General features: G+C 70.3%; 47 protein-coding genes, 1 pseudogene and 1 riboswitch (1 of these 49 running past the window's edge). Of the genes and pseudogenes, 27 read left to right on the top strand and 21 right to left on the bottom strand.

The features are described from left to right. From AB0C19_RS00240 to AB0C19_RS00230, 3 genes are all read left to right on the top strand, one after another. On the top strand, nt 1-545 hold the 3' portion of the coding sequence (locus tag AB0C19_RS00240) for a carbohydrate ABC transporter permease (RefSeq protein ID WP_357177225.1). The gene continues 340 nt to the left of window position 1, outside the view; the window shows 545 of its 885 coding nt (coding positions 341-885); the start codon falls outside the window, past its left edge; the stop codon is at nt 543-545. An 88-nt stretch (nt 546-633) separates the two neighbouring features. Further along, nucleotides 634-2,361, top strand: coding sequence for an IlvD/Edd family dehydratase (locus tag AB0C19_RS00235; RefSeq protein ID WP_357177223.1), 1,728 nt, complete (start codon nt 634-636; stop codon nt 2,359-2,361). A gap of 112 nt (nt 2,362-2,473) precedes the next feature. Further along, on the top strand, nt 2,474-3,460 hold the full coding sequence (locus AB0C19_RS00230; protein ID WP_357178238.1) for a LacI family DNA-binding transcriptional regulator: 987 nt from the start codon (nt 2,474-2,476) through the stop codon (nt 3,458-3,460). A 101-nt stretch (nt 3,461-3,561) separates the two neighbouring features. On the opposite strand, the gene AB0C19_RS00225 is transcribed toward AB0C19_RS00230, so the two are convergent. The 3 genes and pseudogenes from AB0C19_RS00225 to AB0C19_RS00215 form a co-directional block, all read right to left on the bottom strand. Next, the gene (locus AB0C19_RS00225) at nt 3,562-5,262 is read right to left on the bottom strand and encodes a cellulose binding domain-containing protein (RefSeq protein ID WP_357177221.1); all 1,701 of its coding nucleotides are present in this window, start codon (nt 5,260-5,262) and stop codon (nt 3,562-3,564) included. Between the two features lie 175 nt (nt 5,263-5,437). Beyond that, nucleotides 5,438-6,373, bottom strand: coding sequence for a hypothetical protein (locus AB0C19_RS00220; RefSeq protein WP_357177219.1), 936 nt, complete (start codon nt 6,371-6,373; stop codon nt 5,438-5,440). 167 nt (nt 6,374-6,540) lie between these two features. After that, nucleotides 6,541-6,699, bottom strand: a pseudogene (locus AB0C19_RS00215) (cell division protein DivIVA); the annotation flags it as partial. A gap of 433 nt (nt 6,700-7,132) precedes the next feature. Between AB0C19_RS00215 and AB0C19_RS00210 the strand changes: the two are divergent. Next, entirely contained in the window at nt 7,133-7,960 is an 828-nt protein-coding gene (locus AB0C19_RS00210) for an SAM-dependent methyltransferase (RefSeq protein WP_357178236.1), read from the top strand. Nucleotides 7,961-7,965: 5 nt separating this feature from the next. Here the strand turns inward: AB0C19_RS00210 and AB0C19_RS00205 are convergent, their stop codons facing one another. Then, on the bottom strand, nt 7,966-8,481 hold the full coding sequence (locus AB0C19_RS00205) for a MarR family winged helix-turn-helix transcriptional regulator (RefSeq protein WP_357177217.1): 516 nt from the start codon (nt 8,479-8,481) through the stop codon (nt 7,966-7,968). Nucleotides 8,482-8,625: 144 nt separating this feature from the next. Between AB0C19_RS00205 and AB0C19_RS00200 the strand changes: the two genes are divergently transcribed. After that, complete coding sequence (locus AB0C19_RS00200; RefSeq protein WP_357177215.1) at nt 8,626-10,905, top strand: LLM class flavin-dependent oxidoreductase; 2,280 nt, start codon at nt 8,626-8,628, stop codon at nt 10,903-10,905. Here the strand turns inward: AB0C19_RS00200 and AB0C19_RS00195 are convergent. From AB0C19_RS00195 to AB0C19_RS00180, 4 genes are read right to left on the bottom strand one after another with little or no spacing between them, the layout of a single operon-like run. Beyond that, nucleotides 10,902-11,432, bottom strand: coding sequence for a DNA alkylation repair protein (locus AB0C19_RS00195; protein ID WP_357177213.1), 531 nt, complete (start codon nt 11,430-11,432; stop codon nt 10,902-10,904). The two genes, AB0C19_RS00200 and AB0C19_RS00195, sit on opposite strands and share 4 nt — an antisense overlap. Nucleotides 11,433-11,453: 21 nt before the next feature. Further along, a complete protein-coding gene (locus AB0C19_RS00190; protein WP_357177211.1) occupies nt 11,454-12,446 on the bottom strand; it encodes an alpha/beta hydrolase-fold protein in 993 nt (330 codons plus the stop codon). A 16-nt stretch (nt 12,447-12,462) separates the two neighbouring features. Continuing rightward, complete coding sequence (locus AB0C19_RS00185) at nt 12,463-14,517, bottom strand: N-acetylmuramoyl-L-alanine amidase (protein WP_357177209.1); 2,055 nt, start codon at nt 14,515-14,517, stop codon at nt 12,463-12,465. Nucleotides 14,518-14,536: 19 nt separating this feature from the next. Next, nucleotides 14,537-14,659: a hypothetical protein gene (locus AB0C19_RS00180; RefSeq protein WP_357177207.1), complete on the bottom strand. Its 123-nt coding sequence runs from the start codon at nt 14,657-14,659 to the stop codon at nt 14,537-14,539. A gap of 246 nt (nt 14,660-14,905) precedes the next feature. On the opposite strand from AB0C19_RS00180, the gene AB0C19_RS00175 reads away from it, so the two are divergent. From AB0C19_RS00175 to AB0C19_RS00165, 3 genes are all read left to right on the top strand, one after another. Beyond that, nucleotides 14,906-16,033: a DUF4185 domain-containing protein gene (locus AB0C19_RS00175; RefSeq protein ID WP_357177205.1), complete on the top strand. Its 1,128-nt coding sequence runs from the start codon at nt 14,906-14,908 to the stop codon at nt 16,031-16,033. Between the two features lie 79 nt (nt 16,034-16,112). Beyond that, nucleotides 16,113-16,646, top strand: a complete 534-nt coding sequence (locus AB0C19_RS00170) for a hypothetical protein (RefSeq protein WP_357177203.1) — start codon at nt 16,113-16,115, stop codon at nt 16,644-16,646. Nucleotides 16,647-16,709: 63 nt separating this feature from the next. Next, the gene (locus tag AB0C19_RS00165) at nt 16,710-17,594 is read left to right on the top strand and encodes a pyridoxal-phosphate dependent enzyme (protein ID WP_357177201.1); all 885 of its coding nucleotides are present in this window, start codon (nt 16,710-16,712) and stop codon (nt 17,592-17,594) included. A 77-nt stretch (nt 17,595-17,671) separates the two neighbouring features. Here AB0C19_RS00165 and AB0C19_RS00160 read toward each other — a convergent pair whose 3' ends face one another. After that, entirely contained in the window at nt 17,672-18,517 is an 846-nt protein-coding gene (locus AB0C19_RS00160; protein ID WP_357177199.1) for an NAD(P)H-binding protein, read from the bottom strand. 85 nt (nt 18,518-18,602) lie between these two features. Between AB0C19_RS00160 and AB0C19_RS00155 the strand changes: the two genes are divergently transcribed. The 10 genes from AB0C19_RS00155 to AB0C19_RS00110 all read left to right on the top strand — a co-directional run bounded on the left by AB0C19_RS00155 (nt 18,603) and on the right by AB0C19_RS00110 (nt 32,346). After that, nucleotides 18,603-19,082: a MarR family transcriptional regulator gene (locus AB0C19_RS00155; RefSeq protein ID WP_357177197.1), complete on the top strand. Its 480-nt coding sequence runs from the start codon at nt 18,603-18,605 to the stop codon at nt 19,080-19,082. Between the two features lie 99 nt (nt 19,083-19,181). After that, nucleotides 19,182-20,372 (top strand): MFS transporter, encoded by a 1,191-nt coding sequence (locus AB0C19_RS00150; RefSeq protein ID WP_357177195.1) that lies wholly within the window; start codon nt 19,182-19,184, stop codon nt 20,370-20,372. A 63-nt stretch (nt 20,373-20,435) separates the two neighbouring features. Next, nucleotides 20,436-21,065 (top strand): VOC family protein, encoded by a 630-nt coding sequence (locus AB0C19_RS00145; RefSeq protein WP_357177193.1) that lies wholly within the window; start codon nt 20,436-20,438, stop codon nt 21,063-21,065. A gap of 279 nt (nt 21,066-21,344) precedes the next feature. Further along, the gene (locus AB0C19_RS00140; RefSeq protein ID WP_357177191.1) at nt 21,345-22,211 is read left to right on the top strand and encodes an AfsR/SARP family transcriptional regulator; all 867 of its coding nucleotides are present in this window, start codon (nt 21,345-21,347) and stop codon (nt 22,209-22,211) included. 33 nt (nt 22,212-22,244) lie between these two features. Then, nucleotides 22,245-25,562, top strand: coding sequence for a type 2 lanthipeptide synthetase LanM family protein (locus tag AB0C19_RS00135; protein WP_357177189.1), 3,318 nt, complete (start codon nt 22,245-22,247; stop codon nt 25,560-25,562). Nucleotides 25,563-25,634: 72 nt separating this feature from the next. Then, a complete protein-coding gene (locus AB0C19_RS00130; RefSeq protein ID WP_357177187.1) occupies nt 25,635-25,886 on the top strand; it encodes a mersacidin/lichenicidin family type 2 lantibiotic in 252 nt (83 codons plus the stop codon). A gap of 88 nt (nt 25,887-25,974) precedes the next feature. Next, the gene (locus AB0C19_RS00125) at nt 25,975-26,253 is read left to right on the top strand and encodes a mersacidin/lichenicidin family type 2 lantibiotic (RefSeq protein ID WP_091399738.1); all 279 of its coding nucleotides are present in this window, start codon (nt 25,975-25,977) and stop codon (nt 26,251-26,253) included. A gap of 93 nt (nt 26,254-26,346) precedes the next feature. Beyond that, nucleotides 26,347-29,685 carry a type 2 lanthipeptide synthetase LanM family protein gene (locus tag AB0C19_RS00120; protein WP_357177184.1) on the top strand — a complete coding sequence of 1,113 codons (3,339 nt, stop codon included), beginning with the start codon at nt 26,347-26,349 and terminating at the stop codon, nt 29,683-29,685. Then, the gene (locus AB0C19_RS00115; RefSeq protein WP_357177182.1) at nt 29,678-30,175 is read left to right on the top strand and encodes a hypothetical protein; all 498 of its coding nucleotides are present in this window, start codon (nt 29,678-29,680) and stop codon (nt 30,173-30,175) included. Before AB0C19_RS00120 ends, AB0C19_RS00115 begins: the two co-directional genes overlap by 8 nt. Further along, nucleotides 30,172-32,346 carry a peptidase domain-containing ABC transporter gene (locus tag AB0C19_RS00110; protein ID WP_357177180.1) on the top strand — a complete coding sequence of 725 codons (2,175 nt, stop codon included), beginning with the start codon at nt 30,172-30,174 and terminating at the stop codon, nt 32,344-32,346. The genes AB0C19_RS00115 and AB0C19_RS00110 overlap by 4 nt, the downstream gene beginning before the upstream one ends. A gap of 10 nt (nt 32,347-32,356) precedes the next feature. Here AB0C19_RS00110 and AB0C19_RS00105 read toward each other — a convergent pair whose 3' ends face one another. Both AB0C19_RS00105 and AB0C19_RS00100 read right to left on the bottom strand, forming a co-directional pair. Continuing rightward, on the bottom strand, nt 32,357-35,194 hold the full coding sequence (locus AB0C19_RS00105) for a BTAD domain-containing putative transcriptional regulator (protein ID WP_357177177.1): 2,838 nt from the start codon (nt 35,192-35,194) through the stop codon (nt 32,357-32,359). A 161-nt stretch (nt 35,195-35,355) separates the two neighbouring features. After that, a complete protein-coding gene (locus AB0C19_RS00100; RefSeq protein WP_357177175.1) occupies nt 35,356-35,964 on the bottom strand; it encodes a TetR/AcrR family transcriptional regulator in 609 nt (202 codons plus the stop codon). 116 nt (nt 35,965-36,080) lie between these two features. Here AB0C19_RS00100 and AB0C19_RS00095 point away from each other — a divergent pair, with 116 nt between their 5' ends. Further along, the gene (locus AB0C19_RS00095; protein ID WP_357177173.1) at nt 36,081-37,091 is read left to right on the top strand and encodes an aldo/keto reductase; all 1,011 of its coding nucleotides are present in this window, start codon (nt 36,081-36,083) and stop codon (nt 37,089-37,091) included. A gap of 3 nt (nt 37,092-37,094) precedes the next feature. On the opposite strand, the gene AB0C19_RS00090 is transcribed toward AB0C19_RS00095, so the two are convergent. Beyond that, entirely contained in the window at nt 37,095-37,922 is an 828-nt protein-coding gene (locus AB0C19_RS00090; RefSeq protein ID WP_357177171.1) for a hypothetical protein, read from the bottom strand. 7 nt (nt 37,923-37,929) lie between these two features. Continuing rightward, nucleotides 37,930-39,510, bottom strand: a complete 1,581-nt coding sequence (locus tag AB0C19_RS00085; RefSeq protein WP_357177169.1) for a helix-turn-helix transcriptional regulator — start codon at nt 39,508-39,510, stop codon at nt 37,930-37,932. A 198-nt stretch (nt 39,511-39,708) separates the two neighbouring features. Here AB0C19_RS00085 and AB0C19_RS00080 point away from each other — a divergent pair, with 198 nt between their 5' ends. Beyond that, nucleotides 39,709-39,969, top strand: coding sequence for a hypothetical protein (locus AB0C19_RS00080; RefSeq protein ID WP_357177167.1), 261 nt, complete (start codon nt 39,709-39,711; stop codon nt 39,967-39,969). A gap of 13 nt (nt 39,970-39,982) precedes the next feature. Next, nucleotides 39,983-41,116 carry a cupin domain-containing protein gene (locus AB0C19_RS00075; RefSeq protein WP_357177165.1) on the top strand — a complete coding sequence of 378 codons (1,134 nt, stop codon included), beginning with the start codon at nt 39,983-39,985 and terminating at the stop codon, nt 41,114-41,116. A 49-nt stretch (nt 41,117-41,165) separates the two neighbouring features. Here the strand turns inward: AB0C19_RS00075 and AB0C19_RS00070 are convergent, their stop codons facing one another. The 6 genes from AB0C19_RS00070 to AB0C19_RS00045 all read right to left on the bottom strand — a co-directional run bounded on the left by AB0C19_RS00070 (nt 41,166) and on the right by AB0C19_RS00045 (nt 49,495). Further along, on the bottom strand, nt 41,166-42,641 hold the full coding sequence (locus tag AB0C19_RS00070; RefSeq protein WP_357177163.1) for a PepSY domain-containing protein: 1,476 nt from the start codon (nt 42,639-42,641) through the stop codon (nt 41,166-41,168). A 139-nt stretch (nt 42,642-42,780) separates the two neighbouring features. Further along, nucleotides 42,781-44,904, bottom strand: a complete 2,124-nt coding sequence (locus AB0C19_RS00065; RefSeq protein WP_357177161.1) for a cytochrome c oxidase assembly protein — start codon at nt 44,902-44,904, stop codon at nt 42,781-42,783. Nucleotides 44,905-44,962: 58 nt separating this feature from the next. Further along, nucleotides 44,963-45,544 carry a copper resistance protein CopC gene (locus tag AB0C19_RS00060; protein ID WP_357177159.1) on the bottom strand — a complete coding sequence of 194 codons (582 nt, stop codon included), beginning with the start codon at nt 45,542-45,544 and terminating at the stop codon, nt 44,963-44,965. After that, nucleotides 45,541-46,755 carry a Dyp-type peroxidase gene (locus AB0C19_RS00055; RefSeq protein ID WP_357177157.1) on the bottom strand — a complete coding sequence of 405 codons (1,215 nt, stop codon included), beginning with the start codon at nt 46,753-46,755 and terminating at the stop codon, nt 45,541-45,543. Before AB0C19_RS00055 ends, AB0C19_RS00060 begins: the two co-directional genes overlap by 4 nt. A 23-nt stretch (nt 46,756-46,778) precedes the next feature. Beyond that, a complete protein-coding gene (locus AB0C19_RS00050) occupies nt 46,779-47,381 on the bottom strand; it encodes a copper chaperone PCu(A)C (RefSeq protein WP_357177155.1) in 603 nt (200 codons plus the stop codon). Between the two features lie 65 nt (nt 47,382-47,446). Then, entirely contained in the window at nt 47,447-49,495 is a 2,049-nt protein-coding gene (locus AB0C19_RS00045) for a copper resistance protein CopC (protein WP_357177153.1), read from the bottom strand. Nucleotides 49,496-49,656: 161 nt separating this feature from the next. After that, nucleotides 49,657-49,871, top strand: a riboswitch (cobalamin riboswitch). Nucleotides 49,872-49,999: 128 nt separating this feature from the next. On the opposite strand from AB0C19_RS00045, the gene AB0C19_RS00040 reads away from it, so the two are divergent. The 4 genes from AB0C19_RS00040 (at nt 50,000) to AB0C19_RS00025 (ending at nt 53,302) form a co-directional block, all read left to right on the top strand. Continuing rightward, nucleotides 50,000-50,512 (top strand): acyl-CoA thioesterase, encoded by a 513-nt coding sequence (locus AB0C19_RS00040; protein WP_112588799.1) that lies wholly within the window; start codon nt 50,000-50,002, stop codon nt 50,510-50,512. A gap of 109 nt (nt 50,513-50,621) precedes the next feature. Further along, nucleotides 50,622-51,614, top strand: a complete 993-nt coding sequence (locus tag AB0C19_RS00035; protein WP_357177151.1) for a zinc-dependent alcohol dehydrogenase family protein — start codon at nt 50,622-50,624, stop codon at nt 51,612-51,614. Nucleotides 51,615-51,842: 228 nt separating this feature from the next. Further along, a complete protein-coding gene (locus AB0C19_RS00030; protein WP_357177148.1) occupies nt 51,843-52,514 on the top strand; it encodes a nucleotidyltransferase domain-containing protein in 672 nt (223 codons plus the stop codon). Next, nucleotides 52,514-53,302, top strand: a complete 789-nt coding sequence (locus AB0C19_RS00025) for a nucleotidyltransferase domain-containing protein (RefSeq protein ID WP_357177146.1) — start codon at nt 52,514-52,516, stop codon at nt 53,300-53,302. Before AB0C19_RS00030 ends, AB0C19_RS00025 begins: the two co-directional genes overlap by 1 nt. A gap of 1,300 nt (nt 53,303-54,602) precedes the next feature. Here the strand turns inward: AB0C19_RS00025 and AB0C19_RS00020 are convergent. Together AB0C19_RS00020 and AB0C19_RS00015 are read right to left on the bottom strand one after the other, a co-directional pair. After that, nucleotides 54,603-55,091, bottom strand: a complete 489-nt coding sequence (locus AB0C19_RS00020; RefSeq protein WP_357177144.1) for a hypothetical protein — start codon at nt 55,089-55,091, stop codon at nt 54,603-54,605. 492 nt (nt 55,092-55,583) lie between these two features. After that, nucleotides 55,584-55,784 (bottom strand): hypothetical protein, encoded by a 201-nt coding sequence (locus AB0C19_RS00015; RefSeq protein WP_357177142.1) that lies wholly within the window; start codon nt 55,782-55,784, stop codon nt 55,584-55,586. Between the two features lie 441 nt (nt 55,785-56,225). On the opposite strand from AB0C19_RS00015, the gene AB0C19_RS00010 reads away from it, so the two are divergent. Continuing rightward, nucleotides 56,226-57,209, top strand: coding sequence for a hypothetical protein (locus AB0C19_RS00010; RefSeq protein ID WP_357177140.1), 984 nt, complete (start codon nt 56,226-56,228; stop codon nt 57,207-57,209). 69 nt (nt 57,210-57,278) lie between these two features. Then, on the top strand, nt 57,279-57,593 hold the full coding sequence (locus tag AB0C19_RS00005) for an NUDIX domain-containing protein (RefSeq protein ID WP_357177138.1): 315 nt from the start codon (nt 57,279-57,281) through the stop codon (nt 57,591-57,593). Nucleotides 57,594-57,671 lie beyond the last annotated feature (78 nt).

Genomic DNA, 57,671 nt, shown 5'->3' with positions numbered 1-57,671 from the left:
CCGCCCGACGCTTCAGCTTCGCCGTCGTGCTCGGCGCGCTGATGGTGCCCGCCACCGCTCTGGTCATCCCGACCTTCATCATGTTCTCCCGGCTCGGCCTGACGAACACGGTCTGGGCGGTGATCCTCCCGTCGCTGCTCAACCCGTTCGGCGTCTACCTGATGCATGTGTACGCGCGCGACGCGGTGCCCGACGAACTCCTGGACGCGGCGCGGGTCGACGGCGCGGGAGAGATGCGGACGTTCCTTCAGATCGCTCTCCCGCTGATGCGTCCCGCGGTGGTCACAGTGCTGCTCCTGTCGGCCGTGGCGTCCTGGAACAACTACTTCCTGCCGCTGGCCATGCTCTCCGACAACCGGCTCTTCCCGGTCACCGTCGGTCTCGGCCTCTGGCAGGGGATCGCGTCCGCGAACAACGCGGGAACCACCTCGCTGTGGAGCCTCATCATCCTGGGTTCCCTGGTGTCCGTGATCCCGCTGATCATCGCGTTCTTCAGCCTGCAACGACACTGGCGCGGCGGCCTCTCCGTCGGAGGTCTGCGGTAGGCCTTCCCGACGTCACCAAGCCAATCCACCACACGCGCATTGATCGCCGCGCAGGACGCGGCCGGACGGATGACAGAGAGGTGTGCTGATGTCGACGACGAATCGACCGCTGCGCAGCGGGGAGTGGTTCGGTGCGGAAGGCCGCAACGGGTTCATCCATCGGTCCTGGATGCGTAATCAGGGTTTCGCGGACGACGTCTTCGACGGTCGCCCGGTGATCGGCATCGCCACCACCTGGTCGGAGCTGACACCCTGCAACGCCCACCTGCGCGACCTCGCCGAGTCGGTGAAACGGGGCGTGTGGGAGAGCGGCGGCCTGCCGCTGGAGTTCCCGGCGATGAGCCTGGGCGAGCCGCTGATGCGACCCACGACCATGCTCTACCGCAACCTGCTGGCGATGGAGTTGGAGGAGTCGGTCCGCGCCAACCCGCTCGACGGGGTGGTGCTGCTCTCCGGCTGTGACAAGACCACCCCCGGCCTGCTGATGGGAGCGGCGAGCGTCGACCTGCCGACAGTGATGCTGACCGGCGGCCCGATGCTCAACGGCAAGTTCCGCGGCCAGGACATCGGCTCGGGCACCGTCGTCTGGCGCTTCACCGAGGAGATGCGGGCCGGTCGGATGACAGCGGCCGACTGCTCCGAGGCGGAGGTCGGCATGTCCCGCAGCCGCGGCCACTGCATGACAATGGGTACCGCATCCACTATGGCCTGCGTGACCGAGGCGCTGGGTGTGCAGCTTCCGGGGGCGGCCGCCGTGCCGGCGGTCGACTCCCGGCGGTACGCGCTCGCACACGCCGCCGGCCGCCGGATCGTCGCCATGGTCGAACAGGACCAACGGCTGTCCTCGGTGCTCACCAGGCAGGCGTTCGAGAACGCCGTCCGGGTCAACGCCGCCATCGGCGGCTCCACCAACGCCGTCGTACACCTGCTCGCGATCGCCGGACGCCTCGGCGTTCCCCTGTCGCTGGAGGACTTCGACACCCTCACCGCCGACGTGCCGATGCTCGTCAACCTCATGCCGTCCGGGACGTACCTGATGGAGGACTTCGCCTACGCCGGCGGCCTTCCGGTGGTGATGAAGGAACTCGCCCCGCTGTTGCACATGGACCACATCACCGTCAGCGGGAGGAGCGTGGCGGAGAACGTCGACGGCGCCCAGTGCTGGAACCGGGACGTCATCGCCACCCTGGAGGAGCCGTTCCAGCCCGCCGGCTCGGGCACCGTGGTGCTGCGCGGCTCGCTCGCGCCGTCCGGGGCGGTGCTGAAGGTCTCTGCCGCCTCCGCCCACCTCCTCACGCACACCGGCCCGGCGCTCGTCTTCGACCGGATCGAGGAGTACGTCGTCGCCGCCGACGACCCGGACCTCGACGTCACCCCCGACACGGTGATCGTCGTCCGCAACGCCGGACCACGGGGCTACCCCGGCTTCCCGGAGGTGGGCAACGTGCCCATGCCCCGACGGTTGCTCGCGGACGGCATCACGGACATGGTGCGGATCTCCGACGCTCGGATGAGCGGCACCGGCTACGGCACCTGCATCCTGCACGTCGCACCGGAGGCGTCAGTGGGTGGCCCGCTCGCGCTGGTACGCACCGGTGACCTGGTCTCCGTCGACGTCTCGACGCGCCGCCTGGAACTCCTCGTCGACGACGCCGAACTGGCCCAACGGCGCACCGCCTGGCAGCCTCCGAAGCCGGTGGCCGACCGGGGCTGGGTGCGGCTCTACAGCGAGCACGTCCTGCAGGCGGACAGCGGCGCGGACCTCGACTTCCTCGTCGGTGGCAGCGGCAGCGCGGTGCCCCGTCACTCACACTGACGGCCACGAACGGACGAGGCTCACGAGGAACTGATTCCATGGAAGAACGGACGGCCCGCCAGTGCGAGTTCACGCAAAGGCCGCTGTGACAGCGGCCGACCGGCCCCCGGTCATGGCCGACGTCGCTCGCCTGGCGGGTGTGTCACACCAGACGGTGTCCCGGGTCATCAACGGGGCACCCAGCATCAGGCGCGAGACGCGGGAGCGGGTCCTCGAGGCGATTCGACGGCTCGACTACCGTCCCAACACGGCTGCCCGCGCGCTGGTGCGCGGACGGTCCGGGATGATCGGCATCATCGGCACGGCCAGGACGCTGTTCGGCCCGACGAGCATCCATCGCAGCGTCGAGGACGCCGCCCGCGCGGCCGGCTACTTCGCCACCTCGGTGAGCCTCTCCGAAGTGACGGTACGGGCGCTCAGCGACGCCACCGAACACCTCATGCGTGTCGGCGTGGAGGGCGTCGTGATGATCGCCGGCAACGACGAGGCCCTCGAGGTGGTGCGGATGACGCGCTCGGGTGTTCCCTTCGTCGTCGTGGAGGGCGATCTGTCAAGGGCCAGCGTGACAGTCGGCGTCGACCAGGTGCTCGGCGCCCGGATGGCCACCGAGCACCTCCTCGACCTCGGGCATCGAGAGATCGTGCATGTCAGCGGCCCGCTCAACTGGGCGGAGGCCCGCGCCCGCCTCGAAGGGTGGCGTCAGGCGATGAGTTCCGCTGGCCTGCGCCCGCCGGAGCCGGTCGAGGGAGACTGGAGGGCGCACAGCGGCTACGCCGCCGGGCTGCGGATCGGTGCGATGCGCGCAACCACTGCGGTGTTCGCCGCCAACGACCAGATGGCCATCGGTGTACTGCGCGCGTTGCACGAGCGGGGGCGGCGGGTGCCACACGACGTCTCCGTCGTCGGATTCGACGACGTGCCCGAGGCGCCCTACCTCATCCCGCCGTTGACGACGATCCAGCAGGATTTCGACGCTGTCGGTCGGCGTGCCATCACGGCAGTCACCCAGGCCATCGACGACACGGTGCCGCAGCGTCTGCCGCTGGTCGTTCCCAAGCTCGTGGTGCGGCAGAGCACGGCGGCGCCGACCGCTCCTTGAACAGCCGACGATCTGGACCGGCTGCCCACCCGACGGGCGGGAGCCCCGGCGTGTGGCCGGGGCTCCCGCGACGTCGACGGTGCTCGGGGCGAACGAGGTGTTCAGAGGGTGAAGACGACAGTGGAGATGCTGCGGGCGCCGACGTTGATGGTGGCCTGACCGCCGTTCACGCTGGTCGGCTGGCTGGCCGCGTTGGCGTTCTGTGAGGTGAGGTAGTGCTCGGCTCGGCTGACGTTCTGCGGGGCCTGGATCACGGCGTTGTTGACAGCGCTGTTCGAGCGGTTGAGGATCACCAGGGTGATCTTCCCGTCCCCCTGGTAGGCCGTGACCTCCAGCGGTGAGGCCTTCGAGCTCTTCGACAGGGCGACCCGCTGGTAGCCGGGGCGGACGTACTTGGCGTACTGCGAGAAGGCGTACCCGCGCTTGAGCGGAGCGCCAGCGACGGTGCCGAACGCCGACTCGCCGTCACCGATGAAGGAGTAGTACCGCTTGCCGTACCACCAGATGTAGGCGTTCCAGTTGGCCTCCATCGACTTGTGCACGGTGCGCATGATGTCGTCGAGGGTCTCGTTCCAGACCGCCGCGTTGGCGGGGTTGCCCCAGATGTTGGAGCCTCCGCCGTCGGCGGCGTGCAGGTTCCACTCGGTCATCCACACCGGCTTGTTGTGCTGCTCCGCCAGGGAGTACGGCCGCAGTCGGCCCGACTCCTCGGTGCCGTACAGGTGCCCGCCGACGTAGCCGATGTTGTTGCGGGCGGTCGCGTCGTTGAGGGTCGGGTCGGTGAAGTTGTAGTTCATGTTCACCGCCTCGGCCACCATCAGCTTGGTGTTCTGTACCTTGGTGCCCTGGTCGCGCACGAAGGTGCGCAGCTCGGTGCCGCTCCAGTCCATCGAGTCGTAGTCCGGGTGCCAGTCCGGCTCGTTCTGCACCGACGTGACGTCGACGGGTACGCCCTGGCCGCGCATGTACTGCACGTAGCTGTTCAGGTGGTTGGCGTAGTCGTCGTAGTAGTCGGTCCTCAGCTTGCCGCCGTTGACCCGGCTGTTGTTGGTCTTCCACGCCGCCGGCGCGGTCCAGGGCGAGGCGAGAATCTTCACGTTGGACCCGTACGACTTCGCGGTCTTCAACGAGTTCACGTGCGTCGCCCACTCGCTGGATTCCGGCGACAGGCCGGTCCGCACGATGGAGAGCCCCAACTGGTTGGCACCCATCCCGACCAGCGTCTGGGTGTCCGCCGTCGACCAGGCGCTACCCCAGATGGACTGTGCGGCCCCGAAGCCGTCGACCGTCTGGTATTTGGTCGCGCTGTTCACAGTGATGTCCGCCGGCCCGGTCGGCGGCGGGTCCGTCGGTGGTGGGTCGGTCGGCGGCGGGGTCGGCTCGGTGCCACCGGTGCAGCCCACCCCGTTCAACGCGAAGGTGGTCGGATCGGGGTTGCTTCCGGTCCACGAGCCGTTGAAACCGAACGAGACGGTCCCGTTGGTCGCGATGGCCCCGTTGTAGCTGACGTTCTTGGCGGTGACGGCGGTGCCGCTCTGCGTCAACGTCGTGTTCCAGGCCTGCGTGACGGTCTGACCGGCGTTGTAGTTCCAGGTCAGCGTCCAACTCGTCACCGCGTCGCCGAGATTGGTGATGGTGACGTTGGCGCCGAAGCCGCCCTGCCACTGCGACGACACGCTGTAGTTCACCCTGCAGCCGGCGGCTGCGGCCCCCGCTGGCATCGCCACGGCGACCGCTGCCGACGCCAGCAGGACGGCGCCGGCCGACACCATGGCGGCGTTCGTCACTCTTCTTCTTCTCATGAAACTCCTCCTGAAGTGGTGGGGGCTTCCACGCCTCGGGAGGGCTCGTCTGCGGCGAGTTCAGCGGTGGTGTGAGTGGCGGAAAGGATTGGGAGCGCTCCCAGGTGTTGATTCCAGAAAGTTAATTCGTCCAACGAATCCTGTCAATGCAACCGGCCCACGATCAGTGGTGCCGTCACCGGCCGCACGCGCCGCACTGCCTGCGAGTGCGCAGGTGGTAGTCGGTGGAGCCGATCACCAGGCCCATCCCCAAGACGAGGTACGCCGACATCGCCACCCACAGGAACGCGTCGGAGAACTCGCTGTGCGAGCCCGACGACACCTGCGCGATCCCCATCCCGAAGTAGGCCACGATGCCCGCGCCGAGCCCGAAGCCGGGCACCAGCAGCAGCAGGCGAGGAATGGTGCGCCCGGCGAGCAGCGGAACCCACCCCGGCCAGACCTCACCCCAGTGGTACACCAGCGCCAGTGGCAACAGCACTCCGGCCAGCACCAGGCCGATCTCCAACCCGAGCAGCGAGGCGCTCTGGTCGACGCTGTCGAACCCCACCACGAACTGGGCCGCGAAGCGGGTCACGAGACCGCCCACAGCGGCCCACGCCGCCCAGCGCGCCCACCGCGCGGGTGCCGAGCGCCGCGTACCCGGTCGGACCGTCCGGCAGCAGGCTGGGCAGTCGCCACGGCTGCGCCGCTGGTAACGCGCGGTGGCGAGAGCGAGCAGTACCGCTCCGGTGACACAGGCCAGCCGGCTGACGAACGCCAGCGGGTCGAAGAACGGGCCGACGGTGAACAACAGGAAGCCCACCAACTCCGGCAGCAGGATCGCGGCTGCCGCGACGAGCGCTCCGGCGACCGCCCAGGCGAGCCCCGCAAGCGCCGGCCGCCAGGTCGCCACCCGGTCCAACGCGACCGCCAGCCCGCCCGCGGCTGCGCACAGCGCCACCGACCGCCAGCCGGTGAAGCCGAGCAGGTCCAGCCCGAGTCGCCCGAACTCCGGAGCCTCGCCGACCGTCCAGGCCAGACGCACGCCCCCGTATGCCACGGCCCAGCCGAGCACTGCGTACGTCAGGCCATGGACGCTCCGCCCGGCGACCTGTGTCGATGTCGTCATGCACCGATCCTGCTGGCGTCCCGCAGCGGGGGGACCCCGCTGGCAGGGGACGTCACTCCCTCGCGCGAGGGATCGACCGGACCGTGGATGCGCCGAACAGAGCGCGGGGACTCCTGCTACCCGGCGTTCCCCGCTGCCTGTTCGTGCGCCCGGCGCAGGATCGTCTCCGCCTCCCGGCGGGCGGCGCTCACCGTCTTCTCGGCGTCGAGCCGCGCGGCGTTGCGGTGGTCGTCGGCCTGCTCCTCGGCGAGTTTGAGGATCTGCTCCACCCGGGTGCTCAGACCGCTGAGCGTGGGTCTGTTCACGTCCCGCTCCTGTCGTCCGGCGACGCCCACTGTGCCCGTCGCCGTTAGGTATCCGGCGGGCTCTTCGCGGTCGACCAGGCCGTCCCCCACCAGATCGGACTCCGCCGTGCCGATCAGGGAGAGCCCGATGCCGAGCGCGGCGACAGCGACGCCGAGCCAGACCGCAACCGGTCCGAGGAATGGACCGACCGCGAGGCCGACGCCCAGCCCGAAGAGGACTGCCGCGGTCTTGACCGGCTTTGCCATCGGGTCCTCCTCGGGTGGTGCGGGACAGGGGCGTGCGGTTCCAGCATGGCGAGTGAGTCAAGCAGTGTTGGTCTCCTGTGGAGCGACCGGGTGTGGTGCGAATCCTCTGCCTTCTATACCGTGGCACGGTCACGGGTGGCCGCTTCCTCGACTGGGCCGTCCCGCGACGACGTCGCGTACGCGTTCGACATGGGGGTTCGTCGTGAGCATGGAATCGCCGACGACCGGCCGGCACGAGGCCGGTGAGGCCGACGTGCAGCAGAAGATCGACACGTCGGTGCCGCATTCGGCGCGGATCTGGAACTACTGGCTCGGTGGCAAGGACAACTTCGCTGTCGACCGCGAGGCCGGGGACCAGTATCGCCAGGTCTTCCCCGGCGTCGTCGACGTGGCCCGGGCCTCTCGGCAGTTCCTGGTCCGCTCGATCATGTTCCTCGCCGCCGACGCGGGCATCCGTCAGTTCCTCGACGTCGGCACCGGGCTGCCGACCGCCAACAACACCCACGAGGTGGCCCAACGGATCGCCCCGGACGCGCGGATCGTCTACGTCGACAGCGACCCCCTGGTGCTGGTGCACGCTCGCGCGTTGCTGGTGGGCACGGCCGAGGGCAGGACCGCCTACATCGACGGCGACCTGCACGACCCGGCCGCGGTCATCGCCGAGGCTGGCAAGACGCTGGACTTCGCGCAGCCGATCGGTCTCATCCTCAGCGGCGTCATGGGTCACGTGCCCGACTACGAGGCGGCCCGCTCGGTCACCCGGCAGCTGGTGGCGGCGCTGCCGAGCGGCAGTTACCTCTCGCTGAACGACGGCACGAGCCTGATCAGCGCCGAGATGCAGCAGGCGCAGGACGACTACAACGACAGTGGCGCGACTCCGTACACCCTGCGTTCTCCCGACGAGATCGCCGGCTTCTTCGACGGCCTGGAGCTGGTCGAGCCCGGCGTCGTGCCGTGCCCGCAGTGGCGACCGGACGACGCTGTCGACACGCCTGCCGACATCGACGCCTTCGGCGGGGTGGGCCGCAAGCGCTGACGCTGTCAGTCGGTCGGCGGAAGGACGCTCCGCACCGCCACGCAGGGGTCCGTGGCGGGTGCGGCGGCGTGGATCGCTTCGGCGGCCCGGGCGGCGAGGTCGCGAAAGACCTCGCGCTGCTCCTCGGGTAACCCACCCAGCACGTGGTCCTCGGCGTGGGCGACCCGCCGCTCGGCCTCGGCGAGCGTCTGGCGTCCGCGTTCGGTGGCCACGACCCGTCGGGCCCGCCGGTCCTGGGGGTCGGGCCTGCGCTCGATGAGACCGGCGTTCGCCAGGTCGTCGATGACGTAGGTCAGCACGCTGCGGTCGATGGCCAGGCGAGCGGCCAGGGCGCCCTGCGTGGGCACCTCTTCGTGTACGACGACGGCCAGGATGTGGTAGCCCCGACTGCCGTGCGGCAGGTCCTTCAGTAGTTCCTCGACGCGTTCGTGCCAGCGGCGCAACACCATGCCCAGCGACCAACCGAAGTTCGAGCCGCGCTTGCGGTCGGCCGGCAGCTCGCAGGGATCGCTCGCGGACATGTCCCGATGCTAGTGGCCGGCCCGTTGATCATCATCCGACATCGCCGCACCCCAGGAATGATTGGCGGGGAAGATAGGTTGTCCGACAAACGATAGGCGAAAAATATGATGGGTTGATCAAACGATTGTGTGGATGGTGAAGCAATGTCGGACTACGGGCACGAAGTCCGGTTTGGGTCGTTCCTGACACCCAACGTGCACGACCCGGATCAGGTGGTGGCGCTGGCCGAGCTGACCGAGGCTGCGGGGCTGGACCTGGTCACCTTCCAGGACCACCCGTACAACGCGGAGTTCCTCGACACCTGGACCCTGCTGAGTTGGGTCGCCGCCCGCACGGAGCGGCTCCGGATCTCCGGGAACGTCCTCAGCCTGCCGCTGCGCCCGCCGGCCGTGCTGGCCCGGGCGGCGGCGAGCCTGGACCGGTTGTCGCACGGCCGTTTCGAGCTGGGCCTCGGCGCCGGCGCGTTCTGGGACGGGATCGAGGGCATGGGCGCACGTCGACTGACAGCGGGGCAGGGAGTCGCGGCCCTGCGGGAGGCCATCGACGTCCTGCGCGGCGTCTGGGACGACACCGCCACCGAACCGCTCCGACTGGACGGGGAGTACTACCCCGTACCCGGCATGCAGCGCGGCCCCAAGCCGGCACATGACATCGACATCTGGCTCGGCGCGTACCAGCCGAAGATGCTGGCACTGACCGGCCAGAAGGCCAACGGCTGGCTGCCGACGCTCGAATACCTGCGATCTCCGGACCGGGTGACCGCCAACCGGCTCATCGACGAGGCGGCCATCGCCGCGGGCCGCGAGCCCCGGGAGATCCGACGGCTGCTCAACCTGTTCACTGTCGATGTCTCGTCGCGCAGCCGCGGCTTCCTCCAGGGGCCCGCCGAGCAGTGGGTCGACCAACTCCTTCCGCTGGTCATCGAGGAGGGGTTCAGCACCTTCCTGATCGGCCGCGACGACCCACGTCTCATTCGGACCCTCGGGCAGGAGATCGCCCCCGCGCTGCGGGAGGCGGTCGCCAGGGAGCGCACCGGGGGTGAGGTCGGCACCGGGCCGGTCCGCACGACCGTCGCGCTGGCCGAGCGGCACCCCGGCCTCGACTACGACGCGCTGCCCCCGTCGCTGGCCGCCAGGTCCGTCGAGCCCGGTGACCGGGAGTACGAGCGGGTACGCCACTCCTACAGCTGGCACGGCGCGCCGGCCCTGGTGATCCGTCCGCAGAACGCCGCCGAGGTGGTCGCCGCCGTGTCGTACGCCCGGACGCAGGATGTCCCGCTGTCGGTGCGCAGCGGCGGGCACGGCATCAGCGGCCGGTCGACGAACGACGGGGGAGTCGTCATCGACATGTCGAGGATGAACACTGTCGAGGTGCTCGACCGGGCGACCCGTCGGGTGCGCCTGGAGCCGGGTGCCCGCTGGGGTGACGTGGCCCAGGCGCTGGCCCCGTACGGCCTGGCCATGAGCTCGGGCGACTACGGAGACGTGGGCGTCGGTGGTCTCGCCACCACCGCCGGTGTCGGATACCTGGCGCGCAAGCACGGCCTGACCATCGACCACGTCGTCGCCGCCGAGATCGTCACCGCGGACGGCCGTCTGCTCCGCGTGGACGACGAGCATCACCCCGACCTGTTCTGGGCCATCCGTGGCGCCGGGGGAAACTTCGGAGTGGTCACCGCGCTGGAGCTGGAGGCGTACGAGGTCGACAAGGTCGTCTACGCCCAGCTCGTCGCGGACGCGACAGACACCGCCCGACTGCTGAGCCGGTGGGGCCAACTGGTCGAGGACGCGCCACGGGAGTTGACGAGCTTCCTCTCCCTCTTTCCCGGCCGCCGTGGCAACCCTCCGGCTGCCCAGGTCACTCTCGTCTACGCCGGTGACGACGTCGAGGCGGCGCAGTCCGCCCTGAGCCCGTTCCTGGAGATCGGGCCGATCCTCGACCAGCAGGCGCAGCTCGTGCCGTACCCGGAGATCGTCGTGCCGGCGGGCAACCAGCATCGCGGGCAGGGGTTGAAGGACACCCGCAGCGGTCTGCTGCACCACGTCACACCGCAGGCGGCCGACCTCATGGAGCACATGATCCATTCCGGCGATGTGATGATCATGCAGGTGCGAGCCGTCGGCGGGGCGGTCAACGACGTCGCCCGCGACGCGACCGCCTACCCGCACCGGGAGCAGAACTTCTCGGTGCTCGCCGCCACGGTCCCGGACCGCCGGCCCCAACTCGACAAACTGTGGGCCGAGCTGTACCCGCACCTCGACGGCCTGTATCTCAGCTTCGAGAGCGACAGCGATCCGGCTCGACTGCTGGATGCCTGGCCCGAGCCCACGCTTGGCCGGCTGCGCGCCATCAAGGCCAGCTACGACCCGGACAACGTCTTCAACCGGAACTTCCCCATCCCACCGGCTGAGCCGGTCGGCTAGAGGGCACCGGACAGGTAGTCGCGGCGACGCTGCGGTTCGAACTTCTCGATCGCGTACCGCAGCATGACCCGCGGCATGACCCGGTAGCGGCGGGCGAGGAACTCATCCTCCGCCGCTTGGTCCCGGTTGCCCACCTCATGCAGCATCCAGCCCACCGCCTTGCGGACGAGGTCGTGCGGGTCGTGCAGGAGCCGGTCGGCGAGTCGGAAGGTCCACTCGAAGTCGCCGGCCCTGATGAAGGCGAAGGTCGCCATGATGGCGATGCGCCGCCCCCACACCAGGATGAGCAGCGCTGTCAGCCGTTCCTCGTGCGCGCCGCCGGTGAGCAGTTTCGTCGTCTCGGCCAGCGGAAGGTCGCGCCAGAACCGGGCGGCCACAGTGCGCTGGTCGGGCACTGAGACACCGAGGGCCCGGTCGCCCTCGCCGTACCCACCGGGGACCATCTGGAGGAACCTGCTCGACGCCTCGGCTCGACGTGGATCGGCGAGGCTGGCGAGTGCCCGACGCACGTCGACGGTGGTGGCCATGACCGTCGACGCTACCGGGGGTCAGCCGGCGCGGCGTAGGCGTCCGAGCATTCCGTTGAGGTCCTGGACGAACAGGTCGTGGCGGAAGAAGTGCCCACCCGGCACCTCGCGCCACTCGTGCGGGATGCCGGCTCGGGCGAGTGCACCGCGGAACTCCCGCTGACCGGCGAGCACCTGGGTCTCGTTGGCGGTGTCGAACCAGTTGATCGGGTCGGGTGAGGTCCCGGCCGCCAGGAAGATCCGCTTGTTCTGGAAACTCGGAATGCGCTGGACCGGGTTGTCGGCGTTGACCCGGGCCTCGTCCCAGAACGGGACCCCGTAGACGGTGCCTCCACCGAGGTCCAGCGCTGCGGAGGTGGCATTCGCCCAGTGCACTACCAGTCCGAAGTCTCGGCGGAGACTGGCCGGCCCGGAGTGCGAGCTGACCGAGCAGAAGTGGCCGTAGTACTTCGCCGCGTACTTCAGCGCACCGAAGCCGCCCATCGAGAAGCCGGCCACCGCGCGCCCGTTGTACTCGGCGAAGGTACGGAAGTTCGCGTCGACCCACGGCAGCAGTTGGGCGATGTGGAACGTCTCCCAGTTGCGGGGCCCGACGAAGCTGGTCACCGGATTGCAGTACCAGCCGGTCGACGCGTCCGGCATGACGACGATGACCTCCCGGCCGGCGGTCAGACCGACGATGTTGTCCTGGAGGTGGAAGGTGCGGAAGTCGGCGTTGCCGCCGTGCAGCAGGTACAACACCGGATACCGCTTGCCGCTGGTGTGGTAGCCGTCGGGCAGCAGCACGTTCACGCCCGGATCCCACTCGATCGCGTCGGTGGCGAAGCGGTAGTACTGGAGCCGGCCACCGTTCTCGTTGCGGTCGACGATGCGCAGGCCGTACCCGTCACCGGCGGCCTGGGCGGCGGACGACCCGGCGAGGGTGCCGCCGAGCATTCCGGCGGCGGCGGCCGCCGCGGAACCGCCGATCAGCCGGCGTCGGCTGATCGACGCGGACGGGGGTACGTCGAACATCGCTGTCTCCCGGGGGTCAGAGGGTGGTCTCGTTGGGCAGCCCGAAGAAGTCGTGCCACTTCGCGCCGCCGAGGAAGCTGGTGCCTGTGGAGAGGCCGACGTAGACGTCGTTGAGGGTGCCCCTGGTGAAGGCGATGACGTCGTCCCGGCCGTCGCCGTTGTAGTCGCCCAGGTAGGGGAACTCGCCGGGCAGGCAGAAGAAGTCGTTCCACTTCACAGTGGTGCCGACGAACGAGGTGCCGGTGGAGACGGCCGCGTAGACATCGGCGTCGGCGTTGCAGGTGAACGTGACGATGTCGTCGCGCCCGTCGCCGTTGATGTCCCCGACGCGCGGCAGCTCGGCGCCGACCGCGAAGACGTCGTGCCAGGTCTGCGCCGCCCCGAACGCGGTGCCGGTGGACAGGGCGACGATGACGTCCGACGCCGCGACCGGTCCCTGGGTGAAGGTGATGATGTCGTCGCGGCCGTCGCCGTTGACGTCGCCGAGGGCGGGGTACTCACCGGCGATCGAGAAGTACTCGTGCCACTTGAGCGCCGTCCCGGCGAACGACGAACCGGTGGACAACGCGACGTACACGTCCCCGGCGCCGTCATGGGTGAAGGCGACGATGTCGTCGCGGCCGTCGCCGTTGACGTCCCCCACCGCGGCGACCTCGGCATTCGGCGCGAACCAGTCGTGCCACCTGGTGGCGCCGGCGAACGTCGAGCCGTTCGACAGTGCCACGTACACGTCGGCGAGCGAGCCGTGGGTGAACGCCACGACGTCGTCGCGCCCGTCGCCGTTGAAGTCCCCGGACAGCAGCGTCTCGTCGTTGAGCCCGAAGAAGTCGTTCCACTTCACCGACGTCCCGGCGAACGAGGAGCCGGTGGACGCGGACACGTACACGTCGTTGAGCGAGCCACGGGTGAACGCGACGATGTCGTCGCGCCCGTCGCCGGTGAAGTCAGTCGGTGAACCCGCCAGGTACCTGCCTCCCGAGCCGCCGGTGTTGACCAGGGAGATGTAGTAGTTCCAGTTCCAGTTCGGGCCAGGGTCGGTGTGGTCGTTGCCGGGCAGCTCGTTGTGACCCCTGATCGACGCACGGGTCTTCGGCAGCCCGTACTTGTCGCAGAGGTAGCGGGTCAGCGCGGCGGACGACCGGTACATGGCGTCGGTGAACCAGGCTGGATTGTCCACGAACCCCTCGTGCTCGATACCCACCGCGTACGGGTTGGCCGAGCGTGCGTGGTAGGCCGTGTCGCCCTCGCGCACCATCTGGGTGATCTCGCCGTTGCTCGACTTCACCACGTAGTGCGCGCTCACCCCCGCCGACGGGTTCTGGAACCAGCTCACCGTGCCGGCGTACGACCCCTGGGTCACGTGCACCACCACAGTGGTGATCCGCGCCGATCGGCCGGCCTGGTAGTTGCCGCCGTAGGCGGACACCCACCGGGCCGGCGCGTACTCAGGCACCGCCGCCGCGACGTTCGCACCGGCGGCGCCCGCGGGGGCGACCCTCGCGTAACGGCCGAGTTCGGGTCGCAGCGGTCGCGGCGCGACCCGTACCGGTCCGGCGGCGATGCCGGTACGCAGCAGGTCGTAGACGTGGTCGGCGTAGAGCCGGGCGGTCGAGGCGTCGACGGCGGCGCTGTAGCGCGCCACCACCGGATACCAGGCGGAGAGCCGGTCGCGTGCCTCGCCGGTCAGCCCCTCGTCGTCGGCCAGGTCGCGGAGCACCGCAGCGCCGCCGCGGATGTTGGCCGCGGTGACCGTGCGCAGGCGGTCGACCGGCTCGCCGGTGAGCGTGGCCGCCCGCTCCAGGCTGTGCTGGGTGGGGTTGCTGACCAGGTGCATCACCCCGTACCCGTTGGCCTGACTGGGCAGGCCGCCGTGCCCGTCCAGCCGGGACTCACCGTGTGCGACGGCGACCAGCAGGTCCCGGGGCACGTCGAACTCGGTGGCGGCCCGGGTGAAGTCGGCGGTGAGCGAGCCGGACGCCGGGGGTCCGGCCGCGTCGGCCGGCGCGACCGCGACCTGACCGGCAAGCACCGCCGCCAGGAGGAGGGCGCACGTGCGCCTGGTCAGTCGCATGAGATCTCCAATCCGCTGATCACAGCGTCGTCTCGCCGTTGAGGCCGAGGAAGTCGTGCCATCTGGTGGCGCCGCCGGCGTAGGAGCTGCCGGTGGACGTGCCCACGTAGACGTCGGCGAGGGCGTTCTGGGTGTGTCTCACGCTGCTCCTCGTCGGGTCGGGGATGGTCGACTGATGGCGTCACGAGACCGCCACCGAGCGGGAGACCGGTTGCTGAGAGTTTCTTCAGGGCGCTGATGGCTGTCAATGTTCTATGAAGAATTCCTTCAATGCATCGTTCAGGGCGGGCAGGTATTGACAGCGGTCGTTGTCAGCGGGTTTACTCGCCCGCAACCGCTGTCCAGCCACCCGGCGGGGCCAGGACGAGTGCGACAGGAGAGGGCAGCCATGGGTGTACGTCGTCGCTCGTTGCTCGGCCGTGCCGCCGCGATCGGGGCCGCCGGCGCGTTCGGTTCCGTCGGCGCGATCCTGACCACTGCCGCTCCGGCCCAGGCGGCGGTCTGGAAGAAGCGGCTGACCGGCGCGGACCTGGACACCAGCAGCCGATGGCGGGTGGCCGGCACCGATCTGGGCATCCCCTACGTGCTGGAGAACGGATCCATCGGCTACCTCTTCGGCGACACCTTCGACACGCCGTGGCCCGAGGGCCCGCCAGTGCCGAACGACTGGCGGTCGCCGGTCATGTTGCGCTCCGCCGTCCACCCCGGCGCACCGGGCGGGATCGTCTTCGACAGCGCCGCACGCGTCGCCGGCAACGGGCGGGCCCCGGAGTTGATGCACAACGGCCACCACGGCATCGGCATCGACGATCTTCCCGAGGTGACTGTCATCCCCAACGACGGCATCAGCTTTCCGGAGACAGGTCGGCAGCTCATCTCCTACATGAGCATCGAGAACTGGAACTCCGCCGGCCCGGCCGGGCCGCAGTGGAAGTCCCGCTACGCGGGGCTGGCCTTCTCCGACAACGGCAACGACTTCATCCGTACGCCGCTGAAGTGGTGGAACAGCCCGGACAACAAGGATCCGTTCCAGATGTGGACCATGCAACGCGACGGCGAGTACGTCTACGTCTTCTCCGTCCGGTCGGGGCGGCAGGACGGTCCGATGATGCTGCGACGCGTCCGGTGGGATCGGCTGTTCTACCCCGAGTCGTACGAGGGCTGGGGCTGGAACGGCACCAACTGGGGTTGGGGGAGGCCCTGCACACCCATCCTCACCGGCCGCTTCGGCGAACCATCGGTGCGCCGGCTGGCCGACGGGACCTGGGTGATGTCCTACCTCAACTGCCAGAACGGGTGTCTGGTCACCCGGACCGCGTCCGGACCCGACCGGGCCTGGACGGGGGAGAAGATTCAGCTGACGGGTTGGCAGGAGCCCGCGCTCTACGGGGGGTTCATCCATCCCTGGTCCAGCCGGAACGTCGACGACCTGCACCTGATGGTTTCGAAATGGACCCGCACACCGGACGGCCGCAGCACCGCCTACCACGTCAGCCAGTTCACCGGCTCGGTGTGACGGGGTCACTGACCGATCTCGTCCTGGCTTTCGAGGTCAGCACGGGTGTGGGTGCCTGAGCGGTGGGTAGGGCTGCACCATGCTGAAGCGAGCGGTGTGGCAGGGACTGGTGGCGGGCCTGGCCGGGGCGGCGGTGATGACAGCCGCCGAGAAGATCGAACAGCGGATGACCGGTCGGCCCGACTCCTACGTACCGGCCCGGGTTCTGGCCAGGCTGACCGGCCTGCCGGAATCCTCCGGGCAGCAGCCCCGGTGGCAGAACCTGGCGATGCACTACGGGCAGGGCGCGCTGGTCGGCGTGCTGCGCAGCATCATGGCGCAGGCCGGGCTGCGGGGCACCTGGGCTTCGACGATGTTCACGGCGATGCGCCTGACCAACGACCAGATCCTGGAGAACGCCACTGGCGTGGGGGCGCCCCCACTGACCTGGCCCCGCCCCGAACTCGCCATCGACGTGTTGCACAAGTCCATCTACGCGTTCGCCACCGGGGCGGTCGCCGACGCGCTCGCCGCCCGCGACGGCGCGGGTCCCGGGCAGCGGCACGCGGCGCTGCGTCCCGGTCGCCACTCGGACGTCGGTCCGCTGCCCCGGGCAGTAGCCCGCCGGGCATAGCCCCGGAAGAGCGCCAACGGCCAGGAAGCTGCGTGCGCGCCCGGGGAGTGCTTAGCTGCACGGATGATCACACCCGTTCCCCTCGGTAGCTGGCCGACGCCGCTGGAGGCCGCGCCCCGGCTCGCCGCCCGGCTGGGGCTGACCGAGCTCTGGTTCAAACGTGACGATCTCACCGGCCTTGGCGGGGGCGGCAACAAGATCCGCAAGCTCCGGTACACCTGCGCGCAGGCGATCGCCGACGGCGCCACCACGGTCATCACCTCGGGAGCGCCGCAGAGCAACCACGCCCGGCTCACCGCTGCCGCGGCCGCGCGGCTCGGCCTCTCCTGCGTGCTGGTGCTCGCCGGCCCGCCCCCGGAGAGCAGGCGAGGCAACCTGCTGCTCGACGGGCTCGCCGGCGCGGAGATCGTCTGGGCCGGAGACAGTCCGCTCGCCGAGGTGGTGGCGGTCGAGGCGGAGCGGCGACCGGCGTACGTCATCCCGTTCGGCGGCACCGCTCCCGCATCGGTGCAGGGCTATGTGGACTGCGGTCGGGAGCTGCGGGCCCAGGTGCCGGACGCCGACGGGGTCGAGGTGGTGGTGGCGCTCGGTTCCGGCGGGACGATGGCCGGCCTGGTGCGGGAGTTGGGCGCGCAGCGGGTCGTCGGGGTGGATGTCGGCGCCGTGCCGGACCCACGGGCGACCGTCGCCGGGCTGCTCGTCGGCGAGGTCGAACCGGACGCGCTGCGGATCGACGGTACTCAGGTGGGTGCGGGGTACCGCACGCTGACCGACGCCGTCCGGGCGGCGCTGGAGGTGACAGCGCGTACTGAGGGGGTCTTCCTGGACCCGACGTACACCGGTCGGGCGATGGCGGCGCTGCTGGCCGGCAGCTTCCCGCACGGCGACCGGGTCGTCTTTCTGCACACCGGCGGGCTGCCGGGACTCTTCGGCCACCCCGAGCTGTAGGGGCGCCGGTCCGGCACGCACCGCGGTGCCCTCCAGTGGAGTCGCTCCGGAGGGCACCGCGCCGAGCTGTCGTCGGATCAGACGCTGGCGAAGTGCTCGCGGTGATCGCGAACGAACTCGGCGAAGGTCCGCGGCTGCCGGCCGACGATCCGCTCGACGTGGTCGTTTGTGAAGTCGCCCCATCCGGAACCGTAGGCGACCCGGTACTCGGCGAGGACCTCGGCCGACCACTGGTCGAGGCCGGCCTGGAGCAGTCCGTCACGTGCCTGCTCCGGGCTCTGCGGCACGTAGCGCACCGGCTCGCCGAGGGTGCGGGCGATCTCGTCGGCAGCCTGGTCGAGAGTGATGCTCTCCGGGCCGGTGGGGGTGTAGATCTTGCCCTGGTGCTGCTGTGGCGCGGAGAGGATCGCCGCCCCGGCTGCGGCGATGTCCCGGGCGTCGATCAGGCCGACCTTCGCGTCACCGAAGAGACCGTAGAGGTGCTCACCGGCCTTGGCGCCGAGCAGGTTCTGCATGAAGTGACTCGGTCGCAGGATGGTCCAGGGGATACCGGCCTCCTGGAGCTCCGCGTCGGAGAGCGCGTGCAGACGGCCGTTGCGGGTGGGCGCGTCGTGCGCGGCGCCGATCGCGGAGAGCCGGACGATGTGCCGTACGCCGGCCTGCCGGGCCGCCCACACCGCGTTCATGCTCTGGCTCGGTGCCAGTGGGCCCATCGGCATCAGCAGCCACAGCGTCGTCACGCCCTCGAACGCCCGGGTCAGTGTGGTGGGGCGGTCCAGGTCGCCGACGACGTACTCGACCCCGTCGAGCCCTGGTGTGCGCGACGCGTCCCGGACGAGGGCGCGCAGCGGCTGCTTGCCGGCCAGCTCCCGCAGTACCTCCCGCGACACGGTGCCATTTGCCCCGGTTATCAGAATGGTCATGGTCATCCTCTCGGTCAGGCGGACCGAGGTCGGACCACGGTCGCCGCCAGCGACGATATAGTCCAAAACTTGTACCGTCCAATGATTGGACCAAATTATGAAGCGCAGCACACTGAAGGAGCAGGACCCCGACCTCGGGATCCTGGCCGTGCAGCTCTCCGCGCGTGTCCAGCGGGAGATCTTCCGACGCTCGGCCGAACAGGGGTTCGACGACGTCCGGCCGCGCCACGGCGCGGTCCTCGCGTACCTGGACGCCGAGGGCACCCGCCCCGGCGAGCTGGCCCGGCTGGCCGGCCGCAACAAGCAGACGATGGGCGCGATCCTCGACGAGTTGGAACGGCTGGGCTACGTCCGGCGTACGCCGGACCCGGCCGACCGCCGGGCAAAGTTGATCGTGCCGACGGATCGGGGTCTGAGCTTCATCGCGGCCTCCGACGGCTTCGTGCACCTGATCGAGCAGAAACTCGCCGACACGCTCGGCCCCGACCGGTACCGCGACTTCCGGGACGCGCTGGCCCGTGGCGTGGCGAGCCTCCCGGCGACCGGCCAGGACACCGAGGGCTGAGCTGGCATGTGCCGGCGCCAACCGGGTACGCCGCCGTGGCCCCCGGGGCCGGCGGAACGCCCAGGCTGGCCGCCTTTCACGCAGCCGAGGAGCACCGACATGCCTATCGCGGGGCGGGCCCGACTCACACCGACGGTCTCCCTGATCCTGCTGGCGTCGATCCTGGTGTCGTTCCTGGCCGCGTCGGCGGCCCCGACCCCGCTCTACGGCGTGTACCAGGAACGCTGGCACTTCTCGCCGGTCACGACGACAGTGGTGTTCGCCGTCTACGCCCTCGCGGTGCTGGCGTCGCTACTCACGTTCGGCAGGTTGTCCGACCACGTCGGTCGGCGGCCGGTGCTGGCCGTCGCGATCGTGGTGCAGATGCTCGCGCTTGTCGTCTTCATCTTCGCCAACGGCGTTGCGGCCCTGCTGGTCGCCCGCCTCGTGCAGGGGCTGGCAGCCGGCGCCGCCACCGGTGCGGTGGGTGCCGCCATGCTCGACATCGACCGAGCCCGGGGCACGCTCGCGAACTCGATCGCCCCCGGCATCGGAACCGGAAGCGGCGCCCTGCTCTCGGCGCTGCTCATCCAGTTCCTACCCGCGCCGACGCGACTGGTGTACCTCGTCCTGCTCGTGATCCTGCTGATCCAGGCCGTCGGGGTCGCGCTGATGCCCGAGACGGTCACCCCGACGGCCGGGGCCCGGGGCAGCCTGCGGCCGGACGTCACGCTGCCCCGCTCGGTGCGCCAACCGGTCCTGGTCGTCATTCCGGTGCTCTTCGCGGTCTGGGCACTGGCCGGGTTCTTCGGCGCGCTCGGCCCGGCGCTGATCCGCAGCCTCATGAACACGTCGATCGTGGTCGGCGGTCTGGTCCTCTTCGTCTTCGCCGTCTTCGGGTCTGTCGCTGTGCTGGTACAGCGCAACACCGCCGCGCGGACCGTGATCCTGACCGGGATCGTCGCGCTCATCCTGGGCATGATCGTCACGTTGGTGGCGGTCACGGCGCAGTCCATCCCGGTGTTCTTCGTCGGCCTCGCGCTCGGGGGCGTCGGCTTCGGCAGCGGCTTCCAGGGCAGCCTCAAGACGGTCATGCCGCTGGTCGAGGCACACCAACGCGCCAGCGTGCTGTCAGTGCTCTACGTCGTCTGCTACGTCGGCTTCGGTCTCCCCACGGTGATCGCAGGCTTCCTCGTGGTCTACGCCGGCGGTCTGCCGCGGACCGCCGACGAGTACTCCGTCGCCGTCATCCTCCTCGCTTTGGTCGCCCTGTTGGGGGTACGCAGGGCCACCAGGATGGCGCCGGGCTGATGCCGGGAGCCGGCGCCGAGCACTGACGCAAGCAGCAGCGTGATGATCAGAAAGGGAGGGGCGATGAGCCCGAAGGTGACCCAGGGCGAGGCGAGTGCGACGTCACGCATCGAGAGCCTGGACGTCAAGCTCGAGGTGATCGTCATCCCGGTCTCGGATGTCGACAGGGCGAAGGCGTTCTACGAACGGCTCGGGTGGCGGCTCGACCAGACCCCGCCCGGCATCGTCCAGTTGACTCCGCACGGCTCCGCGTGTTCCGTACAGTTCGGCCCTGGGCTCACGTCGGCGGCACCCGGCTCGGCCATGGCGTACCTGATCGTGTCCGACATCGAGGCGGCCCATGACACCCTCGCCGCCGCCGGTGTCGAGGTCGGCGACGTCTTCCACGTCAGCCCGGACGGCCCGGTCGACGGGCCGGACCCGCAGCGGCGGAGCTACTTCTCGCGCGCCACGCTGCGCGACCCGGACGGCAACACCTGGCTGATGCAGGAGATCACGACCAGGCTTCCCGGACGCATCGAGGGTGGCCTCACGTCGTTCGGCTCCACGAGCGACCTGGCGAGCGCGCTTCGGCGCGCGGCCGCCGCGCACGGCGAGCACGAGAAACGTACGGGCGAGCATGACGACAACTGGCCCGACTGGTACGCGGCGTACATGGTCAGCGAGCAGTCGGGGGCCAAGCCACCCGAGTGAGCTACGCCCACGCGTAGGACCTACTGATCGACGTGCTGCCGGTGAGTCACCTGACGACCCACCGGCGGCACCGTTTCCGTTTCGGATGCGCGCGGCTACCCGCCGCGCGCTGTTCGTGCGGGCGATGTACGCGAGTTGTACGCCGAGCGTCCTACCATCCCCCGGACGCGATGATCTTCGATCCAAGCGGCACCGCCGGATTCAGAGCCGACCCGGGTGGCGTGCCGTGCCTCGTCGCCTGTGCGCGGTTCCCCGGCCGCCGGTAGGGAGGAGACCTCGATGACGAGTCCTGGTGCGGGCGGTGCGAGGCCGTGCGATGCCGTGACGGGGGTACGGTTTCTCGCCCTCGGCCCGCTGCACGCCGAGGTCGGCAGAGAGTGGCTCGACCTCGGGCCCGTCCGGCAACAGGCGGTCTTCGCGATCCTGCTGTTCAACGCGAACCGCGTTGTCACACCGGCGTCGATCTTGCAGGGAGTCTGGGGTGGCCAGGCCCCGGCGACCGGCACGAAGCTGATCCCGCCCTACATCTATCGGCTGCGACGCACGCTCCAGGCGGCGTGCGTCGGCCACGACGGTCCGGCGATCGACAGCTCCCGGATCGGCTACCGGCTGCGTCTCGGTTCGGCCCGCACCGACGTGGCGGACTTCGACGAGGCGGTTGAGCGGGCGGCTGCCGCCGAGACGGCCGGCGACCTCGCCGGGGCCGCGGCGCTGCTGGCCGAGGCCGAGCAGAGCTGGGCGGGTGAGCCGTTGGCGGGCCTGACCGGTCCGTACGCGGAGAGCCGTCGGCAACACCTGCTCGAACGCCGCATCGTCTGCCTGGAACACCGGCTGGAGCTGCACCTGCGGCTGGGCGACTGCCACCGGGCGATCCCCGCGCTCGTCGCCTTGCAGGCGGAGTACCCCCTGCGGGAACGGCTGGCGATCATGCTGATGACCGCCCTGTACCAGACCGGCAGGCAGAGCGAGGCGATGGACGTGTTCGGCGCCTTCCGTACCCGCCTGGCGACCGAGTTGGGCGTCGAGCCGACCCCGGCGCTGCTCGCGGCGTACACCTCGATGTTGCGCGGTGACCTGGGCCCGCCCTGGGTGCCGAGCCGTTTTCCCGAAGGACCCGCCCGGACACGGGCGGCCACCACCACGTGATGCGCGGCGACGCCGCGCGGTGAGGCGGAGCAGATGGACGACGGCCTTGCCCCGGTGCAGCCGGGGGACGCCGGATGGTTTCTGGGTCACTCCCTACGGGAGCGGCTGACCGGCGCAGTGCCGACGGGCCCCGTCGACGAGGATCTCGGCCGGATCCGGCTGAAGATGTGGCTGGACGAGCCGGTCCACGCCAGGCGGCCCGACCTGATCCCGCAGCGGCTGGCCCAGCACGGGCTCGACGAGGCCGGACTGATCCGGGTCCTGGGCGAGCAGCCGGAGACCGTTCGGTCCCGGTTCGACACGGCACCGGATTACGCCCGTCGGCTGGTCGAGGCTGCGCGGCGACATCCGGCCGCCGCTGTGGCGCCCGGCCACGGCGCGGCGGAACACGATGACGCCGCGGGATTCGCGGTGCTCGTCGCGCCGCTGATCGCCGCCGCGCTGCAACGGTTGGGCACGCGGGTGACGGCGTTGGTCGACGGCCACCCGCACCTGTCCGCCGAGGCGCTGACCACGCGGTTGGGTCCGGGGCCGGTCGACAGCGTCAACATGTTGGTGGCCCGGACGATGGCGCTGGAGCTCAACGTGCTGCGGATCCAGGGCGAGCTGTCCGGGAGCAACCCGCACGAGCGCTTCCACGCCTTCCTCCACCGGTTGGAGCAGCCGCAGCACGCACTGCGCCTGCTGCGCGAATATCCGGTGCTGGCCAGGGATGTGGTGCGGATCGTCGACAACTGGGAGGCCAGCCGGCTCGAGTTCGCCGAGCGTGTCGTCGCCGACTACGCGGAGCTGGCCGACCGGTGCGGCGGGCCGGACTCGCTCGGCGATCTGGCCGAGGTGAGCTTCGGGGCGGGCGACAACCATCGCGGCGGTCGCTCGGTGGCGGTCGTCCGCTTCGCGACCGGCGCGCGGGTGATGTACAAGCCCCGGCGCCTACAGGTCGACTGCCACTTCCAACACCTGCTGGCCTGGCTCAACGAGCGCGGGGCACAGCCCGCGCTGCGGACGTTCTGGGTCGTCGACCGCGAGGTGTACGGGTGGACGGAGTTCGTCGAGAGTGGACAGTGCTCCGACCGGGACGCGCTCGGCCGGTTCTATCGTCGGCAGGGCGCGCTGCTGGCCCTGTTGCAGACCCTCGGTGCGACGGATTTCCATCTGGAAAATGTGATCGCCTCCGGTGAGCACCCGATGCTCATCGATCTGGAGGCGATGCTGCACAACTGGCAGTGGGAGCGGCCGATCGGCGACCAGGCGGGTTACCTGCAGAGCGTCGGGGTCGGGTTGATGAGCAGGTCGGTCATCACTGTGGGGCTGCTGCCGGCACCCGTGGTCTGGACCGAGGGCAACCAGGTCAACCAGTTCGACATGAGCGGGATGTCCGGGGCCGGTGGGCAGTTGACCGCCCGGCCGGTCACGGTCTGGGACGGGCTCGGCACCGACGAGATGCGCCTGGATCGGCGGCGGGTCCTGCTGCCCGGTTCGGGGAATCTGCCCACACTGGGCGAGCAGCCGCTGGACGTGACGGAGTTCGCCCCCGAGATCGGCGACGGATACCGCTCGCTCTATCGGATCCTGCTGCGACACCGGGACGAGTTGCTGGGGCCGTCCGGTCCGTTGGCCGCGTTCGCGCACGACGAGGTGCGAGTGGTTCTGCGCGCCACCGAGTCGTACGTCCGGCTGCTCGCCGAGGCGCAGCATCCGGACCTGCTGCGTGACGCGTTGGACCGGGACCGGTACTTCGAGAACCTGTGGGCGGGGCACGAGCACCGCGAGCACCGCGACGCCCTCATCGCCGCGGAGTTGGCGCAGATCAACGCCGGCGACGTGCCGATCTTCGTGACCACACCGTCGTCGACGCACCTCACCGGTGGCGACGGCACGGTGTTGCCGGGCGCGTTGCGCCAGACCGGCCTGGACGCGGTCCGCGAACGACTGGCGGGCATGTCCGAGGACCACCTGGCCCAGCAGAGCTGGATCATCGAGGCCTCGCTCACCGCGCTGATCATGGGAGACCCGTCGCGGTGGCGTGCAACCAGCCGCACGGGCGCGAGGGTGCTGCCGCCGCCGGTCGTACCCGCGACTGGTGTGCACTCGACTGTTGCGCCCGCGACCGTCGCACCTGAGCGCCTCGTCGACGCGGCGCGGATGATCGGGGACCGCTTGCTGGCGACAGCGCTCGCCGAGGACGACCGGATCTGCTGGCTGGGCCTGAGCCTGATCGCCGACAAGGTGTGGATGCTCGGCCCCAGCGCCATGGACCTCTACAACGGCATCAGCGGCATCGCCCTGTTCCTCGCCCGGCTGGCGGATGTCACAGGCGACACTGTCTATCGGCAGGCCGCCGACCGGGCCGCCACGATGATGCTCCGCGAGGCGCAGAGCTGGCTCGCCGGCCCGGCGGGGGCCGCGGGCGTCGGCGGCTTCGACCACCTGGGCGGCTCGGTGTACGCCCTGAGCCACCTCACCACCGTCCTGGACCGCGCCGACCTGGTCAACACCGCAGTGAGCCTGGCCGCGTCGATGGTCACGCATGCCACCGAGACCCGCGAGTACGACATCATCAACGGCAGCGCCGGCGGGCTGCTGGCCCTGCTGTCGCTGCACCGGGTCACGGCCGACCCCAGCCTGCTCGACGGCGCCCGGACGCTGGCCCGGCACACGCTCACCGGCGCGCTGCCGGTCGGCGACGGGGTCGGCTGGTCCGGCACGCTCTACGCGGAGGCGCCGCTGGCGGGGTTCTCGCACGGCGCGTCCGGTATCGCCACCGCCCTGGCTCGATGGGACCGGTACGCCGGCACGCGTGAGCATCGCGACACTGTGGACGCGGCGCTGCGCTACGAACGCACCGTGTACGACGAGGTGACCGGCAACTGGCGCGACCTGCGCCCGGACACGCCGCAGGGCGACTCCATGGTCGCCTGGTGCCACGGGGCGGCCGGTGTCGCGATGGCCCGCGCCGAACTCCTGGGCTACGCCACCGACGACGCGTTGTTGCGCGACGACCTGCGGCGTGCCCTGACGGCGACGCTGGAGCCGGGCAACCTGCTGCACAACCACTCGATCTGCCACGGGGACCTCGGCAACGCCGAGGCGGCGCTGACCGCCGCACGAGCCCTCGGCGACGAGGGGGCGGCCCAGCGCGCCGCCGCGATCGTGGCGAGCGCCGTCGCGGACATCGAGAACCGCGAGTGGCGGTGCGGCGTGCCCCGCGGAGTGGAGACACCGGGCCTGATGAGCGGCCTGGCCGGCATCGGCTACGCGCTCCTGCGCTGGGCCGACCCGGCGGGTGTGCCATCGGTGCTGCTGCTGGAACCGCCGACCGACCATCGCGATGCCATCGATCTGCCATAGCGCGGTCCTACGGTTCCGCCCGTGGAGGCCCATCCACGTATCGCACTTCACCACAGATAGATCGGAGTTCAGATGGACTACATCAGGGCGTGGAAGGACCCGGTCTACCGGGCGTCGCTCAGCGACGAGGAGCGTGCCAGCCTGCCGGCGAACCCGGCCGGCTTCGTCGAGCTCAACGACCAGGAGCTCGACGGGGCCGACGGCGGCACGTGGACCCCGACTCCCACGATCACCGTGGTCACCGGGGCCGCCGGCTGCTTCTCCTTCAACGGCACCTTCTGCAACGGCACCTGCGCGGCCTTCACCGTCGGCTGCTGCGGCTGATCGGTCCACCTCGGCGGAGAAGACGGACCGTCCTCGACAACCGCGTTCTTCCGCCAGCACATCCCGAACCCCTTGAGGAGAGCCCTTAATGAACATCGTGCAAGCCTGGAAGGACCCCGAGTACCGGGCGAGCCTTTCCGCCGAGCAGTTGGCGGCGCTGCCGGAGCACCCCTGCGGCGTGGTCGAGCTCGGCGACGACGTTCTCGCGCACATCGCCGGCGCGCGCACCGAGGGTCTCTGGACCCTCGGCTGCTGCGGCGGCTTCACCGCCCGGGAGACCCCGTGCGGTTCCTGCGGCGCGACGTGCGGCGGAACCACCTGTGGCACCTGCCAGACGCAGTCGACCTGCGGTCTGTGCACCGCCTGATCCACCTGCTCCACCGGCGGTGCCCGGACGCCTGCGGTGTCCGGGCACCGTCCCCCGCGAGACCCGACCGCTGCGCGAGAGAGAGCACCCCCGATGACGCAGTCGCACCTACCCGGTCACGACCCGGTGGACGTTTCGAACCCCTGCTGGTACCTGGCGTACTCCCTGCCGGAGAGGCTCGGCGGCGCGGCGCCGACCGGCTCGGTGGACGACGACCGGGGGCGGCTCCGGCTCGATCGGTGGAAGAGCGAACCGGTCTTCGCCGGTGACACGGACCTGTTCGAGAGCTGGCTCGACGCCCTCGACCTCGACGAGCCCACACTGACCACTGTGCTCGGTGAGACGCCGGAGACGGTCCGCAGCAGGTTCGCCGACATCCCGGACTACGTGCGCACCATCGAGCGCGCATGGCGCGACCACCGGCCGGGCGAGGCCGCTGACGCTGACCACCACGGGCACGACCATGACCACGACCACGACCACCACCACGAACCCCACCCGCACGCCGCGTTCGTCGAACTGGTGCGCCCACTGGTGGACGACGGCGTCCGCCGGGTACGCGAGGCCGTGCACGCGGCCTGCGCGGGTACGCCGGGACCACACCTGGACGCCGATCTGCTCGCCGACCAGCTCTGCGAGCCGCCCTACGGGGCGATCAACCTGCTCGTCGGCCGGGTGCTCGTGCTGGAACTCAACGTCCTGCGGTTGCAGGGGCAGTTGGAGGGGGAGACCTCGCAGCAGCGCTTCCAGGACTTCGCCCGGCGGCTACGCGACCCGAAGTACACGCTCGACGTCCTGATGGAGTACCCGGTGCTGGCCCGGGACGCGACAATCCTCATCGACAACTGGGTGGACGCCCGGATCGAGTTCGCCCAGCGCCTCACCGCCGATGCCACCGCGCTGACCGCCCGGCTGGGCGACCCGGCGGAGCTGGGCAGCGTGACGGAGGTGTCGTTCGGCGCCGGTGACTCCCACCGCGGTGGCCGCTCGGTCGGGTTCGTCCGCTTCGCCAACGGCGCCCGCGCCGTCTACAAGCCCCGAGGGCTCCAGGTCGAGCTGCACTTCCAGCAAGTGCTGGACTGGCTCAACACACGCGGCGCGCAACCGTCGCTGCGCACGATGTGGGTGCTCGACCGCGGTGACTACGGCTGGTCGGAGTTCGTCACCGCCGGGCCCTGCGCCGATCACGACGCGCTGCGCCGCTTCTACACCCGGCAGGGCAGCTACCTGGCGTTGCTGCACAGCCTCGCGGCCGTCGACTTCCACCTGGAGAACATCATCGCCGCCGGCGAGCACCCGATGCTCGTCGACCTGGAGGCCCTCTTCCATCCGCAGGGCGAGCAGACGGACCAGCAGATCGGCGTTTCGGCGGAGTCGTTCCGGACGATGCGGGAGTCGGTCCTGGAGGTCGGGCTCCTGCCCCGGCCCATCATCTACCAGGACGACGACGGCGTCGGCGGTGTCGACTTCAGCGGTCTGGCCGGCACCGCCGGGCAGCTCACGCCCACCCCGGTCGCCACCTGGGAGGAGTCCGGCACCGACGAGATGCGCCTGGTCCGCAAGCGGATCGAGATGGGCGGCGGGCAGAACCTGCCCAGCCTGAGCGACGCGGCACACCACACCCTCGACTTCAGCGCGGACATCATGGCCGGGTTCGAGCAGACCTACCGGCTGCTGCACCGCCACCGCGACGAGCTGCTGGCACCGGACGGGCCGGTGGCCGCGTTCGCCGGGGACGAGGTACGCGTGATCCTGCGCGCCACCCGCACCTACGGCAAGCTGCTGCAGGAGAGCCGCCACCCCGACCTGCTGCGCAACGCGCTGGACCGGGAGCGGTTCTTCAGCTTCCTGTGGTTGCAGGAGGAGTGGCCCGGCGCCGAGGCCCGGATCGCCACCGCCGAGCAGGCACAGCTCAGCCGCGGCGACATCCCCTTCTTCAGCACGACACCCGCCTCGCACGACTTCGTCGCCGGAGACGGCTCGGTGGTCGCCGGGGTGCTGCCCACCAGCGGCCTGGAGCGGTCGCGGCAGCGCATCGACGCCCTCTCCGAAACGCACCTGGCCCAGCAGACCTGGATCCTGCGCAGCTCGCTCGCGGCGCTGACGATGGGCGTGGAGAGTCAGGGGCAGTGGTCGGAGTACCAGGTCACCGCCGCCACCGTTCCCGCCGACGTGGACCGGTTCATCGCAGCCGCGTGCGCTGCCGGTGACCGGCTGCTGCTGTCGGCCGACACCGGCGAGGACTCGATCGCCTGGCTCGGGCACACCCTGGTGGCGGACAAGATCTGGCAGCTGGGCCCGGTCGGGATCGACCTCTACAGCGGGCTGTCCGGGATCGCGCTGTTCCTCGGCTACCTCGGCGAGGTCAGCGGCGAGCAACGCTTCCGCAGCGCGGCCGAGGTCGCGGCGGGCATGCTGGTACGTCAGATCGACCTGCTCGACGAGACGCCGACGGAGAGCCTGGAGAACTTCACAGTCGGCGCCTTCAACGAGCTGGGCGGCCCGCTGTACGCGTTGAGTCACCTGGGCGCCCTGTGGCAGCGCGACGACCTGTTGGACGCGGCCGGACGCATCGTGCCCGTCCTGCTGCACCTCGCGCCGCAGGACGAGGCGTACGACGTGATCAGCGGCGCGGCCGGAGCGATCCTCGCGCTGCTGGCGCTGCACGCGGCACGGCCGTCGGAGCCGGTCCTCGACGCGGCCCGCACGTTCGCCCGGATCCTGGCGGACAAGGCCGAGCCGGCCGGAGACGGGATCGGCTGGGCGGGCGCGGTGAACCCGAGTCGGCCGCTGGCGGGTTTCTCCCACGGTGGGTCCGGCATCGCTGTCGCCCTGGCCCGGCTGGACCGGGCCCTCGGCAACCGCGACCACCTGCCGCTGGTCGAGGGAGCGATGCGCTACGAACGCTCGGCCTTCGACCCGGAGCACATGTGTTGGCTCGACCTGCGTGACACCACGCCGGAGCGGTACTCCATGGTCGCCTGGTGCCACGGCGGGCCCGGCATCGCGCTCGCCCGCGCCGACCTGGCCGGCTACGTCGACGACCACGAACTGCTCGACCGCGACCTCTCCGACGCCAGCACCGGCATGCTGCGCTTCGGCCTGACCGGCGAGGTCATCACCGGCACCGGTAACCACAGCATCTGCCACGGCGACCTCGGTAACGTCGAGGCCCTGCTGGCCGCCGCACGGGTCCGCGGCGACGAGGACGCCGCCCGGCAGGCCGAGCTGGTGGCCGCCAGCATCCTGGACTACATCGACCGGGACGGCTGGCTGTGTGGGGTTCCGCTCGGAGCGGAGACTCCCGGCCTGATGAGTGGCATCGCCGGCATCGGCTACAACCTGCTGCGCCTGGCCTTGCCGGAGCGGGTCCCGTCGATCCTGCTGGTCGAGCCTCCGGCCCCGGCGGTGGGCGGTGACCCGCGTGGCTGAGCAGCAGGTCTGGCCGTACCGCCCGCAGGCGTTGGCGAGCTACCGCGGTGGCGTGCACGACGGCCCCGCCCGCAGCCCGATCCGGTCCTCCGGTCGGCCGCTGGTGGCGCTCGCCGTGCTGCTGCTGATCGGCCTGGGCTTCGCGGCGGTGATGCGGGTGCCGCGCACCGTCGACGGCGCCGCGATCGGTGCCGACGGGTCGAATCTGGTCTCCATGTTCGCCGGACGCCTCGACCCCGAGCCGGCGCAGGGCACGGAGGTCACACTGGTCCAGGAGGGCGGACGGGCAACACTGCGGGTCGTCCGGGCCGAGGTCGTCGTCGACGACGCCGCAGCTCGGCGCTGGAACATCCCTGCGGAGGTGGCCCGGCCGGTCACCATCGTCCTGCTCTCCGGCGAGACGCAGCAGACCTTCGGCCGGCTCAGTCTCGTGGTCGCCAACCCCACACTGCTGGAGTTGGTGCCGGGCGTGGGGAGGGTCCTCCGATGACGCCGAGCTGGCTGCGACAGCGCCGCCGGGTGCCGATCATGCTCCAGATGAGCGCTACCGAATGCGGCGCCGCGTGTCTGGCCATGGTCTTCAGTTCCTACCGGCGGTGGACCTCCGTCGCCGAGTGCCGCGAGCAGTTGGGCATCGGCCGCGACGGCGCCACGGCGTTGCAGATGGCCCAACTCGCCCGCCGGGCGGGCATGCGGGCCCGAGGTGTCAGCGTCGACCTCGACGGACTGCCGCAGCTGCGGCTCCCCGCGATCGTGCACTGGAACTTCCGGCACTATCTGGTGCTGGAGCGGTGGGACCGACGCGGCGCGGTCGTCGTCGACCCGGGGATGGGCCGGCGGCGGATGAGCCGTGAGGAGTTCGCCGAGGGATTCACCGGCATCGCCATCGAACTCAGCCCCGGTGAGGAGTTCGAGCGCCGCCCCAGCCCGGGACGCCTGGCCTCGCTGCGGTTCGCCCGCAGCATGCTGACCTTTTCCCGTCCGCTGCTCGGCCTGGTCCTGGTCGTCTCGCTGCTGCTCCAACTGGCGGTGCTGCTGCCGGCACTGATCACCAAGTTCGCTGTCGACACGGTGATCGGAAAGGGGCAGGTCGAGGCCCTGACCGTCCTCGGCCTCGGCATGCTCCTGTTGTTGGCCACCCAGGGCGTCGGCACCTATGCCCGCGGTGTCGCTCTCAACGTGCTGCACGCCCGCATGGACGACACCATGATGCGGCGCTTCTTCGACCATTTGCTCGCCCTGCCGTACTCGTACTTCCAACTGCGCAGCAGCGGCGACCTGCTGATGCGGATGTCCAGCAACACGGTCATCCGCGACCTGGTCACCAGCCAGACGATGTCGCTCGTCCTCGACGGACTGTTCGTCGTCGTCTACATCGGCATGCTCCTGGCGTTCACGCCGCTCTACGCCTGGCTGGTGCTGGGCCTGGGTCTGCTGCAACTCGGCGCGATCGTGGCGACGTACCGGGCCATGCGGGAACGCACGCACCGGGACATCGCCGCGCAGGCCGAGGAGCAGAACTACGCCGTCGAGGTGCTGGCCGGCGCCGAGACGGTGAAGGCGATGGGCGCCGAGCAGCAGGTCCTCGGCCGCTGGTCCGGGCTGTTCCAGACCCGGCAGTTCGCCTCGCTGCACCGCCGTCAGCTGGAGACCGGGTTGGAGGCGACGCTCGGGGTGTTCCGCATGGGCTCGCCGCTGCTCCTGCTGTGGGTCGGCGCGCACCAGGTCGTCGCCGGCGCGATGTCGCTGGGCACCATGCTGGCCCTCAACGCCCTCGCCGCGGCCGTGCTCACCCCGTTGATGGGCCTGGTCAACACGGCCCGCCAACTACAGACGGTCGGCACCCACCTGGAACGGATCCGGGACGTGATGGACGAGGCCGCCGAGCAGGACCGGTCCACGTCCCAGCCACCGGGCCGCATCTCCGGGCAGGTGACGCTGAGCGGAGTCGGCATGCGCTACAGCGCCAACGCCGCCTGGGCCGTACGCGGGGTCGACCTCTCCATTCCGGCCGGCGCGAAGGTGGCGCTGGTCGGACGGACCGGGTCGGGTAAGACGACGCTCGCCAAGACGATCATCGGGCTGTACGTCCCCAGTGAGGGTGAGGTCCGCTTCGACGGGCGTCTGCTCCAGGACCTCGACTTCCGCGAGCTGCGCCGCTGGTGTGGCATGGTCACCCAGGAGCCCGCCCTGTTCGCCGGATCCGTCCGCGACAACATCTCCCTCGGGCATCCGTCGGCGACCTACGACGAGGTAGTCCTCGCCGCCGAGCGCGCGCAGATCCACGACGAGATCATGGCGATGCCGATGGCGTACGAGACCCGACTCACCGAGGGTGGCGGAGGGCTCTCCGGCGGCCAGCGGCAACGGCTGGCCCTCGCCCGCGCCCTCGTGCACAACCCGCCGCTGCTGCTGCTCGACGAGGCGACCAGCCACCTGGACGTGGTCACCGAGCGTCGGGTGGACGAGATCCTCTCGGCGCTGTCGTGCACCAGGATCGTCATCGCGCACCGGTTGAGCACGGTGCTCAACGCGGACCTGATCGGTGTGATGGAGGAGGGTTCCCTGGTGGAGCAGGGCACACACGACGAGCTGATCGCGCACGGGCGCTACTACGAGGCGCTGATCCGCGACCAGCTCCAGACGGCCCGGCCGCTGTAAACGGGGCGTCTCAGTCGGGCGGGGTCACCGGGCCGGAGTGGCCGGGCGCGACGCGTGCCAGCAGCTGTCGCACCACCTCGGCGGCGGGGTCGCCGAGGTCGTCGTAGATTCGGATGGCCCGCTGCCATGCCTCGGCAGCGGCCGGAGGGTCCGCCATCGCCTCGCGCGCCTCGCCGAGCCGGACGAGGGTCAGCCCTTCGTGATACCGGTTGGCCGACTCCTGGAAGCGTTGGACGGACTGCTCGTAACAGAGCGCCGCCCTGGCCGGGTCACCGAGGCGGTGGTACGCGAAGCCCAGACTGTCCAACGTCGCGGCCTGCCCGACGCGGTCGTCTATCGCCTCCTGTTGGGCCAGCGCCTCGGCGCAGTCGACGACGGCCTGGTGGTAGTCACCGGTCAGGGCGTGCAGGTAGCCCTTGACGTTCAGCGCGCGCGCCTCGGCGTACCGGTTGCCGATGAGCTGCGAGACCCGCAGCGCCTCGGCGCTGTGCTTGAGTGCCTCGTCCAGCCGGCCGTACTGGGTGCAGTGCTCGGTGTACTGGCGCAGGATCAGCGCCAGGCTGTCCAGGTCCTCAAGCTGTTCGTACAGTTCGAGCGCCCGCTGTACGTGGTGCTCGGCCGCGTGCTGGTCGCCGAGCCGCATGAGCGCGCGGGCGAGCATTCGGCTGGCCTGCGCCTGCGCCCGGACGTCGCCGATCCGCTGCGCCGCAGCGAGCGCTGCCTGCTGGGCCGCGAGCTGCTCCTGAAACATGCCCCGAGGCGCGAGGTACGCGGCCAGGGCCCAGGCGAGCTGACAGGCGTACCGCTCGAAGCCGGTCTCCGCGGCCTGACGCAGTACCCGCAGCAGGACGGGGTGCTCGGCGTGGAACCAGGCCGCCGCGACGACTCGATCGGGCATCGGCACGTGCACGTTCGCCGGCATCCGTGGTTCCAGCTCGATGGGCGCCCAGGTCGGCTGGAGTGACACCGCGCCGGGGTGGGCGCTGTGCAGGTAGTGGTCGTACATTCGGCGCGCGGCGGCCTGTCGCTCCTCGGCCAGGTCGGATGCCTGGGCCAGTTCGGCCGCGTACGACCTGAGCAAGTCGTGCAGGGCGTACCGCTCGGGTAGGTGCTCGGTCAGCAGGTGCAGCCGGGTCAGCTCCTTCAGCAGCGGGGTGACGGCCGCCCGGGGGCGGCCGAGCAGCGCGGCGGCGGCGTCTCCGGTCAGGTCGGGGCCCGGGTGCAGGCCCAGCAGACGCAGCAGGCGGGCCGCCTCGGTGCTCAGCGCCCGGTACGACCAGGAGAAGATCCGGCGGACGTCCCCGTCGGCCAGTTGCTCCAACCGGGACTCGGACGGGCGTAGTTGGGCCGCGACGGCGTCGATCGGGAAGGTGGACCGGGCGGTCAGCCGTGCCGCCACGATGGACAGGGCGAGCGGGAGGCGACCTGTCGACTCGATCACCTCGCTGGTCGCCGCCGGTTCCGCCGCCACCCGGTCGTCACCCAGCCGGCTGCGGAGCAGCCTCGTCGACTCGGCGGCCGTCAGCACCTCCAGCGTCAACGGTCGGGCGCCCTCGGCCACAGCGAGGCTGCTGAGCTGGTCGCGGCTGGTCACCAGGACCGCGCACCGACCCACGCCGGGCAGCAGCGGTCGTACCTGGTCGGCGTCGCGCGAGTTGTCGAGGACGACGAGCATCCGACGTGAGGCCAGCAGGCTGCGGTACAGCCCGGCCCGAGCGTCGACGCTGCTGGGGATGCGGCCGACCGGTACGCCGAGCGCCTCGAGGAAGTCGACCAGGGCGTCGGCGGGGGACACCGCGTCCGCGTCGTCGTAGCCTCGGAGGTTGACGTACAGCTGGCCGTCGGGAAAGCGGTCGGCGGCCCGGTGGGCCCAGTGCAGCGCGAGTGTCGTCTTGCCCACGCCGGCCATGCCGCTGATGGTGACGATGTCCACTGAGGCCTGTCGATCGGGTCGGGCTCCGAGGGTCGCGTCGAGGAGGTCGAGTTCGGCGGTGCGTCCGACGAAACCGGGTAGGGCCAGTGGCAGTTGCTGAGGGCGGCCCGGTGCCGCGCCGGCCGACGCGTCGTCCGCCGGCCCTGTCGTCGCGGCCTGCTGGCTGAGGCGGTGGTGCAGGATGTCGTCGTGCAACCGGGTCAGCTCGGGGCCGGGGTCCATCCCGGTCTCCTCGGCCAGCGCGCGCCTGGCCTGCTGGAAGGCTGCCAGGGCCCCGGCGATGTCGCCGATCTGGTAGAGACCGGTCATGAGTTGGGACCAGGCCCGTTGCCGCAGTGGGTGACGGTCGAGCAGCGCCCGCAGCCGGGGGATCACCTGGGCCGCCTCGCCGAGCGCGAGCCGCGCCGCGGCGTGGTCCTCCTCGGTCAGCAGCCGCCGCTCCGTGATCCGCGCGACCCGGCCGGTGAGGAGCCGGGGCAGCGGCAGCCCGGCGAAGGCGGGCCCGCGCCACATGCCGAGCGCGAGCGCCAGTTCCGGCTGCGCCGCCGCCGGGTCGCCGGCGGCCAGCGCTGCCCGTCCGCGCGCCGCCGCCACGTCGAACCGGTCCACGTCCCGCTCGTCCGGCTCGACGCGAAGCAGGTAGCCACCCGGTGTGGTGAGGATCCGGCGGCGCTCGCCCGCGCTGCAGTCGAGTGCCTGGCGCAGCCCTCGCAGGTAGGTGCGCAGGTTCGCGGCGGCCGAGGCGGGGGGCTGGTCGCCCCACACCATCGTCATCAGTTCGTTGGCGGAGATCGCCTCACCCGGGCGTAGCAGCAGGGCGGCCAGCACCAGCTGCTGTTTCGTCGACCCGAGGGCGACCGGCCGGCCGTCCCGTGACACTGTCAGCGGGCCGAGCAGGTCGAAGTGGAGGGGCATCCTCACCTCAGTTTGCGGTGCCAGCCGGGCGAGACTGACGATCGTATGCGCATCGATCGATGACGTTAGCATCGATTGAACATGATCTTCATGTTTGGTCGGGTGGCCGCCCCGGGCCCTGTCGATCCGTATCGTGGTGCGTTGGCCTGACCGCTGGTCGGTCAGCGCAGTCCGCGGATGAGGTTGTCGACAAGGGTGCGGGCGAAGTCCTCGGTGAGCGGCAGGTCGGCGATGAGGAGCCGGTGGTAGCAGGCGCCCCAGAGTTGGTCGACGACGGATTCGCTGTCGATGTCGGGCCGTAGCTGTCCCCGGGCCATGGCCCGGGTGAGGGTTTCGACGGCGAGGGCCCGGCGGGGTGCGGAGTAGCGCTCGCGGTAGGCGGCGGCCAGCTCCGGATCGGTCTGCGCCTGCCCGATGAGCTGGCTGATGACCCGCCCGGCGGTGGTGTCCCGCACCAGGTGCACGAAGGCGACGAGCTGGTTGGTCAGGTCGGCGACGATGTCGGCGGTGTCGGCGAAGGCCAGGGTGGGCGCGACGACTGTGAAGTAGCCGTCCAGGGCTAGCGCTCCCTTGGAGGGCCACCACTTGTAGATGGTCATCCGGCTGGCTCCGGCGTGGGCCGCGACCTTCTCGATGGTGAAGCCGGCCATGCCCTCGGCGAGCAGGAGTTCACCGGCGGCCGTGAGGATCTCCGCGCGTACCTGATCGGCGGGGCGTCGGCCGCGACCACGGCGCACTGGCTTCTGGGCATCCGGCGTGAGCTCGGCCACTGGTCCTCCCGGTTATATGGACACGCTGTCTACTTGCTGGTTATATGGACACAGCGTACACAGCGGTGCCCGCGCATTACGACGCACCGCGACGACGACCGAAGGAGACGAGGGACATGACGGGTCTACGACGGCGACGGTTGGGTGCCTCCGGGCCGGAGGTGTCGATCATCGGGCTCGGCGCGATGGGCATGTCCGACCTGTACGGGCCGGCCGACGAGGCGGAGAGCGTCGCGACGTTGCACGCGGCGATCGACGCCGGTGTGAACCTGATCGACACGGCGGACTTCTACGGGTCGGGTCACAACGAGATGCTGATCGGCCGCGTGCTGCGGGAACGTCGCCGGGACGAGGTGGTGCTCAGCGTGAAGTTCGGCGCACGCCGCACACCCGACGGCGGCTTCCAGGCGGCACCGTACGACGTGTCGGCGGCGGCGGTGAAGGACCGGCTGGCGTACTCGCTGCGCCGGTTGGGCACCGATTACATCGACATCTACCGGCCCTCGCGGCTGAACCCGCAGGTGCCGATCGAGGAGACAGTGGGCGCGCTGCTCGAGATGCGGCAGGCCGGCTACATCCGGCACATCGGGCTCTCCGAGGTGGGCGCGGACAACATCCGCAGGGCCGCCGCGGTGGCGCCGATCAGCGACGTCCAGATCGAGTACTCGCTGCTCTCCCGGGGCCCGGAGGCCACCATCCTGCCGGCGCTGCGGGAACTGGGCATCGGGTTGACCGCCTACGGGGTGCTGTCCCGAGGTCTGCTCAGCGGCCACTGGTCCGCCGACCGTACGCTGACCGGCACGGACTTCCGAGCCAACAGCCCACGGTTCCAGGGCGAGCACCTGGCCGCCAACCTGCGCCTGGTGGACGCGCTCGGCCGGGTCGCACAGCGGCTGGGCGCGACCACCAGCCAGGTGGCGATCGCCTGGGTGGCGGCACAGGGCGAACAGATCGTGCCGTTGGTCGGGGCGCGGCGGCGGGACCGGCTGACCGAGTCGCTGGGCGCTGTCGACCTGGTGCTCGACCAGGACGCGTTGGACGAGATCGAGAGTGCCGTGCCGGCCGGCGCCGCCTCCGGCCAGCGGTACGCGACAGCGATGATGGCGCTGCTCGACAGCGAGAAGTGACCCTCAGGCAGTTGCCCGCCAGACCCAGTTGCGGCGTTCGTAGAGCGGCGTCAGCCCGGCCCGGCGCATGTTGTTCAGCGAGGGGTTCTGCTGGCCGGGCGCGGGCTTGCCGGTCTCGGCGAACAGCCACCGGCATCCCGCCTCGGTGGCGGCTCGGGCGCGGGCGGCGATCAGCGCCGACTGCGCCCCGAGGCCGCGGTGACCGGAAGCCGTCGCGGCGGCGTTGAGCGACGCGGCCTCGCCGTGCAGGAACAGGTTGCCGCCCGCTGCCAGTTCGCCGTCGTCCCAGGCCGCGTACGGTCGCCACGCCGACCGGCCGACGGTCGCGGCCAGCATGTCGGTGAGCCCACCGGTCGGCATGCCGAACCCGGTGAGCAGCACGTCGGCCCAGCGCCGAGCGTCGGCGGCCGGTACCGGGGCGACGCGCAGACGGGTCTGCGCCGCGGCGACGTCGCCGGGTCGGGCGGCGAGCTTGATCCAGGTGCTTCCCGGCTCGAGCCCACGCGCGGCAGCGACCTCGTCGAAGCCCGCCGGCAGCACCGACGGAACGAGCTGGAGGACAGCCTGGTCGACGCCCTGCTCCCGGTAGAAGTCGAGGACGCGATCCAGGGTCTGCACTGTGAACGGCTCGGTGGTGCCGAAGCCGAGGGCCTTGTTCCAGTACCCGCCGGAGGGATCGTTGCGCATGGCGAGGGCGACACCGCCGCCGATGCGGGTGGTCGCGATCCCGAGATCGGTGTACGCGGGTCCGGGCGCCTGCGACTCGTAGGAGTGCATGAATTCGCACTCCACGGCTTCGGCGAGCGGGGTCAGGTCGGCTGGCGCTGTCATCGGCTGATTATCGTCTGGTGCGTTCCCAGGCCCGCACCAACTGCATCCGATTGTGAATGCCCAGCTTGTGGTATATGGAGCGGAGTTGGGTGTCCACGGTGTGGAAGGAGACGAAAAGGCTCCTGGCCGCCTCCTTCTTCGTGGCGCCGGTGGCGAGCATCTCGGCCACCCGCTCCTCGGCGGGTGTGAGCGTGCCGATGCCCCGGCTCGGCGGTTCGTCCATCGACGGCCGGTGGCGCGGGGTGGCGGTGAGGTCGGCACAGCGCCGGTCCGCGATCGCCTGGTCGCCAGGAGCGCCGATCCGGGCGTAGAGGGCCGCCGCCTCGTGCGCGGCATCGCGCGCCTCCCCGGATCGCACCCGGGGGCTGTTCGCGAGGTCGAGCAACGCGTCGGCGAGCGCCGGCCGCGCGGCGGTGGTGCGCAGCCGGTCGACAGCCGACCGTAGGGCGTCCGGGTCGCCGTCGCGCAACCCTCGGCTCTGGTCGGCCAGCGCGAGCCACAACGGCACCGGGGTACGGGTGGCGACCAGCTCGACCAGTTCGGTGACCCGCTGGGCGGCCCGGGTGTCGTCGGCCGCCACCGCCGCGCGTACCAGTCGGGGGCCGAAGTGCGGCACGGGCAGGAGTGACCGGACCGACCGGTGCAGGTCGGCGACGACGGTGGTGAGCAGCCCGACCGGCGCGCTGAGCGCGGGGTCGCGCACCGCCACACAGGACGCGACAGTCCACATCGTACGGTCGGGCCATCGGTCCTCGGTGAGGCAGGCGCGGAGGATGGCGCGAGCGTCGTCGTGTTCGGCCCGGCGGTAGCGGACCTCGCCGATCACCGCTACCAACAGGGCACGCACCTCCCTGCTGAGGTTCGCAGAGTCGGCGCTGAGCGTCGTGACGGCCAGCGCGGCCGCCTCGGGCAGCTCTCCCACTGCCACCATGCGAAGGCAGTCCAGCGCGGTCAGCCCGGCGAATGAGACGTCAGTCGTCTCGGGCGCCTGGCGGGTCGCGGCCCGCGCGTCCTGGTGCCGGCCCAGGCCGAGCTGCACGAGGATCCGTTCCGCCCGGATGGACGGGGCGTCCGCGCGTGCCGCCCAGGAGTCCGGGTCCAGGGCCGCCAGCACGGCCTGGGCGCCCGGCAGATCACCGTGTGCGAGCGAGCGGGCGGCCCGGCCGAGGGCGAGATGGCGGGCGGACGCCTGATCACCCGACGCGGCGTGCGCGGTGCCCGCGTCGCGCAGCAGGGCATCGGTGTCCGGATGTCCCGTGCGGGCCGCGATCGTGGCGACCATGGCGAGTACTGTGCCGCGGCTGCGGGCGTCCAGTCGGAGGTTCAACGCCTCCCGGAGGCCGGCGAGGGCGATGGTCGGCTGCTCCAGTGCCACGATCTGCGCCAGGCGCCCGAGCAGGTGGGCGCGGTGGCGCTCGCCGCTGCGACTCGTGGCGATCTCCGCGGCCAGGACGTGCAGCGCCTCCATCCCGCGTCCGGCCAGCCGGAGTTGGTCCGCCGTGGCGAACAGTCGGTGCCGTCGTTGCTCGGCGTCGCTGGTGATGTCGTCGGCCGGGAGCGTTCCGGCGTTGAAGAGTGATTCGGACAATGGCGTTCTCCCCGGTTGTTACCAGGCGCGTCGAAAGGCCGTCCTGCGACCGAGCCTAGCCATGCCGGCAGGTACGGGCGAGCGGATCGACGAACCGGCGGGATTGCGCCGAATGGCCCCCGCAGTCCGGGATTTGACCTGCGGTAATAGCGCGATCACGTGATGCGACCGGCGGCGGTCGGCGCCGATCATCGAGTCATGGCCCAGCTCACCGAACTTCCCGGTCTGTATCGGCTCCGGGTCGTACTGCTGATGTTCGTCCTCTACGCCGGCACCGGGGCGGGTGGTCACGCTCCGGCGTGGACCCGCCTGGTGCTCATGGCGACCGCGGCGGCGGTTCCGGTCGCGATCGCGGTCCAGTACGGCTGGCCCGGAGTGCGTGCCCTGCTGGGGATCTCGTCCCGGCTGCGGCTGCGAGGCGGATCCGTTTCCGCGCCCCATCCGATCCAACCCGAGTGAGGAGACAGCGATCATGGCGAACAGCGATCCTCAGCCGCGGCGCGGCGACCAGGGCGCCCCGCCCTTCGCGGGCCGCAACGTCGAGCTCGAGCGGCAGAACCCGGACCTCCTGGTTCCACCGACGACCGACAGCCGGCTGGTGCCCAACCTCAAGTTCTCGTTCTCGCAGGCGCACACCCGCGTGGAGAAGGGCGGCTGGACCCGCGAGGTCACCAACCGGGACCTCCCGATCGCCAGCCAGTTGTCCGGCGTCCAGTTCGGTCTCGAGCCGGGCGCGTACCGGGAGATCCACTGGCACCAGCAGTCGGAGTGGGCGTACATGCTCAGCGGTAGCTGCCGGATCAGCGCCGTCGACCACGAGGGGCGCAACTTCATCGAGGACGTGAGGGCCGGCGATCTGTGGTTCTTTCCGCAGGGCGTGCCGCACAACATCCAGGCGTTGGAGGACGGCGCGCAGTTCCTGCTGGTCTTCGACGACGGGGCGTTCTCGGAGAACAACACGTTCCTGCTCAGCGACTTCTTCGCACACACCCCTCGACACGTCCTGGCCAAGAACTTCGGCTGGACGCTGGAACAGATGGAGAACCTGCCCGAGCGGGAGAAGTACATCTTCCAGGGCGACGTCCCACCGCCCCTGCAACAGGATCGGGTGGTCAGCCCGACCGGTGACATCCCACGAAGCTTCAAGCACCGGATGCTCGCGCAGACCCCGCAGCGATTCCGCGGCGGAACGGTCCGGATCACCGACTCGACCAACTTCGCCGCATCCGTGACCACCGCCGCGGCCCTGGTGGAGGTCGAGCCGGGGGGGATGCGCGAGTTGCACTGGCATCCCACCACCGACGAGTGGCAGTACTACATCTCCGGCACGGGGCGGATGGGCGTCTTCGCCTCCCAGGCCGCTGCCCGGACGTTCGACTTCCAGGCCGGCGACGTGGGTTACGTCCCCTTCGCGTACGGCCACTACATCGAGAACACCGGCGACGAGCCACTGGTGTTCCTGGAGATGTTCCGCCATCCCCGGTTCGAGGACATCTCGGTGATGCAGTGGATGGCCAACACGCCCCACGAGGTCATCGCCGACACGATCAACGTGCAGAAGTCGATAGTGGACGGCCTGCCGAACACCAAACAGGTAGTGATCTGAGCGAAGCGTCCGGCCGTCCGTCCGGTGGACGGACGGCCGGACCGGTGGATCAGCTCCCCGCGGGTGCCGGGGAGGTGGGGGCCGCGGCAGGTCGTCGACGTCGAGACACCGCACCCACCACCACGTCGATGACGAGGAAGGCCAGCAGTGTGAGCCCGAACAGGGGCAGCGTCCAGCCGATCGCCACTGTCACCGGTACGCCGATCAGCAGCGCCCAGAGCGGCAGCCCGCGTACGCCGCCGCGCGCTGGCGGGGTGCCGGCGATCGCACGGCGGTCGGCGCGGGTGGGTCGGCGTTGCCACCACATGCGGTAGCCCCAGAAGATGACACAGAGCAGGCCGAGGGCGAGCGCGGCGAGCAGGATCTGGTTGACCAGGCCGAAGAGGATCCCCATGTGGGCCTGGATGCCGAGGCCGCTCAGTTTGGCCAGCAGGGGCCAGTCGGCGAAGTCGCTGCGGGCGGTGACCGTGTCGGAGGCCGGGTCGACGGCGATGCGGTCCTTCTTGACCGGCCAGGTGTTGTCGACCTGCGTGACGGTCCAGGCAGAGCCCGGCTCCGGCGCGGGGCTGATCTCGACCGGCCCGGAGAGGCCCGCGCCGCGAGCGACCGCCAGGACCCGATCGAAGGCCGCCGACTCGACGACCCCGCCAGCCCCGGCGGCACCGTGCTCGTGGCCGCCGCCGGTCTCGGCAGGGGCGGGGGGACCGGCGGTGAGGCTGGTGGAGATCTCCGGAGTGCGGGCGCTCAGCGCGTCGAGGCCGGCGGCGAAGTTCGCGCCGGCGTAGCGGGACCAGGTCAGGCCGGTGACGGAGAGGAAAAGCAGCCCGACGGTGAGCCAGATGCCGGTGGTGGCGTGCCATCCCCGGGTACGGCGCACACCCTTGGCGGTGGACAGGTTCGGCACGAGCAGGTGCCGGGCGGCGGCTTTGGCGGCGCCGCGTCGACGCCACCAGAGGATGACCCCGCCGAGCGCCATCACCCACAGCCAACTCGCGGCCAGTTCGGAGTAGTGCTCGCCCACGGTGCCCAGGTGCAGGTGGCGGTGCAGGTCGTCCAGCCAGGTGGTGACCGGTGTGGACCCGAACCAGGTGGTCAGCTGCCCCTGGGACTCGCCGGTGTACGGGTTGATGTAGACGGTGTGCTGGTTCTCGCCGAGCTCGGGAAGGGAGAACACCACCTTCGTGGTCCGGTCGCCGTCACCGGGTTGCACAGTGGTGATGCTGCCGTCGGGGTGCGCGTTGCGCGCGGCCCCGATCTGCTCGGCCAGCGGGAGCTGGCGGTCACCCACCTGAGCGACGGTCAGCTGGTCGCCGTAGAGGATGGTGTCGAGTTGCGGGGTTGTGGTGAAGGCCAGGCCGGTCAGTGCGGCGACCACCAGGAACGGGGCGACGAGGATGCCGGCGTAGAAGTGCAGCCGCAGCAGCAGCGCGCCGAACGGTGACGCGCGCCGGGCGGGTCGGGCCGGTTTCTCGATGGTAGTGGCGGGCTCCGGCGTCGGCGTGCCGGACAGTTCGGTGAGAGACATGGTGATCCGATCGGAAGAGTCGGGAAGCACCCGAAGCTGTTTCCCGTACTGGTCTGGTCGCCCGGTGGGGTGTCGCGTCGGCCCTGAGTGGTAGTCGGGTGAGAGATGCCGGTGGTTCCCGAAGATCGGGTTTCCGGTGTCACTGCTGGTCCGGCCGCACCGTGCGGCGCGGATCGCTGTCGGTCCGTCCGGCTGCGGCGAGGAACGCGTTGTAGCGGGCGAGGTCGTCCTCCGCGCCGGTGGCGTCCGCCCGGTCGGCGGCCCGGTCGAGGCGGCCCTGTTCACGTTTGTCGGCGCGGATCCATTGGCGAATCAGGACGATCATGACGACGACGGCGGGCAGCTCGCCGAACGCCCAGGCGATGCCGGCGCCGAGTTTCTGATCGGCCAGCAGCGACGAGGCCCAGCCGGGGTGCACGGCGAGGTACCAGTCGGGGGCGATCACTGTGGTCGTCTGCATGAGGACCAGGCCGAAGAAGCCGTGCGCCATCATCGACGCCAGGTGGATGATCACCAGCAGGGGATGGGGGAGGCGTCGGCGGCCCGGGTCGACCCCGATGAGCACCCAGAACAGCAGATAGCCGGCGACCACGAAGTGGGTGAGCATCGCGAGGTGACCGAGGTGGGAGCGCATCAGCACGCCGAGCAGATCGCTGAAGTACAGGCCGAACAGGCTGGCGGTGTAGATGCCCAGCGCGACGAGCGGATGGGTGAGTAGTTTCGTGAGCCGGCTGTGCACAGCGATCAGCAGCCACTCCCGGGCACCGCGTACCCCCGGGTCGGCGGGTCGACGCAGGGTGCGCAGGGCGAGGGTGACAGGTGCGCCGCCGACCAGCAGGATCGGCACCAGCATCGACAGCACCATGTGCTGGGCCATGTGCGCGCTGAACAGCACGTACGCGTAGCGGGCGACACCGAGGTTGGTGGTCGCGGCGAGCAGCAGCAGCCCGCCCACCCAACTTGCCGTCCGGGCGACCGGCCAACGGTTCCCGGCGATGTGCATCCGTCGCACACCGGCCAGGTAACCAGCGATGCCGAGAGCGCAGAGGGTCAGGAAGAACATGTCCGGCAGCGGCTGCCCGAGCAGGTTGCCAGCGGTGGGTGCGGTGGGCATCGGGAAGCCGAGCAACTCGGTGATCGGGTCGGCGTCGGTGCCGGATTCGGCGACGGGAGTGGGGCTGCGCGAGAGCGCCACCGCCAACCCCACGGTGGCCGCGAAGACGATCAGTTCACCGGCGGCCAGGCGGCCGAACGCCCACCGCCGTCCGGCGCGCAGCGCCGGCAGGGCGCGGGAGCGGTGTGCCGCGCCGAGCACGCCGAGGATCAGCAGTGCGGTGACCTTGCCGAGCACCAACCAGCCGTAGCGGGAGTGCCAGAGCTGGTCGACCGTACCGAGGCGGACGGCGGCGTTGGCCGCCCCGCTGACAGTCACGGCGACGAAGCAGCCCAGGGCGAGGCGGCTGTACCGGGCGGCGGCGTCGGCCAGCAGCCGACTGCGTCGTACCACCAGCAGGGCGATGAGGGCGCCGATCCACACCGCGGCGGCGAGGATGTGCAGGGCCAGGCTGGTGACGGCGATCTGGTGGTTACCGGCCCCGGCGGAGTGCCCGGTGAAGGCCGGGGGCAGAACCGCCACCAGGGCCAGGACCGCGACGGTCGCGGCGAGCCCACGGGACACCCCGGATCTGGCCAGCAGCGCCACGACCACTGCCAGTGCGGCCTGGAGTGTGAGCGACTGGCCCTGCGAGATGGTGGTGGCGAAACTGACGACGGTCGCGGGCCCGAGCGTCGTCAGTGGTTGGCCGAGCAGGTCCGAGGCGGTCAGCGCGATCAGGGACAGCGCCGCCGCCGACCAACCGAGCGCGGCGACACCGGCCCGCCGCAGCAGCAGGTAGCCGTGCGGCGAGACGCTGCGTCCGTCGCCGGGCAATAGGAACGCGGCGGTCACCAGCATGCCGACGGTGACTGTGGCCAGGCCGTCGGACAGCAGCCGGAACACGGGTAGCGCCCTGGTCGTGATCGGTCCCGCGTCGGGGAGGCCCGGAATCGCGGCCGTGAGCGCACCCCCGACCCGCAGGCCGAGCACCAACACTGTGACCCCCGACGCGACGGCGACGACAGTGACCAACCAGCCGGATCTCGGAGAACCCTTGTCTCGGGCGGCGGACGGGGCTGGACCGGTCGGGATTACCGAGGCGGTGGCGACGGTGCGGGCACCGCTCGGATCGTCGGTGGCGAACTGCTGTGGATCGGTGTCGGACACGTGTTGACCTTGCTTGGTGAGGTGATGGGGCGAGCCGACCGCACGCGGGCGGGTCGGATCAGCGCCGGGCCGCCCGCCGCCACAGCAGCCCAGCCGCCACCAGGACGAGGAGGGCCAGTGCGGCAGCAGCGGCGAGTACGCCGGTGCTCGGACCGCCGCCGGACTTAGCGGCGGCGGCGGACGGGGCGGGCGCCGACGCGCTGACGTTGGCGACCGGCGCGGCGCTGGACGTCGGATCGGCCACAGTGAATGGATAGGACCCCTGCACCGGGTGCCCGTCGACGGAGACGACCCGGTAGGCGACCGTGTATGTCCCGTTCGGCAGGGTGTCGGTCACCTGGACCGTGCTCTTCGCGCCGGTGACCACGGGTTCGCCGATAGCAAGCTTCCGCTTGCCGGCGTCGGTGAGCACGATGGTGGTGAACGCCGGGTCGAGTCGCTGCATGAATTCGAGCGTGACCTCGGTCGGTGCGCTCTGCACGGTCGCGTCCCGGGCGGGCGTGGCCGTCTTGAGCGAGTTGTGCGCCCAAGCCGGGCTCGCCGGGATGAGCACGGCCACGAGGACGGCGAGCACCGCCGCGCCGAGCCGGACGGCGGTGGGGCGGGACGACGGTACGGTCATGACGGTCGGCGTGGTCATCCGAGCACCTGCTCGCCGATCCACCCGCCCGGTTGGCATCCGGGCGGGACGGCGAAGACGGCGGAGCCGATCGGCGTGGTCCACTCGTTGAGCAGATCCCGATCGGCCAGCCGGCGCTGGATGGGCAGGTACTGCCGGGCGATGTCGGCCTGGTACGAGGTGAAGATCAAGCCGCTGTCCGCGTGGCCCTCCGCCGTCGGCACCCCGTCGTAGTTGTAGGGCCGGCGCAGGATCTTCAGCCGGTCGTCGGTGACGTGGGCGCGGGTCATGTGCGAAAAGTCGGGGATGACCGTGAGGCCGTCGGCGTCGGTGGCGGCGAAATCGGGTTCGTCGTGTTCGGCGGTGCCGGTGAGCGGAGCGCCGGTGTCGAGCCGTCGGCCGACGGCGAGTTCGCGGTCGGTCCGGCCGAGCAGATCCCAGGTCTCCATGTTCATGCTGATCCGCCGGAGCACCACTGTGGTGCTGTCGCGCAGCCACGCCGGGCCGTCCGGCACCCAGAGCGCGGTGTCCATGGGTGCGCCGGGTCGGGGGTTGGCGGTGCCGTCGAGCTGACCGAACAGGTTGCGTTGGGTGTGGCCGCCCGGCTCGACACCGGGGCTGCGCCGGAAGCCCTGCTGGACCCACCGCACAGTGGCGAACGGTCGGCTGTCCTTGATCAGGACCCGCTGGGCGTGGGCGACGGAGATCGCGTCGTCAGCGCAGATCTGGAGCAGCAGGTCGCCGCCGGACCAGGCCGGCTGGAGCCGGTCGATGCGGAACGACGGCAGGTCGGTGACCGACGCCGGCCGGCGGTCGTCGACGCCGGCCGCCCGGTAGAGGCCGGGCCCGAAGCCGAAGGTCACTGTCAACCGTGCCGGCAGCAGCCCGAGTTCGGCCTCGGTGTCGGCCAGCGCGGGTCGGCCCTGGGTGAGCCGGGCGGCGTCGTCGGTGAGCAGCCGCAACATCCGGCCCAGCGCGGCCCGGTCGACGCCGGCCCGCAGAGTGAGGGCCACGAACGACGCGTGCGCCTGCGGTTCGGTGGCCACCCCGGCCTGCCGGGCGCCGTGGAACGGCTCGACCAGGCTGCCGACGGTAGCCACGGGCGTCGTGTCGGCGGCGGTCGCCGACGGCGGCCCGGTCCTCCCGACACGGGTGGCGGCGATCGCGGCACCGCCGGCCAGGGCCCCGCCGGCGGCCAGTGCTCCGCCGGTGAGCAGGCCACGCCTGCTCACCGGCCGGACCTGTGGTGTCTGCGTCACGATGCCGGGCTCATGCTCGTCCCCGGCGTGGGGCTCATGCCCGGCATCGGCTCGCCGTGCCCGGGGGCGTAGCTCTCCTGCGCGCCGGTGAACGGCTTGGCCATGGCGCGGAACTGCTGGGTCTTGCCGTCGGCGAAGGTCAGGGTGACTGTCAACTCGTCGCCGGCCTGAACGGGCTTGGTGAGGTTCATCAGCATCAGGTGGTCGCCCCCGGGCTCCAAGGCGTGCGTGCTCTTGGCCTTGATCACGATGCCGCCCTGCTTCTGCCGCATGACCATCTTGCCGTCCTTCATGGCCATCTCGTGCAGCTCCATCGGCGACAGGGAAGTCGTGGCACTCGTCACCGTGACATCGGTGTCGCCGTCGTTGACCAGCGTCCCGAAGGCCGCAGTCATGCCCTTGTCGGCCGCCTTCACCCACGGGTCACGAATGCCGAGCACACCAGCGTCCGGGTTGGCGGAGGCCGACGCGGGCGGGCTCGCCTGCGCTGTCGACGGAGAGTCGGACGAGCCGCAGCCGGCGACGCCCACCGTCAGGATCGCGGCGGCGAGCATGGCGGCCGAGCGGCGGCGTGAAGCGTTCGGGCTGGTGGTGCGCATGTGATCTTCCTCCGATGGTTGCTGCTGGGAGGTTGGTCGGCCGCAGCTCGGAGAAAGTTCCGGACTCAGGGAACGTTGATCGTGAACTCCCCGGTGTGCACAGTGCCGGCGACCTGGAAGTCGAAGAAGGCCCGGTACCGGCCTGCACTCGGCGCGGTCAGCCAGAACTTCACAGTCCCGTCGACCAACTCCTGCTCGGGGTGGACGTGCACGTAGCCGAGGTCGCCCTCACGCACCACGACCAGGTGCCCGTACGCGCCCAGGTACCGCTCCAACTGCGCCGGTACGGTCGGGTCGGCGCTGACCTGGAAATGGATCGGCGCCGTCACCCCCACCGTCGGGGTGCCGGTCATCGACACCGCGTACGGACCAGCCGTAGCCTGTGCCGCCGCTGGCGGCAGCGCGGCCGGGGTGTGCGCGCCGGGCACTGTGTGGTCGACGCCCAGCACGAGGGGGATCTGGGTGCCGTTGGTCGCGGTGACGGAGAAGTCGGCGAAGACGCGGTAGCCCCCGGGCCGGGCCAGCGTCAGGGGGACGCTCCAGGTGCCGTCGGGTGCCATCGTCGGGTGCAGGTGCTGGTAGCCGGACAGGTCACGGCCGACCACGATCAGGTGCAGCGGCTTGTCGTGGACGACCGCGAAGGTCGTTGCCGGCTGCCGGTCGGTCCCGACGATGCGGAACCGGTAGTCGGCGGGTACACCGGGGGGTTGGGACCGCTCCAGCGGTTGCAGGGTGTACCCACCGGCGCTGACCGTCGTGCCGGTTGCCAGCGTCGCGCCCGTCGCGTCGTCACCCCGATGCGTGTGCGGCCCCGTACCGGCCGGGTGTTGGTGCCCGTCGGTCGCCGAGCCCACCTGCCCCGAGTCGGACGGTCCACCGGCCGACGGTCGTGAATTGCCGGTCGCCGGACTCTCGTCGGCGGTGCCGATACGGGCCAACCCGAACCCGGCCAGCAGAGCGATCACCAGCCCGCCGACGAGCAGCGCCAGGTGGGTGTTGCTCAACCGGGACCCAGGCGTCGCGGCGGCGAGGTCCGTGTCGGGCCGTGATCCGGTGTCGACCGTCGCCTCGCCGTCCGTGCTGGCGAGGGCCTCGGTCACCTGATCGGTAGGCGTCGGATCGACAGCAACGCCCGCGCGGGCCGTGACGACCGTGTCGCCCTTGCGCGCCGCCGGCACTGTGGCGGGCCGCCGCTTGTCGCTCGCGGTACGCGCGACGACGCCGGTCGCCGCGCCGGTCTTGCCCCCGACGGTCTTGCCAGCGCCGGCCCTGCCCCCGACGGTCTTGTCCCCGGCAGCTTTGCCGCCGACGGTCCTGCCAGCGCCGGCCCTGTTCGTGGCACGGGCGCCACCGCCGCGTCGACCGGAGGTCGCCGCCGAGGTACGGCCCCGGCCGGTGGGTGTGCCGGCGGATCGGCGACGCCAGACGACGAACCCGGCCACCGCCCCGACCGCCGCGACCGCCGCCGCCCAGCCGGCCCAGACCAGTGCCCCGGGACCGCTCTCCTCGGTCGACCCGGTCGACGGGGCCGCCGCAGCCGGCGGGGTCGACGGATCGTCCGCGGTGGTCGGCACCGCCGAGGCCTGCCCGGACGAGTTGTGCTGCTCGGTGGCGGCCACCAGAGCCGGGTCCGGTTGGGTCGACGGCGGGCTCCACCCCTTCGGCGCTGCCGTCACCCGCCCGTCGTAGCGGAAGGTCAGGGTGCCCCGCACGGTGTCGCCGTCCGAGGCGACCGACAGGTAGCTCACCGAGTACTGGCCCTTGGCGGGCAGGTGGGCGACGGACACCACCGCGGGGAACCCCGTCGTGTACTCCCGTGGCTCGAACTGCCCATTGACCAGGAAGTACTCGCGTACCGGCTTGTCCAGTGGCTTCGGCTCCCCATACGACCAGCCGTTGTCGACACGGACGCCGCCCGGGGCGGTGATCGTGAAGAACGCGTTGGCGGCGGCCTTCTCGGTGAAGTAGAGCCGCACCTCCGTCAACGGCTCGCGCACTGTGGCGCCGCTCGCCGGTGTGGACATGGCGAGGGTCCCGTGCGCTGCGGCGGGTTGGGCGGACGCGAGGAGAGCGACAGCCGAGGCGAGGAGGAACGCGAGGAGGCCAGAGACCACCCGCCCGCAAGTCTGGGGGAGACGACGCATCTGGATATCCTCACCCTCGCGAGACTTTTTTCAAGAGCTGACGATCTTCTTCCTCAGATGGCAAAAGTTGACGATCAGGTCATCCGTCGCCGCGGCAGGACGCCCCGGGTGGACACATTCCCTGGCCAGCTATGCTCGCCGACGGCGCTGGTTCGCCCCGTCGTGACCGGCGGGGCGTCGTAAGAGGGAACCCGGTGAAAATCCGGGGCTGCCCCGCAGCGGTGAGTGGGAACGACCGCCGTCATCAGCACTGGGCCAGTGGCCTGGGAAGCGACGGCCAGTAGGCGACCGGCGCGACCGGTCAGGCCCGCGAGTCCGAAGACCTGCCGGCGCCGCGTACACAACCGTGTGCGCTGCCGTCGGTCTCGCGGGTGGGCTGAGCGGGTGACGGGCCGCGCGTGTGGTGCACGGCCAGGTCCTCGTCAGCGTGTCCGTGACCCGGCGGTGTGGTTTCCCGAGGGACGGACTACCGCTGTGCACGACACCACCACCATCGCCGGCCGCGCGCCGTCGGCGTCGCACCTGACCCTTTCGCAGATCATGGACCAGCACCACACCAACCTGATGGGTACGGTGCACGGCGGCCGGATCCTCAACCTCATCGACTCCGTCGCCGGTGTGGTCGCAGCCCGGCACTCCGACGGGCCGGCGGTGACCGCCGCCATCGACGAGACGGCGTTCCTCCGCGCGGTGCGGGTCGGTGACGTGGTGCACGTCGATGCCCGGATCACCTGGGCCGGCCGCAGCTCGATGGAGGTGGCCGTCAAGGTGACCGCCGACCGGTGGGACCGGGCGGTGCCGCCCACCGACGTGGCCACCGCCCACCTGGTCATGGTCGCCATCGACGACGACGGCCAGCCTCGGACGGTGCCACCGCTGCTACCGGAGACCGACGGAGACCGGCGACGGTACCGGGAGGCGGAGATCCGTCGGAAGCACCGACTGGCGCTGCGACGCGCGCTGCTCGACGGCGCCGAAGACGACTGACCCGCGCTCGGGCCCGCCCGTTGCGGCGCTGGCGCGGTCCGAGGAACCCGCCCCGCCGCCTATCCGGTCGGATAGCGTCCACGTGAAGCCTCGATCACGGAGAGTGTGGATGGTTATGCGCGCTGCGGTGCTGCGGGAGTTCGACGTTCCGCTGACGGTCGAGGAGATCGATCAACCCATCCCCGGGCGCGGGCAGGTGCTGGTGCGGGTAATCGCCAGCGGGGTCAACCCGCTCGACACGAAGATCCAGGCAGGTAAGGCCGCGCACGCGCGCGTCGAGCTGCCTGCGGTGCTCGGCCTGGACCTCGCCGGCGTCGTCGCGGCGGTCGCCGCGGACGTGACCGGCTTCGAGCCGGGAGACGAGGTGTACGGGCTGTGCGGGGGCGTCGGCGACCTCCAGGGCTCGCTGGCCGAGTACGCCGCCGTGGACGCTCGACTGCTGGCCCACAAGCCGAGGAGCCTCTCGATGCGGGAGGCCGCCGCGTTGCCCCTGGCGGCGGTCACCTCCTGGGAGGGGTTGGTCGACCGGGCCGGAGTCCGCGCCGGGCAGAAGGTCCTGGTGCACGGCGGTGCCGGCGGTGTCGGACACGTGGGCGTGCAGCTTGCCCAGGCGAGAGGCGCCGAGGCGTATGCCACTGGCGGGCCGGCGAGCCTGCGGGTGATCGAGAGTCTGGGCGCGGTGCCGATCGACTACACAGCGAGCAAGGTCGAGGAGTACGTCGAGAGGTACACCGGCGGCGAGGGCTTCGACATCGTGATGGACAACGTCGGCGGCGCGACGCTCGACGCGTCGTTCGCGGCGGTACGCACCTACCACGGGCACGTCGTCAGCGCGCTGGGCTGGGGCTCACACTCGCTCGCCCCGCTGTCGTTCCGAGGCGCGACCTACTCCGGCGTGTTCACCCTGCTGCCGATGCTCACCGGGCGCGGCCGCGAACACCACGGCGACATCCTGCGCGAGATCGCGACGCTGGCCGACGCTGGTGCGTTGCGCCCGCGACTGGATCCGCGCACGTTCACGCTCGACAGGGTCATGGACGCCCATCGGCTGGTCGCCGACGGCACCGCCGAGGGCAAGGTCGTCGTGGACGTCCCTGGTTGAGCCGAGCCGTTCGTTCACACCGAAGGGGTCAGCACTGGGATCCTGGTTGTCGCTCCGGTGACGTCTGCCCATGCCGAGATTCGTGCTCTACGGCGACGAGTACGGGCCTGGGTCGCAGGTTGGCCGGACCACCATGAGCACTTCTTCGTCGAAGAGCCGAACCTCACGGACGCGGAGTGCTCGAAAAGGGTGGCGCGTGCGGGGCGGTGGTTGGGTAGCGTCCCGGGCGTGATCGATCTTGTTGAGCGGCATACGGTTCTCGCCGTTGTGGTCGGGTCGCGGGCGTACGGGCTGCATGACCGGGACTCCGACTACGACCGGCGTGGCGTCTATGTAGCGCCCACGCGGGCGTTCTGGCACCTCGACAAGCCGCCCACTCACCTCGACGGTCCGGCGGTGGAGCAGTTCTCCTGGGAGTTCGAACGCTTCTGCGTCCTGGCCCTGCAGGGCAACCCGACAGTCCTGGAGGTGCTCTGGTCCCCGCTGGTCGAGAGAATCACCGTCGACGGGGAATGGTTGCTGGCCGCACGGCAGGCGTTTCTGTCGAGGCGGGTGGCGGAGACCTACGGCAACTACGCCCGGGATCAGCTCAACCGAGTGGCGGCACGCCGTGAGCGCACCGGCGAGACGAACCACAAGCAGGCCATGCACATGATCCGGCTGCTGGTCGCCGGGGCGCATGTGCTGCGTACCGGGGAGGTGCTGGTCGACGTTCGTCACCTGCGTGACCGGCTGCTCGCGGTGCGGCGTGGCGAGCTGCCCTGGGATGAGGTTGCCGCCTGGGCGGCGGACCTACTGGCTGAGCTCGCCGACGCGACCGCCACCACCACGCTGCCCGACCAACCCGACCGGGTTGACGTGGATCGGCTGCTCACGGCCGTACGGGAAAGGAACCTGTAGTGACCACCGAGGTGCCGCCGTGGGCCGCCGAGGCAGCCTGCGTCCTGCCCCGTCCGCTGCTGTTCGCCACCGTCAGCGGTGCGCATCTGTACGGATTCGCGTCCATCGACTCCGATCTGGATCTGCGGGCCGTGCACTTGCTCTCGCCCGAGGAGGTCGTCGGGTTGCGCACCGGTCCGCAGACGTTGCAGCACATGGGCGTGCGCGACGGTGTCGAGTTGGACGTCGTCAGCCACGATCTGCTGAAGTTCGTCAAGCTGTTGAACAGCCGCAACGGGTACGTTCTGGAGCAGCTGTTGTCACCGCTGGTGGTTGTGACCACTGCGGTGCACGCCGAACTCATCTCCTTGGCCCCGCGACTGGTCACCCGTCACCATGCGCACCACTACCTCGGATTCGCGGCCACTCAGGAGAAGTTGTACGCCAAAACCGGGCAGCTCAAGCCTGCGCTGTACACGCTGCGGGTCCTGCTCACCGGGATCCACCTCATGCGGACCGGCCGCGTAGAGACGAACCTTGCCGTGCTCGGAACGAGGTTGCCGTACGTACCGGATCTCATTGCCGCCAAACGGGAGGCCGAGCATGGCCCGTTCCCTGCCGGCGTCGCAGGCCGGCTCGCTAGCGACGTGTCGCGGCTGCGCGCCGAGCTGGAGACGGCCCGAGACAACTCGACGCTCCCCGAGCGCGTGGACCCGGCAGCCGTGGATGCCCTACACGACCTGGTGGTGCGCACCCGACTGCGTGAGCTTCTCAGCCAGGAACACGTCGCCCTGTCCGGCCGCGACTAGGGGAGCAGATGGGGAGCAACCGGCTGCACGGAACAGCGTTGAACCGCGCCCAACGGCAGCGAACGGCATTCAACTGCACCCACCCCATCCTGCGGCTCTAAGTATCCGCAGGTCAAGGTAGGTGCGGCGTCCTGTTTCCCGCGGAGTGCTCTGCGGTTCTGCCCAGCAGTCGACAGCGCTCTATGTCGCCTGGTAGGGGAGTGTGCGCGGGTCAAGGCGGTAAGGAGTCGTTGGCCTGGCCTGGCCTGGCCTTGCAGCTGGGAGCAGATTGGGTGCAGGTTGGCGAAGTGGTCTCCGCGCCCGAAGTGCTCACCGATGCCGGGCGGAGACGAGGCGCTTTGACCTGGGGTGATGTCGGTCGAGCGGTGCGGGGTGACCTCCCAGTAGAGGTCGAAGTGGTCAGGCGTGTTGTTCAGGGATGGCTGGCGCCGGCCGGTGTCTCGGGTCGCCTAACGCCACGCCTGTAGGTCTGCTGTAGACCGATGTGAAGCATTGCGGGCGAGCCTGCCGGAGTCCGTCACGGTTCCGTCATCTGAGACGCCGATCCCACGCGAAGCGCCCTGACCAGGCCCTTCAGTTTGGCGACCTCTTCGGCGGACACGAAGACGTCGGCCGGGAGCAGGAGCCGCTGCGTCCGCGACTGCCGATGACAGTGCGTCACGCTGAGCCGCAGTTGCTAGGCACGTGACGCTCGAGGCAGGGCATTGCCGGCATTGCCAGATCCGCACAGAACCGACAGCGCCGGCGTTCGATCGCGTCTGGAACTGATAGCCCTGGTCGCCGCGGCTCGACTGCCGACTCCTGCATGGCCAGGGACTCGACACGGTCTAGCGTCGCGGCACGGTTCGGGCGAGCGAGTGTTTGTGCCGGTCGGGTAGCTTCGCCGGGTGGTTGATCGAGTGGTGCGTGCCGGCGATGTCGCCGTGATGAGGTTGTTGGACGGTGGGTTTGGGGCGTGTCAGGTCACGGGTGCCGATGGTGATGTGACGTCGGCGTATGCGCTGCGTTGGCATTCGGTGGACCGGCCGAGCCTGGACGAGCTGCGCGGCGTTGAGCCGCTGACGCTTGATCATCATGCCCATAACGGGCGTCTTGCTCATTTGTCGATTGGCAGCTGGTATGCGGTGCCGCCGGGGTTCGCGTGGATCGGAAGCCTGCCCGTTCCTGACGATGTTCCGGTGTTGTCGGACACATACTCGGGCTGGCAGGCACTTGCCGACGATGTGGTCCGGCAGCGTCGCTGGGACAGGGAGCTACCGGGGGTGGTGAAGTCCGCCTACCGTGCGGCGGCCGCTCGCGGTCAGGTTGACGTGACCAACTCGGCGTCCAGCAGATCGGCTGCTTCCTCAACGGTGGCCACGAACTCTACCGGTGGGATCCTGGCGACGAAGACCTTGCCCAGGTCGTCCGGAAAGGGATGGTCTGGCCGCCAGAACGCGAAGACGATCACTAGGTCGTCGTCCAGGTAGGCGTACTTGGAGACGTTGTCGACGGTCTCGCCCCACTGCATGAACCAGAACTGCTCCCGAAACTCCGTGTCGTCTGCGTGGAGCAGCCGGAAGATCTCCTGCGGTGTGCGGCCCGGGAAGGGACAGGGCTTGACGTCGCGTCGGCGCACCTGCGCCGCGCTCGACCGCATAACGCGGATGAAGAACGGGAGGAAGGCGTAGTTGTCCTCGGTGGTCAGCCTCCTGCCAGCCGCCCACAGGTCGACGACGCGGAGTTGGTGCGGCTCGACCTCGCCCATCTCCACCGCGAACGTGGCCCGGTCACCGAAGCGTCGTGTCATCAGCCCACGGGCGCAGTCATAAGGAAGGCCGTGCCTGACGGGGTAGCTTGCCATCCCTCCGCCAATGCCTTGCGGACAATCGCAGCGACCGCCGACGGGAGAACGGGCACAGCCGGCCCGCCAATCCAGTTACTTGGATGGTCCTGGGGCATGCTGACCAGCAACACCCTGCCCTTGCAATCGGCCTGTTCTACAGCGATAGTGAGTGGTCGCTCACATAGCCCTTGGGCATAGGTTGGTTTGCCGCGTACTCGCCACCTGTAGGTGACCCCGTCAACCGTTATGAGCCGAGAGCCCTTCTTGACCAACGCCATGACGACCCTCCTCGGCGTCAGATGACCGTGCCCGTAGCGTGCCGATGCGGCGGTCAGTGTGGGGCAGCGCGATACGCCCGGTCAGCGGGGCAGAGACGCCGCGTGCCGCCTGCCCCCAGAATGTCGCTACGCCCCGTGTAGATCAACGCGATTCCCAAGCTGAGCGTGGGCGCACGCCCTAGTCACCTTGCTCGGGCTGGAAGTAGCGCTGATTGATCCGTGCAGCGCCGCCGGGTTTCCCAGCCAGAATCTGGCGCCCCTGCCACTCGACGGTCCGCTCATCGCTCCAACCTACGCAGAAGTGCAGTCGTCCTCCGGCGTAGAGGTTGCCAGTTTGCCACAGCGTCATCGGTAGCAGATCAACCAAGAGGGCTTGCATGGCGTGAGGGTAGCCGTAGACCCGCCGAGAGGCTGCCGGCCATAGCGAGCGACAATCTGAGTGACGACTGAGGTCGCCACCTCTCGGACACCCGTGGACGACGACAGATCGTTTCCCGAAGATGTCAGCCATGCTGTCCCGGTCGTCAGTCGGGCGGTGCCAGCTCATGTCGAGATCCGCGCACTCGACTATGGCGGGGCACCGTTCCGTGATGCTGCCGCCTTGTTGATGATCGGGTCGAGATGCCTCCGGAAGCGCCGGTACCCCGAAGCTTGATTTGACAAGCCTTAGGAAGGCTCTTCGGCGAACCCGAAGGCGTCAGTACTGGGGGCCCAGGTTGTCAGTCGGGTGATGAGCGACTGGCCGAGGTGCGGCTGACCCGAGGGCGGCAGACGAGAAACCGTGGTGCGGTCCTCACAGGGGCTGTGGATGATGGCTGGCGTGACTGAGAAGGGCAGCGGGTCCGCGGAGCAGCGCCTGTACGACGCTGTGGCGCATTGGAACACCGACACCGGGTACGGCTTGGCGGACCTGATCCATGCCGCTTGCCAGGCGCTGATCGACGGGCTGGACTCGCCGACGTTGCGTGAGCTCGCTGGTGCATCGGTGCGTGACTCGTCCTGGGATATCGGCGATCTCGTCGGCAAGTCGCTTGAGGAATTACGGGTCCCGTATCCGGGCACTGTCCCTCCAGGCTTCGCCCTTGCAGCAGGTGGAGGAGTCGCCCGCCGGCCAGGAACCGATTCTCTCCGTCTGGAGGTAGCGCCGGTGCCTGGCGGCGTAGGCGGCGGATTCCAGGTGCAGGTCTGGGTCAACGGTACGGAGATGACCTCTGCCGGAGCGGGTCTCGGGATGGACCCGTACCACGTCCTCGTTCCCACCAATCGTCTCGTGGCCGACTCCGAGCTGCGCACCGTTGCGATCGCTCGATGTGTGTGCGGTGTGCACGGTTGCGGATCCACAGACGTCACCATCGCGCGGGATGGCGATCTGGTCCACTGGGACTGGTCGCTGGAGGTGCCCATGATGCGGGGCGTCTCGTTCGTCGCTGCGGACTACGACGTGGAAGTCGCACGGGTGGCCGCGGATCATTCGTGGGAGACGCCTGAGCGCGTGGCCGGACGACGGGTTCTGACGGACGTGGACCGCGAGCGGCTGCTCACCTACAACCTCCGACCGAGTTGGGTCGCCAACGATTACCGCGATCAGGAGCTGTTCCGGGTCGCTCTTCAGGTCGACGGTGACTACCAGGTCTTCGTCGACACCCTGCGGCGCGGCCGCAGCGCCGAGGAACTGGCGGGCGAGGTGTGCGCCACCTTGGCACTTCCTCCCAGCGCCTGGCATGCCACCTGGCACGCCATCGTCCCCACGCTGACCAAACCGCCGAAGATCGCGGGGCCTTCCTGGCGATCCGCGCGGTTCTAGCAGCAGCTAGCCGACACCGGGTGGGTCTGCTGCACCGACAGGTGGCAGCGGGTCTGGGACGATCTCGTCGTGGCGACCTATGAAGTTGCGCTGGTACTTCTCGTCGATTCTTCGGAGGCGGTGCTCCTGCAGCATCGTGATGATCAAGCTTTGGTGTCTCCGAACCAGTGGAGCCTGCCGGGTGGTCGTGTCGAGCCGGGCGAGACGCCTGAACAGGCGGCGCGCCGGGAGTTGTTGGAGGAGACGGGCCTGAGGACGGGTGAGTTGCGTGGGCTGTGGAGCGGCCCACGCCCGTACGAGGCCGGCTTCCCGCACACGGTGACTGTTCACGTTTTCCGCGGCCGGACCGATGCTCGGCAACTAGATGCAACGCCGTTCAGTTAAGTGGTTGGTGTGGTCGTCAAGGGTCGGGGATGACGATGTCGATACTGGTGGTGGCTTGGTAGCTGCGCCGGTCGATGG

The organism is Micromonospora sp. NPDC048842, assembly GCF_040649935.1.
Lineage (GTDB): Bacteria > Actinomycetota > Actinomycetes > Mycobacteriales > Micromonosporaceae > Micromonospora > Micromonospora hortensis.
This window is presented reverse-complemented; position numbering and strand designations above follow the sequence as displayed.

Coding starts and splice junctions, on each gene's coding strand:
- AB0C19_RS00235 (WP_357177223.1), top strand. CDS start 634: ATGTCGACGACGAATCGACCGCTGCGCAGCGGGGAGTGGTTCGGTGCG.
- AB0C19_RS00230 (WP_357178238.1), top strand. CDS start 2,474: ATGGCCGACGTCGCTCGCCTGGCGGGTGTGTCACACCAGACGGTGTCC.
- AB0C19_RS00225 (WP_357177221.1), bottom strand. CDS start 5,262: ATGAGAAGAAGAAGAGTGACGAACGCCGCCATGGTGTCGGCCGGCGCC.
- AB0C19_RS00220 (WP_357177219.1), bottom strand. CDS start 6,373: ATGACGACATCGACACAGGTCGCCGGGCGGAGCGTCCATGGCCTGACG.
- AB0C19_RS00210 (WP_357178236.1), top strand. CDS start 7,133: ATGGAATCGCCGACGACCGGCCGGCACGAGGCCGGTGAGGCCGACGTG.
- AB0C19_RS00205 (WP_357177217.1), bottom strand. CDS start 8,481: ATGTCCGCGAGCGATCCCTGCGAGCTGCCGGCCGACCGCAAGCGCGGC.
- AB0C19_RS00200 (WP_357177215.1), top strand. CDS start 8,626: ATGTCGGACTACGGGCACGAAGTCCGGTTTGGGTCGTTCCTGACACCC.
- AB0C19_RS00195 (WP_357177213.1), bottom strand. CDS start 11,432: ATGGCCACCACCGTCGACGTGCGTCGGGCACTCGCCAGCCTCGCCGAT.
- AB0C19_RS00190 (WP_357177211.1), bottom strand. CDS start 12,446: ATGTTCGACGTACCCCCGTCCGCGTCGATCAGCCGACGCCGGCTGATC.
- AB0C19_RS00185 (WP_357177209.1), bottom strand. CDS start 14,517: ATGCGACTGACCAGGCGCACGTGCGCCCTCCTCCTGGCGGCGGTGCTT.
- AB0C19_RS00175 (WP_357177205.1), top strand. CDS start 14,906: ATGGGTGTACGTCGTCGCTCGTTGCTCGGCCGTGCCGCCGCGATCGGG.
- AB0C19_RS00170 (WP_357177203.1), top strand. CDS start 16,113: ATGCTGAAGCGAGCGGTGTGGCAGGGACTGGTGGCGGGCCTGGCCGGG.
- AB0C19_RS00165 (WP_357177201.1), top strand. CDS start 16,710: ATGATCACACCCGTTCCCCTCGGTAGCTGGCCGACGCCGCTGGAGGCC.
- AB0C19_RS00160 (WP_357177199.1), bottom strand. CDS start 18,517: ATGACCATTCTGATAACCGGGGCAAATGGCACCGTGTCGCGGGAGGTA.
- AB0C19_RS00150 (WP_357177195.1), top strand. CDS start 19,182: ATGCCTATCGCGGGGCGGGCCCGACTCACACCGACGGTCTCCCTGATC.
- AB0C19_RS00145 (WP_357177193.1), top strand. CDS start 20,436: ATGAGCCCGAAGGTGACCCAGGGCGAGGCGAGTGCGACGTCACGCATC.
- AB0C19_RS00140 (WP_357177191.1), top strand. CDS start 21,345: ATGACGAGTCCTGGTGCGGGCGGTGCGAGGCCGTGCGATGCCGTGACG.
- AB0C19_RS00135 (WP_357177189.1), top strand. CDS start 22,245: ATGGACGACGGCCTTGCCCCGGTGCAGCCGGGGGACGCCGGATGGTTT.
- AB0C19_RS00130 (WP_357177187.1), top strand. CDS start 25,635: ATGGACTACATCAGGGCGTGGAAGGACCCGGTCTACCGGGCGTCGCTC.
- AB0C19_RS00125 (WP_091399738.1), top strand. CDS start 25,975: ATGAACATCGTGCAAGCCTGGAAGGACCCCGAGTACCGGGCGAGCCTT.
- AB0C19_RS00120 (WP_357177184.1), top strand. CDS start 26,347: ATGACGCAGTCGCACCTACCCGGTCACGACCCGGTGGACGTTTCGAAC.
- AB0C19_RS00110 (WP_357177180.1), top strand. CDS start 30,172: ATGACGCCGAGCTGGCTGCGACAGCGCCGCCGGGTGCCGATCATGCTC.
- AB0C19_RS00105 (WP_357177177.1), bottom strand. CDS start 35,194: ATGCCCCTCCACTTCGACCTGCTCGGCCCGCTGACAGTGTCACGGGAC.
- AB0C19_RS00095 (WP_357177173.1), top strand. CDS start 36,081: ATGACGGGTCTACGACGGCGACGGTTGGGTGCCTCCGGGCCGGAGGTG.
- AB0C19_RS00090 (WP_357177171.1), bottom strand. CDS start 37,922: ATGACAGCGCCAGCCGACCTGACCCCGCTCGCCGAAGCCGTGGAGTGC.
- AB0C19_RS00080 (WP_357177167.1), top strand. CDS start 39,709: ATGGCCCAGCTCACCGAACTTCCCGGTCTGTATCGGCTCCGGGTCGTA.
- AB0C19_RS00075 (WP_357177165.1), top strand. CDS start 39,983: ATGGCGAACAGCGATCCTCAGCCGCGGCGCGGCGACCAGGGCGCCCCG.
- AB0C19_RS00070 (WP_357177163.1), bottom strand. CDS start 42,641: ATGTCTCTCACCGAACTGTCCGGCACGCCGACGCCGGAGCCCGCCACT.
- AB0C19_RS00060 (WP_357177159.1), bottom strand. CDS start 45,544: ATGACCACGCCGACCGTCATGACCGTACCGTCGTCCCGCCCCACCGCC.
- AB0C19_RS00050 (WP_357177155.1), bottom strand. CDS start 47,381: ATGCGCACCACCAGCCCGAACGCTTCACGCCGCCGCTCGGCCGCCATG.
- AB0C19_RS00035 (WP_357177151.1), top strand. CDS start 50,622: ATGGTTATGCGCGCTGCGGTGCTGCGGGAGTTCGACGTTCCGCTGACG.
- AB0C19_RS00020 (WP_357177144.1), bottom strand. CDS start 55,091: ATGACACGACGCTTCGGTGACCGGGCCACGTTCGCGGTGGAGATGGGC.
- AB0C19_RS00015 (WP_357177142.1), bottom strand. CDS start 55,784: ATGCAAGCCCTCTTGGTTGATCTGCTACCGATGACGCTGTGGCAAACT.